Here is a 55234-nt window from a genome sequence, read left to right on the forward strand (position 1 = left end):
TTCTGCCGCATCTACAAATGTTGCCGGTCCAACGGCAAAGGAAATGCCGGTTGCGAAGTGTAACAATGCCCGCCAGTCAGAATAAATGCAACGCATTATCATTAACATCTTTTGGCAGGGGCAAGGGCATCATGAACAGGAGAAGAGGGCGGGCGCTGCAATCTCTCTGCGCCAGTGGCACGTTGGCATTGTCAGTCGGTGTGGCAGCACAGGAGCAGTCGACGACCGCTGTGGATCTGGGCACAGAAAGGGTTGTCGGGGTCCGGCTCTATGACATGCTGCCCAGTGAGGTGACCGGTGGCTATTCAGTTGATGCGGCTACAGTGGGAACCAAGGTCCCGGCAGCCCTGCGTGATATTCCGCAATCGGTCAGTGTGGTGACCCGTGAGGCCATTGATGACCAGAACTTCACCACTCTGGACCAGTTGGCTCAGCACACGCCGGGTGTGCGTGTGCTGAGCAACGACAGTGGGCGCTCCTCTATCTTTGCACGTGGCTACGAATACGATGCCTACAGCATTGATGGCTTGCCGGCACCAATGGCCAGTATCAATGGTTCACTGCCTTCGTTGGCCGCCTTCGATCGAGTCGAGATCATGCGGGGTCCCTCGGGCCTTTTCAACAGCACCAGCGAGATGGGCGGTATCGTCAACCTGGTACGCAAACGCCCTGCACACCACTTCCAGGGTGAGCTCACCGGCAGTGTCGGCACTGAGCATGATTATCGTGCTGGGGTTGATGTCTCTGGTCCGCTGGACAGCCAGGGGCGTGTGCGTGGTCGGCTGGTGGCGGAGCAGACTCAGCAGCCTGAGTGGGTTGATGACAATGAGAATCAACAGTCGGACCTCTACGCTGCGCTGGATATCGATCTATCGGAGACTACGGAGTTGTCGCTGGGCTATATCTATAACTCGCGTGACATTGTCGTCAACAATGGCCAGCCCACGGCTGCCGACGGTAGTCTGTTGTACGGCCATCGCTCGGATTTTTATGGCGCCGACTGGAATGATTTCGACAGTGAATCCCATGATGTTATCGCCGAGTTGACCCAGCGCTTTGTCAATGGCGGCTATGGCCGCCTGGCGGCACGTTACAGTGATCGCAATGCTGATATGAACTATGCCTTCGGTGGCAGTGCTGTGGATGATGAGGGCAGGTTGAGTGCGGCGGGCTACGGCAGCGCCGTCGATGAGCAAGCATTGGCGCTGGATGCCAGCTATACCCAGACTTTCGATGCCTTTGGCAACGCCAATGAGTTCGTAGTGGGAGTCGATTACAAGGACTATGATACCGCTATCCAGCAGGGGCGTGCGCGAAGTCTAACGGCTTCCAGCATCAGTCGTGATGAGCTCAATGACCTCAGCTATGTGGATATTCTCGGCCGTGCCGAGATGGGGCTTCCGGGGTACAGTTACAGCGATTACCGTACCCAACTCGAGGAAACTGGCGCTTACGGCAAGGTGACTCTGCGTCCTGTCGAGCGCCTGGCATTGATCGGCGGTACGAGAATCAGTCATTTCGATGTCCGCTACAACGATCGGGCAGTGGGTGCGGTGACATCTGGTAGCGATACCGCTGTGACACCCTATGCGGGGGTTGTCTATGACCTGGATTGGGATCACTCGCTGTATGCCAGCTACTCGAAGGTATTCAAGCCTCAAACCAGTGCCGATGCTAATGGTGACCTGATCGATCCGCGTGAAGGTGACCAGTATGAGGTGGGTATCAAGGGGCGCTATATGGATGGTGACCTCAATACACGGATCAGCGCCTTCCAGCTGACCGATAGCCATCGTGCGGTTGCCTCCTCCGATCCCGGAGCCTCCTACTTCGTTGACAGTGGCGAGGTTAAGATCACCGGTGCTGAGCTGGAGGTTGTCGGTAGCATCGCACCGCAGTGGGATCTGATCTTCGGTTACACCTACCTGGATACCGAGATCAAGCATGCCTCCGGGCGCAGTGATGGGATCTTCCTGCTGATGCCGGAAAATATGGTCAACCTGTGGAGCAAGTATTCCTTTGAAGGCGGGGCACTGGATGGTCTGCACATCGGCGGAGGTATGACCGCGGTCAGTGACTTCAGTTCGACGGGTGATGACATCAGGGCGCCGGGCTATGCCGTCTTCGATGCCATGCTGGGCTATGACTTCACCCAGCAGCTGAGCGGACAGCTCAATCTGTACAACATCTTCGACCGCGACTACTACATGCGCGTCGGCGGGGCCGGCTCCTTCAACTTCCCGGGACAGCCAGTCAGCGCCATGGCGACAGTGCGTTATGCCTTCTGATCGACAACGCGTACTGGCGCTGGCAACAGGGATGTTATTGATGGCAATGATGCCTGTGAGCGGTCAGGTGATAGCTTCGCCTGACCGCGAAGTCGAGAGTACTCCAGTGCAACTGCCCCGTAGTGAGGCTTTTGCTGTTCCCGGCGAGCGGATGGGGGAGGATTACTGGATCGAGGTGGCGCAGCCGGCTCAGCCGGCGCCCGAGCAGGGCTACCGGGTGGTGTATGTGCTGGATGGCAATGCCCGCATGCCATTGCTGCGTGAGGCGCGTGAGACTCTGACGCGTCAGGGGCCTGAGGGGGGAGGCAGCCCGTTGTTGATCGTGGGAATCGGCTACCCGGGTGTCGAGCGCTTTGATATCAAGCGCCGTGCCGAAGATTTCCTTCCCGCTCATGGCTCAGTTGACCGTGATGCTTCGGCCGAGGGAGGGGCAGCTGGATTTCTCGCTTTTATCGAACGGCGTCTCAAGCCGCTGATTGCTGGACGCTATCCTGTTGATGCTTCCCGTCAGGCGCTGTTCGGGCATTCCTTTGGCGGTCTGTTCACGCTGTATGTCATGCGTCAGTGCCCGCAGTGCTTTCGCGACTATATCGCCATCAGTCCATCACTATGGTGGCAGGATGGCGAACTGATGACACAACTACGCGATGGTGCGGCAGACTCCCGTTGGTGCAGTGACTTGTCGGAACGTCGTCTACTATTGGGTGTTGGGGGAGAGGAGCAGTCGCCAGGACCTGCAGACCGTGAGCCGGAGCGAGATATCTTGCGTCAACGACGAGCGATGGTCGATAACACCATCGACCTCGGGCATCTGTTGCAGTCCGGTTGCCGGTCGCTGGACACGACGTTGGAAGTTTATCCAGGTGAGGACCATGGCAGTGTGCTGTGGCCGGCCTCAAGAAGTGCCATCGAACGCCTGTCGGTGCTTGAGTGACAGTGATGTGGGCGAGCCCGTGGCAGTCTCTCGATTGACTACAACTAAAGTATAGATGTGGTGTGTTAGCACCCTAAGTAGATTGCCGGTACATTGCCGGCCGGGTCACTCGTGACTCGGGGTGTTTTCGCGGGGCGCTGGTGCAGCGCTCGGGCTCTTCCACAGGTGTCCTGAATGATTACGTTCATTGGTTCGATCCTGCTGCTGATAGCGGGTTACTTCACGTACGGAAGGTTCGTCGAAAGAGTCTTTGTCACCGATCGCAAGCGTCGTACACCGGCGTTCAGCATGCGTGATGATATCGATTATCTGCCGATGAATACTACGCGAAACTCTCTGATCCAGCTGCTCAACATCGCTGGTGTCGGCCCCATTTTCGGCCCCATTCTTGGTGCGCTTTATGGTCCTGTCGCCTTTATCTGGATTGTGTTGGGCTGTATTTTTGCCGGCGCCGTGCACGACTATCTGACGGGGATGATCTCCATTCGCAACCATGGCGCCCACTTACCGCAGCTGGCCGGAAAATTCCTCGGCAAGGTCATGAAGCATGTGGTCAACGGCTTCGCCATACTGCTGTTGCTGCTGGTAGGGACGGTGTTTGTCACTTCGCCAGCGACGTTGCTGGCGAACATGACTTCGCTGAACCTTGCGTTGATCATTGGTTTGATCTTCGCCTATTACCTGGTGGCGACATTATTGCCGATCGACAAGATCATCGGCCGTATCTATCCGTACTTCGGTGCATTGCTGCTGTTCAGTGCAGCCGGTATCGGCATTGGTCTGGTGGTAACCGGCGCGCCGATCCCCGAGCTGACTCTCGAGAACCTGCATCCCGAAGGTGCGCCGATCTTCCCGCTGTTGTTCCTGACTATTTCCTGTGGCGCTCTGTCTGGCTTCCATGCCACTCAGACACCGATCATCTCGCGTACCACCGAGAACGAATCCAACGGTCGCAAGATATTCTACGGCATGATGATTACCGAGGGCGTGATCGCCATGATCTGGGCGGCAGCGGCAATGAGCCTGTTTCATGGTGAGCAGAGTCTGGCGACGGTGCTCGCAGCGGGTGGCCCCGCGGCGGTGGTCAGCGAGGTTTCCGTGACCATGTTGGGGGCCGTTGGCGGCACTTTGGCGGTGCTGGGGGTTATCGTGTTGCCGATCACCTCCGGTGATACCGCCTTCCGCAGCGCACGTATGATCATCGCCGACTACCTGAAGGTCGATCAGCGGCCGTTGGTCAGGCGTCTGCTGATTGCCGCGCCACTGTTCGTGGTCTCGGCAGCACTAACCCAGATCGACTTCACGCTGCTGTGGCGTTACTTTTCCTGGGCCAACCAGACTACCGCGGTGATTGCCCTGTGGGTGGCGACGATGTATCTGGTTCTGTCGCGCAAGCCACATCTGATTACCTCGCTGCCGGCGACCTTCATGACCATGGCGACCTTCACCTATATCATCTGGGAGCCGAATATGGGGCTTGGTCAGCCGATGTCGGTGAGCTTGGTCGTAGCCGCTCTCGGTACCTCGTTGTGCATTGCGCTGTTCATGAAGAGAGTGCGCCGCTTGAGTGGTGGCATCTTCGCTGTCGATGAGCCGGCTGATCCGCTTGAACTGGCATCGTCGGGAGAGCTTTCCACTGCCAGGTAGAGTACCCGCCGGGCGGTGTTCCAACGGGCTTCCGCTTGCGTGGAGGCCCGTTTTGGTTGCTGTGCTGTGAGGCCAGTGCAGGGCGGAGTAAACCATTGCTGGATGATGCTCAAAGCGGTCGCATCCCGCATTCAGGCGCTTGGCTAGTGGCTTCATGAATATTGGAAAGGCATTCGCGATAGCATCATGGACAACATTAAAATGCCTCATGAATTTCCGGCGTCTGGTGACTTTCGATAGACTATGCGCTTTTCCCGCATTGGGGCATAAGTCATGACCATTGGTGAGCTGATACGCCTGCTCAGTGACGGCGAGTTTCATTCCGGCCAGCAACTGGGCGAGAAGTTGGGTGTATCGCGCGCAGCAGTATGGAAGCAGCTGCGCAAACTCGAGGACCTCGGCATTGCCATGGAGGCCGTCAAGGGGCAGGGCTACCGACTGTCACAACCGTTGGAGCTGCTTGATGGTCCGAGTATCGTATCGGCTCTCGGTCCAGGAGCGCGCCATCTTCTGGCGCGCTTGTTCGTCGAGGATACCTTGCCCTCAAGTAATGAGTTCCTGCGTGAGCGGTTTCGTCAGGGCGCCGGGCATGGTGAGGTTTGTCTGGTCGAGCAGCAGAGTGCTGGACGTGGGCGGCGTGGACGCGTGTGGACCACTCCCTGGGGCCGTACATTGATGTGCTCAATCGGCTGGCGCTTCGAAGCCGGCGTAGCGGCACTCGAGGGCCTGAGCCTGGCGATAGGCGTTGTATTGGCGCAGATACTGGAGGGCCATGGCTTGCACCCGGCTCTGAAATGGCCCAATGATGTGCTGTTGCACAATGACAGCGCCGCTGATGACAAGCCCGCAAGATATGGCAAGCTGGCTGGAATCCTGGTCGAGATCAGTGGTGATGCCGCCGGGCCCTGCGAGGTGGTGCTGGGCATGGGGATCAACGTGGATCTACCGGATGACTTCCGGGCCTCTATCGACCAGCCAGTGGCTTGTGTACATGATCAGGCAAAGGGGTTGTCGCGCAATCGTCTGGCAGCCGAGCTGCTGGACGGCCTGTTGGCCATGCTGGCAGGTTTTGAGGAACAGCGTTTTGCAGCCTGGCAGCAAGCATGGAATCAGTTGCATGCCTTCGCCGGGTGTGAAGTGGAAGTGATTCGCGGTACACGTCGCGACATCATGATAGCAGGAGACGTTGATGACAGCGGTAACCTTTGGGTGCGTGGTGAAGGTGGTGATGAGTGCCTCGTGGGGGGTGAGATCAGTGTACGTGGTCGCCCATGATTCTCGATCTTGATATTGGCAATACGCTGTCGAAATGGCGACTGAAGGATTCGGCCAGTAGCGAGATACGTTCTCGAGGTGCCGTCTGGACCCGGGAGGAGTGGCGGCCTGGCGCCGATATTCCCGACCTTGATATCGTCGACACCGTGCGCATATCGAGTGTCGCTCGACGCTCGGTGCTGGCTCAGACTGAGCAGTTGCTCAAGGACCGGGTGCGTGCTGTTCATGTGGCGCGCTCCAGTCGCGAAGCGCTGGGCGTGACCAATGGTTACGTCGAGCCGGAGCGGCTGGGAGTTGACCGTTGGATGGGAGCCCTGGCGGGTTATCAACTGGCAGGTGGGTCCTGTACCGTCGATTGCGGCAGCGCGATAACTATAGACTTCGTACTTCCCGGAGGGCGTCATCTGGGGGGATATATCCTGCCAGGCTTGAGGCTAATGAAGGAAAGCCTCAAGTTGGGTACGCGAAATGTGGCGATAGATCCCGACAGTGAGGCCGATGAGTTGTTGGCGCCGGGGCGGCGGACCGTCGAGGCTGTCAACCATGGCATTTACATGGCAGCGGTAAGTGCAGTCAATCGCATCTACAGCGAAGTCTGTGACCGGGAGGGGGTCGCCTTGCCGATGTTGGTGACCGGTGGTGATGCCCGTGTGGTTTCCAGGGGGATTCGCGTGCCGCATGCAATATGGCCAGATATGGTCTATGCCGGGCTGGAAGCATGCTTCCCGCTGACGGCTGCGGAGCGTGCGGGACGCATGGCTGGGGCTCCAGTGCCTCCAAAACCGGTGGCATTGGAAAAAATCCGCGCAGGTCTTGCGTTCTCCATGTTGCTTTGACACAATACGCCGCGTTCCGAAGCAGGCCGATTGCGGAAAGTGGCCGGTTTTGTAAGGAATGTCTGTGATTGATCCGATGTCTTTTGAAGACAGTTTTTTTGGAAAACAATCACTTGACTTTGCGAGGCAGGAAGTTAAAATGCTTCGCCAGTTGGTGGGGTTCCCGAGTGGCCAAAGGGAGCAGACTGTAAATCTGCCGCGAAAGCTTCGAAGGTTCGAATCCTTCCCCCACCACCAGATTTCAGGCCAGATGCTGTAATGCAGCTTTTGGTTGGCAAGCGGGCATGCGGGCCTGGTGAGTTTTACGGGCCGTGTCCTTAGCGGGCATAGTTCAATGGTAGAACCTCAGCCTTCCAAGCTGATGATGCGGGTTCGATCCCCGCTGCCCGCTCCAGTATATGATGTCAGTGCGTGATGGTTGCTGGCGTCAGGAAGTGCGCTCATGTAGCTCAGGGGTAGAGCACACCCTTGGTAAGGGTGAGGTCGACGGTTCAAATCCGTCCATGAGCTCCATATCGAGAAAGCGAGCCTTGGCTCGCTTTTTCTTTCTCCGTCAATGCTTGTTTGGCGGATGAGTGTCGGGCGGGGGTTGCCATTCGAGATTGGCTTCGCTATCATTGCGCCCGCTGTTGCAGGGCTGCTCGCAAAGGGTAGTCAGCATCGAGTACAGGCCAGTAGCTCAATTGGCAGAGCAGCGGTCTCCAAAACCGCAGGTTGGGGGTTCGATTCCCTCCTGGCCTGCCAGTCTTCCCCAGGCTGGCAGTTTTTTATATACTTTCTTGTTTCGATTGCCGCGCCTTGAGGAGTCACGTTTTCATGAAGCATAACGCCGAGGTGCAGGAGTCGCGCCACGACGGGCTCAAGTGGGCGGTTGTCGTCATTTTGCTGGTGCTGGCCGTTGTCGGTAACACCTACTTTGCCGATCAGCCGCTTCTGTATCGTGTGCTGGGTGTTGTTGCCCTGGCTGTTGCGGCTGCGGCTGTCGCCCTGGTAACGACCAAGGGGCGTGAGTTGGTGGAGTTGGCGCGTAGCGCCAGGAAGGAAATTCAGCGTGTCGTATGGCCGACTCGCCCCGAGACCATTCAGACCACTGCGATTGTGCTGGCTGCGGTGCTGGTGGTGGGGCTGCTGTTGTGGTTGATCGACACGTTGCTCAGCTGGGCGATGTCCGGCGTCATCGGTTAGGAGTTTCCATGTCCAAGCGTTGGTATGTCGTTCACGCCTACTCCGGCTTCGAGAAGCATGTCATGCGCTCTCTGACCGAGCGGGTGAAGATGCACGGCATGGAAGATCTCTTTGGTGAGATTCTGGTGCCGGTGGAAGAAGTCGTCGAAATGCGTGACGGCAAGCGTCGCAAGAGCGAGCGCAAGTTCTATCCCGGCTATGTGCTGGTCGAGATGGAGATGGAAGACGCGACATGGCACCTCGTCAACGAGACGCCGCGTGTCATGGGCTTTATCGGTGGTACCAAGGAGAAGCCCGCGCCGATTACTCAGCGTGAAGCGGATGCCATCCTCAGTCGCGTGCGTGATGGATCCGAGAAGCCCCGGCCCAAAACCATGTTTGAGCCTGGTCAGTCGGTGCGTGTTGTTGATGGTCCCTTTGCCGACTTCAATGGAGTGGTCGAAGAGGTCAATTACGATAAGAGCCGTCTGCAGGTCAGTGTGCTGATCTTTGGGCGTGCGACTCCGGTCGAGCTGGAGTTCTCCCAGGTGGAAAAAGAGTAGTAGCGAAAATGCTGGGAGCAGAAAGAGCTCGCGGAGTTCGGGGCTTGTGGCCGGTTGCCGCAAGCCCGTTGTGGTTAATGGTTTCTGCTGTTGAAACGTTGTTGGTGACTGCCTGTAGGCAGTCGTTCAGTCCGGGGAGCCGTCAAGGCGTTTGTACCCAAATGGAGTCCTGTCATGGCCAAGAAAGTCCAGGCTTACATCAAGCTGCAGGTTGCAGCTGGTAAGGCTAACCCGAGTCCCCCCGTGGGCCCCGCTTTGGGTCAGCACGGTGTTAACATCATGGAGTTCTGCAAGGCGTTCAACGCTGAGACTCAGAACATCGAGCCGGGTCTCCCGACTCCCGTGGTTATCACCGTCTATTCCGACCGTAGCTTCACCTTCATCACCAAGACTCCGCCTGCTGCGGTGCTGTTGAAGAAGGCTGTTGGCATCAAGTCCGGCTCTGGCGAGCCGAACAAGAAGAAGGTCGGTACCGTGACCCGTGAGCAGCTGGAAGAGATCGCCAAGACCAAGGAGCCGGATCTGACGGCTGCTGATCTCGATGCCGCTGTGCGTACCATTGCTGGTAGTGCCCGTAGCATGGGCCTCAACGTGGAGGGTCTCTGATCATGGCCAAGCTTACCAAGCGTGCCAAGTTGATCCGCGAGAAAGTGGATTCCACCAAGGCGTACTCCATTGATGAAGCTGTGGCTCTGCTCGCTGAGCTATCCACTGTCAAGTTCACTGAGTCGCTGGACGTTGCCATCAATCTCGGCGTTGATCCGCGCAAATCCGACCAGGTGGTGCGCGGCGCTACTGTCATGCCCAACGGTACTGGCAAGGACGTCCGCGTTGCTGTCTTTACCCAGGGTGCCAATGCCGACGCCGCTAAAGAAGCCGGTGCCGACATCGTTGGCATGGATGATCTCGCAGAGCAGGTCAAGAAAGGCCAGCTCGACTTCGACGTCGTCATCGCTTCTCCGGATGCCATGCGTGTTGTCGGTCAGCTGGGCCAGATCCTCGGTCCGCGTGGACTGATGCCGAACCCCAAGGTTGGCACTGTGACACCTGATGTTGCGGGCGCGGTCAAGAATGCCAAGGCGGGTCAGGTGCGTTTCCGTACCGACAAGAACGGCATTATCCACACGACTCTGGGCAAGGCTGACTTCGACGCGGCTGCCATCAAGGGCAACCTGGAAGCGTTGGTCGCCGACCTGAAGAAGCTCAAGCCGAGCACTTCCAAGGGCGTGTACTTCAAGAAGATGACCCTGTCCACCACCATGGGCCCGGGTCTGACTGTCGATCACTCCGCGCTGGTGTGATTGATGCGCTGGTCCGGCTTGCCGGGCCAGTGGCAAGGTTTGGAAGGCAAGAGTTTGAAAGAGGAGCGTTGTTGCCATGTCTCATGCGAGCTGGATGCAATGTTCCGATACTTTGCGGTACCCGTGCCGGGCACCGTCAAAGACCGCAGGTGCCGCCGGCTTGTTGCCGGTAGCTTAATCGTCCTCAGGACACCTGCGCAGATGGTGTTGCCGCCAGTCTTCTGGTGAGCACCATCATAAAAGCCCCCCTTGTTGCTGGCGAAAGGTCGCTTGCGGGAAGGGGAGATGGTAACCACCGGAACCTCCGGGTTCCGGCACGAAGGAGTGATCACAATGGCACTAGCACTCGAAGGCAAGAAGGCAATTGTTGCCGAGGTCAGTGAAGTCGCCAAGGATGCACTCTCCGTCGTAGTTGCCGACTCTCGTGGTGTTACGGTCGAGAAGATGACCGGTCTGCGCAAGCAGGCACGCGAGAATGGCGTCCAGCTGCGTGTTGTTCGCAACACCCTGGCTCGCCGCGCCCTGACAGGTACTCCCTGGGAGTGCCTGAATGAGACTTTCGTTGGTCCGTCTCTGTTGGCGTTCTCCCTCGAGCATCCGGGCGCTGCTGCCCGTTTGTTCAAGGATTTCGCCAAGGATGAGAAGAGCTTCGAAGTCAAGGCGCTGGCCTATGAAGGTGAGCTGATCCCGGCCGAAGATCTCGACCGTCTGGCAACGCTGCCGACTTACGACGAGGCGATCGCCAAGCTGATGTCCGTCATGAAGGAAGCTTCTGCCGGCAAGCTGGTTCGTACCCTCGCTGCACTGCGCGACCAGAAGGAAGAGGCTGCCGCTTAAGGCGCTCTACCGGTTCGCTCGGATTGCATGATCAACCCCGCGTACTCGCCTGGCGAGACGCCCGCAAAGTTAGGAATCTGAAAAATGGCACTGACCAAAGACGATATCATCAACGCCGTCTCCGACATGTCCGTGATGGAAGTTGTTGAGCTGATCGAAGCAATGGAAGAGAAGTTCGGTGTTTCTGCCGCTGCCGCTGTGATGGCTGGCCCGGCTGGCGACGCTGGCGCAGCTGTTGAAGAACAGACTGAATTTGACCTGGTTCTGACCGCCGCTGGCGACAAGAAAGTCAACGTCATCAAAGCCGTCCGCGAAATCACTGGTCTTGGCCTGAAAGAAGCCAAAGGCGCTGTCGACGGTGCTCCGGCTACCATCAAGGAAGCCATGAGCAAGGACGACGCCGAAGAGGCCAAGAAGAAGTTGGAAGAAGCTGGCGCTTCTGTGGAGCTCAAGTAATCCTTGTGCCTACGGCTTCACGCGCTGCGTAAGCTTCCACGGCTGGTGGCGGGACGCCCGCTACCGGCCTTTTTCTGTTGTCACTAGTTGCTTGATCATAAACGATTTTGCAACTTGCAGAATTCCGACGGCGAGCCCCCTCAAGGGGCTTGCCGTCAGCGCCTGACGGAGCCTGATCCGTCGGGTGGCGCCGACACGCATCGGTCACCCATGGTGAACAAGCTGGGGAATACAGATGGCTTACTCATACACTGAGAAAAAACGCATCCGCAAGGATTTCGGCAAACTGCCCCAAGTGATGGATGTGCCTTACCTGCTGGCCATCCAGCTTGATTCCTACTACGACTTCCTCCAGCAGGATCGTTCGCCCGAGGAGCGCATGGAGGTTGGCCTGCATGCCGCCTTCCGGTCTGTGTTCCCTATCGAGAGCTTCTCTGGTAACGCTGCACTCGAGTATGTCAGCTACCGTTTCGGTACTCCGGCCTTTGATGTCAAGGAGTGCCAGCTGCGTGGCGTCACCTATTCTGCTCCTCTGCGTGTCAAGGTTCGCCTGATCATCTATGACAGGGATTCATCGAACAAGGCCATCAAGGACATCAAGGAGCAGGAAGTCTACATGGGGGAAATCCCCCTGATGACCGAGAACGGTACCTTCGTCGTCAACGGTACCGAGCGCGTCATTGTTTCCCAGCTCCACCGTAGTCCGGGTGTGTTCTTCGACCACGACAAGGGCAAGAGCCACTCTTCCGGTAAGCTGTTGTACTCCGCGCGAGTGATTCCTTACCGTGGCTCATGGCTCGACTTCGAGTTCGACCCCAAGGACAACGTCTTCGTACGTATCGACCGTCGCCGCAAACTGCCGGCTAGTGTGTTGCTGCGTGCCCTCGGGATGAGCGCCGAAGAGATTCTCGACGAGTTCTTCGATACCAGTGTGTTCCACATGGAGAAGTCCGGCTTCTCTGTGGAGCTGGTTCCGTCGCGTCTGCGTGGCGAGACTGCGACCTTCGATATCAAGGATGCCGACGGCAACCTGATTGTCGAAGAAGGTCGTCGTATCACTCAGAAGCATATCCGTCAGTTGGAGAAGGCGGGTCTCGAGCGCCTCGAAGTGCCGATGGACTACCTGTTCGGCAAGACCCTGGCCAAGGACCAGATCAGCACCGCTACTGGCGAGCTGATCTGCCCCTGCAATACCGAGATTACACCGGAGTTGCTGGAGACGCTGGGCCAGGCGGGCATCACAACTCTCGAGACGCTGTACACCAACGACCTCGATTGTGGCTCGTTCGTTTCCGACACCCTCAGGTTGGATGCCACCGGTTCACAGCTCGAAGCGCTGGTCGAGATCTACCGCATGATGCGTCCTGGCGAGCCGCCGACCAAGGAAGCTGCCGAGACGCTGTTCAACAACCTGTTCTTCAGTGAGGACCGCTACGATCTGTCCGGCGTCGGTCGCATGAAGTTCAACCGTCGCCTGCGTCGTGATTCCGACACTGGCTCCGGTGTGTTGGACAAGGCCGACATCCTCGACGTGCTACGCGAGCTGATCAACATCCGTAACGGCTTCGGTGACGTTGACGATATCGATCACCTCGGTAACCGTCGTATCCGCTGTGTCGGTGAGATGGCCGAGAACCAGTTCCGTGTTGGCCTGGTACGCGTCGAGCGTGCGGTCAAGGAACGTCTGTCCATGGCAGAAAGCGAAGGCTTGATGCCGCAGGACCTGATCAACGCCAAGCCGGTGGCTGCTGCGGTCAAGGAGTTCTTTGGCTCGTCCCAGCTGTCGCAGTTCATGGACCAGAACAACCCGCTGTCCGAGGTCACCCACAAGCGTCGTGTCTCGGCACTTGGTCCGGGTGGTCTGACCCGTGAGCGTGCTGGCTTTGAGGTGCGTGACGTTCACGCCACTCACTACGGTCGTCTGTGTCCGATCGAAACGCCGGAAGGCCCGAACATCGGTCTGATCAACTCGCTGGCGACCTATAGCCACACCAACAGTTATGGCTTCCTTGAAACGCCATACCGCAAGGTGGTGGACAGCCAGGTCACCGACGAGGTTGTGCACCTGTCGGCGATCGAAGAGGGTGATTTCGTCATCGCCCAGGCGTCTGCAACGGTCAATGAGCAGAAGCAACTGATCGACGATCTGGTTCAGGTACGCCACAAGGGTGAGACCACCTTCATGCGTCCTGAGCAGGTCACGCTGATGGATGTATCGCCACGTCAGGTGGTCTCCGTGGCTGCGGCGCTGATTCCGTTCCTCGAGCACGATGATGCCAACCGCGCCCTGATGGGGGCCAACATGCAGCGTCAGGCTGTGCCGACTCTGCGTGCTGACAAGCCGCTGGTGGGTACTGGTATGGAACGCTTCGTGGCGCGTGACTCCGGCGTCTGTGCCGTGGCACGTCGTGGCGGTGTGATCGACTCGGTCGATGCTCGGCGCATCGTGGTACGTGTCAAGGAGGATGAGATCATCGGCGGTGAAGCCGGCGTTGATATCTACAACCTGACCAAGTACCTGCGCTCGAACCAGAACACCTGTCAGAACCAGCGTCCGATCGTCCGTCCGGGCGATAGCGTTGCGCGTGGCGATATCCTCGCCGACGGCCCGTCCGTCGACATGGGTGATCTGGCCCTGGGTCAGAACATGCGTATCGCCTTCATGCCGTGGAACGGCTACAACTTCGAGGACTCCATCCTGCTCTCCGAGCGGGTGGTCCAGGAAGATCGTTTCACCACCATCCACATCCAGGAACTGACCTGTGTGTCCCGTGACACCAAGTTGGGGCCGGAAGAGATCACTTCCGATATTCCCAACGTCGGTGAATCGGCGCTGGGCAAGCTGGATGAAGCTGGTGTGGTCTACATCGGCGCCGAAGTCGGTCCAGGCGACATTCTGGTCGGTAAGGTCACGCCCAAGGGTGAGACCCAGCTGACGCCGGAAGAGAAGCTGCTGCGCGCGATCTTTGGTGAGAAGGCGTCCGACGTCAAGGACACCTCTCTGCGTGCTCCGACCGGCATGAAAGGTACCGTTATCGACGTCCAGGTCTTTACCCGTGACGGCGTCGAGAAGGACTCTCGTGCTCTGTCCATCGAGCAGATGCAGCTCGACGAGGTGCGTAAGGACCTGCAGGAAACATACCGCATCGCCGAAGATGCTACTTTCGAGCGTCTTCAGCGGACTCTGTCCAGCCAACCGGTCAACGGTGGGCCGGCGCTGAAGAAGGGCGACCTGCTGTCCGACGGCTACCTCGAGGAGCTGCCGCGTCAGCAGTGGTTCAAGCTGCGCATGCAGGACGAGGCACTCAACGAGCTACTCGCCCAGGCGGATGAGCAGTTGGAGAATCGTCGCAAGGAGATGGACGAGCGGTTCGAGGACAAGAAGCGCAAGCTGACCCAGGGCGATGATCTCGCGCCGGGTGTCCTCAAGATCGTCAAGGTCTACCTCGCCATCAAGCGTCGCCTGCAGCCGGGTGACAAGATGGCCGGCCGCCACGGTAACAAGGGTGTCATCTCGGCGATTATGCCCATCGAGGATATGCCGTTCGACGATCAGGGTGAGTCGATCGACGTGGTGCTCAACCCGCTGGGTGTGCCATCGCGGATGAACGTTGGTCAGATTCTCGAGACCCACCTCGGCATGGCTGCACGTGGTCTCGGTGTCAAGATCGAACACATGCTGCGTGATGCCCGTGAACAGCAGATTGCCGAGATTCGTGAGTTCCTGGGGCAGGTCTATAATTCGACCCAGGGCACTCGTATCGAGGAGCTTGAGGCGTTGAGTGATGACGAGGTCATTGCGCTGGCGAAGAACCTCAAGAAGGGCGTGCCGATGGCGACGCCAGTGTTTGATGGTGCTCGTGAGCACGAGATCAAGCACCTGCTGAAGCTGGCCGACCTGCCGGATTCCGGTCAGATGGCGCTGTACGACGGCCGTACTGGTGAGGCCTTCGATCGTCCGGTGACTGTGGGCTACATGTATATGCTCAAGCTCAACCACCTGGTCGATGACAAGATGCACGCGCGTTCCACCGGTTCCTACTCGCTGGTCACTCAGCAGCCGCTGGGTGGTAAGGCGCAGTTCGGTGGTCAGCGCTTTGGTGAGATGGAGGTCTGGGCCCTGGAGGCCTATGGCGCCGCTTACACTCTGCAGGAAATGCTCACCGTCAAGTCCGACGACGTGGAAGGTCGTACCAAGATGTACAAGAGCATCGTGGATGGCGATCACACCATGCAGGCGGGCATGCCGGAATCCTTCAACGTATTGGTGAAGGAAATCCGCTCGCTGGGCATTGATATCGAACTGGAGAGCTGAGGCGGCCAGTCAAGGCGCTTCAAAGAATGACGGTCCGCGGGGGCTTAGGCCCCCGCCCATGACAACTCCGCAGCGGAGCCGACCCAATGAAAGATTTGGTGAAAGTCCTCAAATCGCAGTCGCAGTCTGACGAGTTCGATGCGATCAAGATCACGCTCGCCTCGCCCGACATGATCCGTTCCTGGTCTTTCGGTGAGGTCAAGAAGCCGGAAACCATCAATTATCGTACCTTCAAGCCGGAGCGCGATGGCCTGTTCTGCGCCAAGATCTTCGGCCCGGTGAAGGATTACGAGTGCTTGTGCGGCAAGTACAAGCGCATGAAGCATCGTGGCATCATCTGTGAAAAGTGTGGCGTTGAAGTCACCAAGGCCGCTGTGCGCCGTGAGCGCATGGGCCACATCGAACTGGCCAGCCCGGTTGCCCACATCTGGTTCCTGAAGTCGCTGCCGTCCCGTATCGGCATGCTGATGGACATGACTCTGCGCGACATCGAGCGTGTGCTTTACTTCGAGAGCTTCATGGTCGTCGATCCGGGCATGACCACCCTCGAGCGTGGCCAGCTGCTCAATGATGAGCAGTATTTCGAGGCTCTCGAGGAGTTCGGTGACGACTTCGACGCCCGCATGGGCGCCGAGGCCGTTCAGGCGATGCTCAAGGATATTGATCTCGAGGAGGATATCGAGCGTCTGCGTGAGGAAATTCCGCAGACCAACTCCGAGACCAAGATCAAGAAACTGTCCAAGCGCCTCAAGTTGCTCGAAGCCTTCCAGGGCTCCGGCAATGACCCGGCGTGGATGGTCATGGAAGTGCTGCCTGTGTTGCCGCCGGACCTGCGTCCGCTGGTACCGCTGGACGGCGGCCGCTTTGCGACCTCGGATCTCAACGATCTGTACCGTCGTGTGATCAACCGCAACAATCGCCTCAAGCGTCTGCTTGACCTCAATGCGCCAGACATCATCGTGCGCAACGAGAAGCGTATGTTGCAGGAGTCGGTTGATGCGCTGCTCGACAACGGTCGTCGCGGTCGTGCCATCACCGGTTCCAACAAGCGCCCGCTCAAGTCGCTGGCCGACATGATCAAGGGTAAGCAGGGGCGTTTCCGTCAGAACCTGCTGGGTAAGCGTGTCGACTATTCCGGTCGTTCGGTTATCACCGTAGGTCCGACCTTGCGTCTACACCAGTGTGGTCTGCCCAAGAAGATGGCGCTTGAGCTGTTCAAGCCGTTTATCTATTCCAAGCTGCAGGGCAGCGGCCAGGCGTCCACCATCAAGGCCGCCAAGAAGATGGTCGAGCGTGAGCTGCCTGAAGTGTGGGACATCCTTGCCGATGTTATCCGCGAGCACCCGGTACTGCTCAACCGCGCACCGACGCTGCACCGTCTGGGTATCCAGGCGTTCGAGCCGCTGCTGATCGAGGGTAAAGCCATCCAGCTGCACCCGCTGGTCTGTGCCGCCTATAACGCCGACTTTGACGGTGACCAGATGGCGGTACACGTACCGCTGACTCTGGAAGCCCAGCTCGAAGCCCGTGCACTGATGATGGCCACCAACAACGTGCTGTCACCGGCCAACGGTGAGCCGATCATCGTGCCGTCTCAGGACGTTGTTCTGGGTCTGTATTACATGACCCGTGAGCGTATCAACGCCAAGGGTGAGGGCATGGTGTTCTCCGGCCTCAACGAGGTCGAGCGTGCCTTCGGTACCCAGCATGTCTCATTGCATGCCCGCGTCAAGGTGCGTCTCGACGAGGTCGATGTCGACGAGGAAACCGGTGAGCGCTCCAACCATCGTCGTCTGCGTGAGACTACGGTCGGTCGTGCACTGCTGTTCCGCATCCTGCCGGAAGGGGTGCCCTTCGATCTCGTCGATCAGGCGATGAAGAAGAAGGCGATCTCGAAGCTGATCAACGAGGTCTATCGTCGTGCGGGCCTGAAGTCTGCGGTCATCTTCGCTGACCAATTGATGTACACCGGCTTCCGTCTGGCCACATGGTCCGGCGCGTCCATCGGTGTCAACGACTTCGTTATCCCGGACGCCAAGGCAGAGATCGTTGATGCGGCGGAAGAAGAGGTCAAGGAAATCGAGGACCAGTTCTCCTCCGGTCTGGTGACCGCGGGTGAGAAGTACAACAAGGTCATCGATATCTGGGCGCGCGCCAATGACCAGGTCGCCAAGGCGATGATGGCCGGCATCTCCAAGGAGAGCGTGATCGATCGTGATGGTAACGAGGTTGAGCAGGATTCATTCAACAGCGTTTTCATCATGGCCGACTCCGGTGCTCGTGGTAGTGCCGCTCAGATCCGTCAGCTGGCTGGTATGCGTGGCTTGATGGCCAAGCCGGATGGCTCGATCATCGAAACGCCGATCGTTGCCAACTTCCGTGAAGGTCTGAACGTACTCCAGTACTTCATCTCGACCCACGGTGCTCGTAAGGGTCTGGCAGATACCGCTCTGAAGACCGCGAACTCCGGTTACCTGACGCGTCGTCTGGTTGATGTTGCTCAGGACATGGTCATCACTGGGATTGACTGTGGCACCGAGAACGGTATGACGCTGCACCCGGTCATCGAGGGTGGCGATATCATCGTCTCGCTGGCTCAGCGCGTGCTGGGTCGTGTGGTCGCTCAGGATGTCATCGATCCGTCTACCGATGACGTGCTGATCCCGCGCGGCACCTTGCTCGACGAAGCCTGGTGTGCCCAGCTCGAGACCATGGGTGTTGACGAGATTGTGGTGCGTAGCACCATTACCTGTGAAGCCAGTCATGGTGTGTGTGCGTCCTGCTATGGTCGTGACCTGGCTCGTGGCCATCAGGTCAATATCGGTGAGGCTGTCGGTGTTATCGCCGCCCAGTCGATCGGTGAGCCTGGTACCCAGCTGACCATGCGTACCTTCCACATCGGGGGTGCGGCATCGCGGTCGTCAGCGGTCGATAGCGTTCAGGTCAAGCACGGCGGTAGGGTGCGCCTGCACAACATCAAGTTCGTGGAGCGCAATGACGGCAAGCTGGTGGTGGTCTCCCGTTCCAGCGCCCTGGCCGTTGCTGATGAACATGGTCGTGAGCGCGAGTACTACAAGCTGCCCTATGGTGCCGAGCTGTCGGTCCGCGATGGTGACGAGGTTGATCCCGGTCAGTCTGTGGCCAAGTGGGATCCCCACACTCACCCGATCGTGGCCGAGGCCGAGGGGCAGGTGCACTACGCCGATATGGACGAAGGCCTGACCATGCACCGTAGCGTCGATGAGATGACCGGTCTGTCATCCATCGAGATCATCGAGTCTGCGGCGCGCCCGATGGCGGGGCGTGACAAGCGTCCGATGATCATGCTCAATGATGCGGCCGGCAAGCCAGTGACCGTGTCCGGTTCCGATACGCCGGTGCAGTACCCGCTGCCCGGCAAGGCGATCGTTACTGTCGACAACGGTTCGCACATTGGTGTCGGTGAAATTGTCGCGCGTATCCCGGTTGAGGCGTCTGGTAACAAGGACATCACCGGTGGTCTGCCGCGTGTAGCCGACCTGTTCGAGGCGCGTAAGCCGAAAGAGCCGGCCATCCTCGCCGAGATCAGCGGTGTGATCAGCTTCGGCAAGGAGACCAAGGGTAAGCGTCGTCTGACCATTACCCCGAGTGAGGGTGATGCGTTCGAGATGCTGATTCCCAAGTGGCGTCAGATTGCGGTCTTCGAAGGTGAGTCGGTTGAGAAGGGCGAGGTGATCTCGGACGGCCCGAGTAATCCGCACGATATCCTGCGTCTGCTGGGTATTGCCGAGCTGGCCAAGTACATCGTCGCCGAGGTTCAGGACGTATACCGTCTCCAGGGCGTGGGCATCAACGACAAGCACATCGAAGTCATCGTGCGTCAGATGCTGCGCAAGGTCGAGATCAGCGATGCCGGTGATTCAGACTTCATCCCCGGCGATCAGGTCGAGCTGGTGCGTGTGCTCGAGCAGAATTCTGCGCTGCAGGCTACCGAAAAGTTCGGTGCCAAGTATCAGCGCCTTCTGCTGGGGATCACCAAGGCCAGCCTGGCGACCGAGTCATTCATCTCCGCCGCCTCCTTCCAGGAGACGACGCGTGTGTTGACCGAGGCGGCTGTCACCGGCAAGCGCGACTATCTACGCGGCCTGAAGGAAAACGTGGTGGTGGGGCGCTTGATTCCGGCCGGTACCGGCCTGACTCACCACGAAGAGCGTCGTCGCAAGCGTGACGATACCGATCGTCTGCTTCAGCCGTCGGCCCACGATGTCGAGCAGGAGTTGGGTGCTCAGCTGACGGCGCTCGACTCGGACGACGAAGAAATCTGACCACAAGGGCTGATCCAGGACCGTCAAGCTCGGGACGCATTGCGCTCCGGGCTTGACGGCACCTTGTGTAAGCCAGTAGAATGCGCAGCCTTTAACAGTGGGGCGGGTGCGCCCGCGACACTGTGAAGGTGGCGTAAGTATCGAGAGAGAGTGTTGGAACGCCCTTTCTCGGGAGACTCAGAGCCCTGTACCTCGTTGTACTTGTGGGTCTGGGTCTTTTCGGAAGCACCGGTTGTGCTTCCTTAAAGGCAACCCATTGGAGTCATCATGGCAACAATCAACCAGCTCGTGCGCAAGCCGCGCAAGCGTCAGGCCGCCAAGACCGACGTGCCTGCGCTTCAGGCTTGCCCGCAAAGACGCGGCGTTTGTACTCGCGTTTACACTACTACACCGAAGAAGCCGAACTCCGCTCTGCGGAAGGTCTGTCGTGTACGACTGACCAACGGCTATGAAGTGTCTTCCTACATCGGTGGTGAAGGTCACAACCTGCAGGAGCACTCTGTGGTCCTGATTCGTGGCGGCCGTGTAAAAGACCTTCCGGGTGTGCGTTATCACACCGTCCGCGGCGCTCTCGACACCTCCGGTGTCCAGAACCGTAAGCAGGGTCGTTCCAAGTATGGTACCAAGCGCCCGAAGTCCTGATCTTCGCTGTCGCTTTCATAACCAGTTTGTTTCGGTCTGATAAGAGTAAGGTCGAGCTGCCCAGCGCAAGTCTCGGGTTTACCTGAAGGACCCTTCAATTGAGGGCTTATCATGCCTAGAAGAAGAGTTGCCGCCAAGCGCGAGATACTGCCGGATCCCAAGTTCGGAAGTGAGCGCCTGGCCAAGTTCATGAACCACCTGATGATCAGCGGCAAGAAGTCCGTTGCTGAGCGTATCGTTTACGGTGCGCTGGACCGGGTTGCCGAGCGTTCCAATGAAGAGCCGCTGGAGATCTTCGACAAGGCGCTGGAAACTATCCAGCCGATGGTCGAGGTCAAGTCCCGCCGTGTTGGTGGCGCGACTTATCAGGTGCCGGTTGAAGTCCGTCCGTCTCGCCGTCAAGCGCTTGCCATGCGTTGGTTGGTAGACGCCGCGCGTCGCCGTGGTGAGAAGACCATGGAACAGCGTCTGGCTGGCGAAATGCTTGATGCTGCTGAAGGCAAGGGTTCGGCTGTCAAGAAGCGTGAAGACGTGCACCGCATGGCAGAAGCCAACAAGGCCTTCTCTCACTACCGCTTCTAATTCGCATCGCCAACCAACGGGAGTTACATCGTGGCTCGCAAGACTCCGCTTAATCGCTACCGCAATATCGGTATCGTTGCCCACGTCGACGCCGGTAAGACGACTACTACCGAGCGTGTCCTGTTCTATACCGGCCTGTCTCACAAGGTCGGTGAGGTCCATGAGGGCGCTGCCACCATGGACTGGATGGAGCAGGAGCAGGAGCGTGGCATCACGATCACTTCTGCGGCGACTACCTGCTTCTGGCAGGGCATGAACAAGCAGTTCGATGAGCATCGCATCAACATCATCGATACGCCTGGGCACGTTGACTTCACTATCGAAGTCGAGCGTTCCCTGCGTGTACTCGATGGCGCTGTCGTCGTACTGTGCGGCTCCTCCGGTGTGCAGCCGCAGACCGAGACTGTCTGGCGTCAGGCCAACAAGTACGAAGTTCCGCGTATGGTGTTCGTCAACAAGATGGACCGTACCGGCGCTGACTTCTTCATGGTTCTGGAGCAGCTCAAGGATCGTCTGGGCGCCAATGCAGTGCCGATCCAGATCAACTGGGGTGCTGAAGACGAGTTCAAGGGTGTTATCGATCTCATCCAGATGAAGGCCATCCTGTGGGATGAAGACAACTTCGGGATGAACTACGATCTGGTTGATATTCCTGCTGAACTCCAGGAAACCGCCGAGAAGTATCGTGAAGAGATGGTCGAAGCTGCGGCCGAAGCCTCTGAAGAATTGATGGACAAGTATCTCGAAGGCGGAGAGCTGTCCAACGAGGAAATCAAGGCTGGGTTGCGTCGCCGTACGCTTGCCAACGAGATTGTGTTGGTCACCTGTGGTTCTGCGTTCAAGAACAAGGGTGTCCAGGCGGTGCTGGACGGTGTCATCGAGTACATGCCATCCCCGACCGAGGTCAAGGCCATCGAGGGTGAGCTGGATGACAAGGACGGCACTATTGCGACTCGTGAAGCCGACGACAAGGCTCCCTTTGCCGCTCTCGCGTTCAAGATCGCTACCGACCCCTTCGTTGGAACGCTGACCTTCATTCGCGTCTACTCAGGCGTGTTGAACTCTGGTGACAGTATCTATAATTCTGTCAAGCAGAAGAAGGAGCGTGTTGGTCGTATCGTACAGATGCATGCCAATTCTCGCGAAGAGATCAAGGAAGTTCTGGCTGGCGATATCGCCGCCTGTATCGGCCTGAAGGATGTCACCACCGGTGATACTCTGTGCGACCTGAACGACAAGATCGTTCTCGAGCGTATGGAATTCCCGGATCCGGTTATTTCCGTCGCCGTGGAGCCCAAGTCCAAGGCAGACCAGGAAAAGATGGGTATCGCACTGGGCAAGCTCGCTCAGGAAGATCCGTCATTCCGCGTCAAGACCGACGAGGAAACCGGCCAGACCATTATCTCTGGTATGGGTGAGCTGCACCTGGACATCATCGTTGACCGTATGCGTCGCGAGTTCAAGGTGGAAGCCAACATCGGTAAGCCTCAGGTCGCCTACCGCGAAACCATTCGCGGCAGCGTCGAGCAGGAAGGCAAGTTCGTTCGTCAGTCTGGTGGTCGTGGTCAGTTCGGTCACGTCTGGCTGCGCATCGAGCCGCTCACCGAGGCGGACAAGGGCGAAGACGAAGAAATGCACTTCAAGTTCGCTTCTGAAATCGTCGGCGGTGCGGTTCCCAAGGAATACGTACCGGCTGTCGAAAAGGGCGCGTACGAGCAGCTCCAGAATGGTGTCATCGCGGGCTATCCGATGATCGACGTCAAGGTTACTCTGTACGATGGTTCCTATCACGACGTGGACTCCAATGAGACTGCGTTCAAGGTGGCCTCTTCGATGGCCATCAAGGAAGGCGCCAGGAAGGCCAAGGCTGTCCTGCTGGAGCCGATGATGCAGGTCGAGGTCGTGACCCCTGAAGATTTCATGGGTGACGTCATGGGCGACCTGAACCGTCGTCGCGGTCTGGTGCAGGGTATGGATGACTCCTCTTCAGGCAAGGTCATTCGCGCAGTGGTGCCGCTGGGTGAGATGTTCGGTTATGCAACCGATCTGCGCTCACAGACCCAGGGCCGTGCGAGCTACTCCATGGAGTTCGCGAAGTACGACGAGGCTCCCTCAAGCGTCGTTGAAGCCGTCATCAATCAGAACGGTTAACCGTTAGCTAACGTAAAGAGGTCATAGCAGTGGCTAAGGAAAAATTCGAACGTTCCAAACCGCACGTCAACGTCGGCACCATCGGTCACGTTGACCACGGCAAGACTACTCTGACTGCGGCCCTGACCCGCGTGTCTGCTGAAGTCTTCGGTGGCGACTGGCGTGAATTTGACACTATCGACAATGCTCCGGAAGAGCGTGAGCGTGGTATCACCATCGCTACCTCTCACGTCGAGTATCAGTCCGAGATCCGTCACTACGCGCACGTTGACTGCCCGGGACACGCTGACTACGTCAAGAACATGATCACCGGTGCTGCCCAGATGGACGGCGCTATCCTGGTCTGTTCCGCAGCTGACGGCCCCATGCCGCAGACTCGCGAGCACATCCTGCTGTCTCGTCAGGTTGGCGTTCCGTTCATCGTCGTGTTCCTGAACAAGGCCGACATGGTCGACGACGAAGAGCTGCTCGAGCTGGTCGAAATGGAAGTGCGTGAGCTCCTCAGCGAGTACGACTTCCCGGGTGACGACACTCCGATCATCACTGGTTCTGCCCTGATGGCTCTGGAAGGCAAGGACGACAACGGCATGGGTACTACTGCTGTTGCCAACCTGATCAAGGCTCTGGATGCTTACATTCCTGAGCCGGAGCGTGCCATCGATCAGCCGTTCCTGATGCCGATCGAGGACGTGTTCTCTATCTCCGGTCGCGGTACCGTTGTTACCGGTCGTATCGAGCGCGGTATCGTCAAGCCGGGCGAAGAGATCGAGATCGTGGGTATCCGCGACACCACCAAGACTACCGTTACCGGTGTCGAAATGTTCCGCAAGCTGCTCGACGAAGGTCGTGCTGGCGAGAACGTTGGTGCGCTGCTGCGTGGTACCAAGCGTGATGACGTCGAGCGTGGTCAGGTTCTGGCCAAGCCGGGCACCATCACTCCGCACACTCAGTTCGAGGCGGAAGTGTACGTGCTGTCCAAGGACGAAGGTGGTCGTCACACTCCGTTCTTCAAGGGCTACCGTCCGCAGTTCTACTTCCGTACCACTGACATCACTGGTACCTGTGAGCTGCCGGAAGGCGTCGAGATGGTCATGCCGGGTGATAACGTCCAGATGGTCGTTACCCTGATCAACCCGATCGCCATGGACGATGGTCTGCGCTTCGCTATCCGTGAAGGCGGTCGTACCGTCGGCGCTGGTGTCGTGGCCAAGATCATCAAGTAAGCGGTCTGCTTGCTATCGAAGGGGGTTCCGAAAGGGACCCCCTTTTCTGCGCATCGATATTGAGGGTTTGACTCTCTATGTCGGTGCGCATATAATGCGCATCCTTTGAATGCGTGGGTTGACGGCTCGCGCCGTCAAGATCCATTGGAGTTAGGGCAAATGCAGAACCAGAAGATTCGCATTCGGTTGAAGGCTTTCGACCATCGCCTGATCGATCAGTCCGCCGCGGAAATCGTTGAAACCGCCAAGCGTACTGGCGCCCAGGTTCGTGGTCCGATCCCTCTGCCTACCAATCGCGAGCGCTACACCGTGCTGATCTCTCCGCACGTGAACAAGGACGCCCGTGATCAGTACGAGATTCGTACCCACAAGCGTGTGCTCGACATTGTTGAGCCGACCGAAAAGACCGTTGATGCGCTGATGAAGCTCGATCTCGCCGCTGGCGTTGACGTGCAAATCAAGCTCGACTGATACCACACTAGACACTTGCGGCCCAGCGTTCCCCGCCGCGCAGTAACAGGGGTTCAGCAGCCGCCGCGCCGGGATGGCGCCATACAATGTGCTAGTGGAATGCTCTGGAAAGGGCAGCCATAGCGGGTGATAGCCCCGTACACTATAGGAGATAGATAATGACTATCGGTTTGGTCGGTAGGAAGGCGGGTATGACCCGTGTCTTCACCGAAGATGGCGCATCCGTGCCCGTGACCGTTATTGAGGTTGAGCCTAACCGTGTAACTTGCGTCAAGTCTGTCGAGACTGACGGTTACGCTGCGGTTCAGGTTACAACTGGCTCCCGCAAGGCCAAGCATCTGTCGAAGGCCCAGGCTGGGCAGTTCGCCAAGGCAGGTGTCGAGGCTGGTCGTTCGCTGATGGAGTTTCGCCTGACTGAAGGTGATGAGGCTCCGGCAGTGGGTGGCGAACTCACCGTATCCCTCTTCGAAGCTGGTCAAAGTGTTGACGTGACCGGCACCTCCAAGGGTAAGGGCTTCCAGGGCGCTATCAAGCGTTGGAACTTCCGTACCCAGGACAACAGCCACGGTAACTCCCTTTCTCACCGTGCTCCGGGTTCCATTGGCATGTGCCAGACTCCGGGCCGCGTATTCAAGGGCAAGAAGATGGCCGGCCAGATGGGCAACGTTCGTTGCACCGTTCAGAGCCTGGAAATCGTCCGTGTCGATGCCGAACGCAATCTTCTGCTGATCAAGGGTGCCGTTCCTGGCGCCACTGGCAGCGATGTCATTGTGCGCAGCGCCGTCAAAGCTGGCTGAAGGGGAAATTTCCGATGAATCTGAATCTTGCAGGTGCAAGCGCCGGGACTGTTGAACTGTCCGACGCTACCTTTGGCAAAGAATTCAACGAGGCGCTGGTTCACCAGGTTGTCACTGCCTATCTGGCAGGTGGCCGTCAGGGTACCCGTGCTCAGAAGACTCGTTCCGACGTCCGTGGTGGTGGCAAGAAGCCGTGGCGCCAGAAAGGCACTGGCCGTGCTCGCGCCGGTACCATCCGTTCGCCGATCTGGCGTAGCGGTGGTGTGACCTTCGCTGCTCGTCCTCAGGACCACTCCCAGAAAGTCAACCGCAAGATGTACCGTGCGGCCATGCGCTCGATTCTTTCCGAGCTGGTCCGTCAGGAACGTCTGGTTGCGGTTGAGGACTTCGCCGTCGAGTCGCCGAAAACCAAGCAGCTGGTCGCCAAGCTCAAGGAACTCAACCTTGAGAAGGTTCTGATCGTGACTGAAGAAGTCGACGAGAACCTGTATCTGGCCGCCCGCAACATCCCCAATGTGGATGTGGTGGACGTTGCCGCCGCCGACCCGGTCAGCCTGGTCGCCTTTGACAAGGTCCTGGCTACCGTCTCCGCACTGCGCAAATTCGAGGAGAAGCTGGCATGAACCAGGAGCGTGTATTCAAGGTTCTGCTTGGTCCGCACGTGACCGAGAAGGCTGCCATGGCTGCCGAGCGTAACCAGTACGTGTTCAAGGTGGCAGGCGACGCAACCAAGCCCGAGATCAAGGCCGCTGTCCAGCAGCTGTTCGGAAAGAAGGTCGATCGCGTTCAGGTTCTGAACGTCAAGGGCAAGACCAAGCGCACTGCGCATGGTACTGGTCAGCGCAAGGGTTATCGCAAGGCGTACGTTACATTGGCCGCCGGCGAGACGCTTGAAGACTTCTCTGGCGCCGAGTAAAGGCAGGAGTACGGATCATGGCAATCGTCAAGACTAAACCCACATCTGCCGGTCGTCGCCACGTCGTCAAGATTGTTGGTGAAAATCTGCACAAGGGCCGCGCTTACGCGCCGTTGCTCGAAAAGCAGTCAAAGTCCGGTGGTCGTAACAACTACGGTCGTATCACTACCCGCCACGTGGGCGGTGGTCATCGTCACCACTATCGGATCGTGGACTTCCGCCGCAACAAGGATGGCGTTCCGGCCATCGTTGAGCGTCTGGAACACGACCCGAACCGTAGCGCACATATCGCGCTGCTGAAGTATCTCGACGGCGAGCGTCGCTACATCATCGCGCCCAAGGGCGTGAGTGCTGGTGATCGCCTCGAGTCCGGCGTCAATGCGCCGATCAAGAAGGGCAACGCTCTGCCGCTGCGCAACATCCCGTTGGGTTCCACAGTTCATTGCATCGAACTGAAGCCCGGCAAGGGTGCTCAGCTGGCCCGCAGCGCCGGTACCAGCGCTCAGCTGGTGGCCCGTGAAGGCAACTACGCCACCCTGCGTCTGCGCTCCGGCGAGATGCGTAAGGTGTTGGCCGAGTGCCGTGCCACTCTGGGTGAAGTGAGCAATTCCGAGCACAGCCTGCGTCAACTTGGCAAGGCCGGTGCAAAGCGCTGGAGAGGTGTGCGTCCGACTGTTCGCGGTGTTGCGATGAACCCGGTGGATCACCCGCACGGTGGTGGTGAAGGCCGCACCAGTGGTGGTCGTCATCCGGTGTCCCCGTGGGGTATGCCCACCAAGGGTCACAAGACTCGCAAGAACAAGCGCACCGATAAGCTGATCGTCCGCCGCCGCAAGGCTCGCGGTTAAGATCCCACGCCAAGATATCAAGAGGTAACGGCTGTGCCACGTTCACTGAAGAAAGGTCCTTTCATTGACCTTCATCTGCTGAAAAAGGTTGAGACTGCAGCGGAGAAGAACGATCGCAAACCGATCAAGACCTGGTCGCGTCGTTCTATGATCCTGCCCAACATGGTCGGGCTCACCATTGCAGTCCATAACGGTCGCCAACATGTCCCGGTGCACGTTTCCGAGGAAATGGTTGGCCACAAGCTGGGCGAATTCGCTGCTACCCGCACCTATCGCGGTCATGCGGCGGACAAGAAAGCCAAACGGTAAGCCAAAGAGGATTTAGAGATGGAAGTCACAGCAAAGCTGCGTGGCGCTGCTTTATCCGCACAGAAGGCCCGTTTGGTGGCTGATCAGGTGCGCGGTAAGCCTGTCGCCGAGGCGCTCGACCTGCTGACCTTCTCACCGAAGAAGGCCGCCAAGTTGGTCAAGAAGGTGCTGCAGTCCGCCATCGCGAATGCGGAAGAAAACAACGGCATGGACATTGACGAGCTGCGTGTCTCGACCATCTGTGTCGATGAGGGTATGACGCTCAAGCGCATCCGTCCGCGCGCAAAAGGCCGTGCGGATCGCATTCTGAAGCGCACCTGCCACATCACCGTCAAGGTAGCCGAGAAGTAGGAGTCGACCAGATGGGTCAGAAAGTCAATCCAACAGGCATCCGACTGGGTATCGTCAAAGACCATACCTCAGTCTGGTACGCCGAGCGCGGCGCCTATGCCGACAAGCTGAACAACGACCTCGCGGTGCGTAGCTTTCTGGAGGAGCGTTTGAAGAACGCCTCCGTCAGCAAGATCACCATCGAGCGTCCGGCGAACAACGCCCGCATTACCATTCACACTGCCCGTCCGGGTATCGTGATTGGCAAGAAGGGTGAAGACGTCGATCGCTTGCGTCGCGAAGTCACCGAGATGATGGGCGTGCCTGTTCACGTCAACATCGAGGAAGTTCGCAAGCCCGAGCTGGATGCTCAGCTCGTTGCTCAGAACATTGCCGGTCAGCTCGAGCGCCGCGTAATGTTCCGTCGTGCCATGAAGCGCTCTGTCCAGAACGCCATGCGTCTGGGCGCCGGCGGCATCAAGGTGCAGCTCTCCGGTCGCCTTGGCGGCGCGGAAATTGCCCGCACCGAGTGGTACCGCGAAGGTCGTGTTCCGCTGCACACTCTGCGTGCGGACATCGATTACGCCACCTACGAAGCAAAGACCACCTACGGCATCATCGGTGTCAAGGTCTGGGTCTTCAAAGGTGAAATCCTCGGGGGCATCGAGGAGGTCCGTGCAAAGGCCAAGCAGCCTGCGCCCGCGCCCTCCAAGAAGAAAGGTTCCAGGTAAGGGGAGAGCGAATCGATGTTACAACCCAAGCGTATGAAGTTCCGCAAGATGCAGAAAGGTCGCAACCGTGGCCTGGCGCATCGCGGAAGCAAGGTAAGCTTCGGCGAGTATGGCCTCAAGGCCACTGGTCGTGGCCGTGTCACCGCCCGTCAGATCGAAGCTGGCCGTCGTGCCATCACTCGCCACGTCAAGCGTGGCGGAAAGATCTGGATCCGTGTCTTCCCGGATAAGCCGATTTCCAAGAAGCCTCTGGAAGTCCGGATGGGTAAAGGTAAGGGCTCCGTCGAGTACTGGGTCGCTCAGATCCAGCCGGGACGTGTCCTGTATGAGATTGAAGGCGTTTCCGAGGAGCTGGCTCGCGAAGCATTCGCACTGGCAGCTCAGAAATTCCCGGTCTCCACCACCTTTGTGAAACGGACGGTGATGTGATGAAAGCCCAGGAAATTCGTGAAAAGTCAGTAGAACAGCTCCAGGAGCAGCTTCTCGAACTCCTCCGCGAGCAGTTCAACCTGCGTATGCAGAAGGCCACCGGCCAGTTGAGCCAGACTCATCTGCTCAAGCAGGTTCGTCGGGACATTGCCCGCGTGAAGACTGTGCTCAACGAGAAGGCAGGTGTCTGAGATGGCCGAAGAGAAGAAAGCCCGTAAACTCACCGGTAAGGTGGTGAGTGACAAGATGGACAAGTCCATCATCGTCATGATCGAGCGTCGTGAGCGCCACCCGATCTACGGCAAATACGTGAAGCGCTCCACCAAGCTGCACGCCCACGACGAAACCAATCAGGCGAAAGCCGGCGACACGGTTTCCATTGAGGAATGTCGTCCGCTGTCCAGGAAGAAAGCCTGGACGCTGGTTGAAATCGTCGAACAGGCCAAGGGTTGATTGGCCGCAGGCCATCAACTCCGTGCAGTCAGATTAGGTTTGGAGAAAACCGATGATTCAGACTCAGACTATGCTGGATGTCGCCGACAACAGCGGAGCGCGCCGGGTGCAGTGCATCAAGGTGCTCGGTGGTTCACACCGCCGCTACGCTCGCGTTGGTGACGTCATCAAGGTCACGGTGAAGGAAGCTATTCCGCGCGGCAAGGTCAAGAAAGGCCAGGTGCTGAAAGCGGTAGTTGTCCGCACCCGCAGTGGCGTCCGTCGTGCCGACGGTTCGCTGATCCGCTTTGATGGAAATGCGGCTGTTTTGTTGAATAACACCAACGAACAGCCGATCGGTACCCGTATCTTCGGGCCGGTGACTCGTGAACTTCGTAATGAAAAGTTCATGAAGATCATTTCCTTGGCGCCTGAAGTGCTGTAAGGAGCGAGGCGGATATGCAAAAGATCAAACGTGATGATGAAGTCATCGTCATCGCCGGCAAGGATAAGGGTAAGCGCGGTACCGTGAAACGTGTCCTACAGAACGAGCGTTTCGTGGTATCCGGTGTGAATATGATCAAGCGTCACACCAAACCCAACCCGATGGCTGGTAATCAGGGCGGTATCGTCGAGCGCGAGGCACCGATTCACGCGTCCAACGTGGCGATCTTCAATCAGGAGACCGGCAAAGCGGATCGCGTCGGCTTCCAGATCAAGGAAGACGGTACCAAGGTACGTATCTACAAGTCGACGCAAGCGCAGATCGACGCCTAACGCGAGTCGGATAGCAAAATGGCGAACTTGAAAGAACGTTATCAAAACGAGGTGGTGGCTCAACTCAAAGAGCAGTTCAGCTACGCCAACGTTATGCAGGTACCCCGGATCACCAAGGTGACTCTGAATATGGGTATCGGCGAAGCGACCAGCGACAAGAAGCTGATCGATAATGCCATTGGCGACCTGGAGAAGCTTTCCGGTCAGAAGCCGATGGTGACCAAGGCGCGTAAGTCCATCGCGGGCTTCAAGGTGCGTGAAGGCTGGCCGATCGGGATCAAGGTAACACTGCGCGCTGAGCGTATGTGGGACTTCCTCGATCGCCTGGTGAATATCGCGATCCCCCGTGTTCGTGACTTCCGTGGTCTCAACCCGAAGTCCTTCGACGGTCGTGGCAATTATTCCATGGGGGTGCGTGAGCAGATCATCTTCCCGGAGATCGAGTATGATAAGATCGACCGGATTCGTGGTCTGGATGTCACCATCACCACTACTGCCAACACCGACGATGAAGGTCGTGCGCTGCTGAGCGCGCTGAACTTCCCGTTCAAGAAATAAGGGTGGGATCATGGCAAAGAAGAGCATGATTGAGCGCGAACTGAAGCGCACCAAGCTGGTGGATAAGTACGCTGCCAAGCGCACTGCGCTCAAGGCGGTCATCCAGGACGTGAACTCCTCCGATGAGGAGCGCTTCGACGCGCAGCTCAAGTTGCAGTCGCTACCGCGTGACTCCAGCCCGGTACGTCAGCGTAACCGCTGCCGTATCACTGGCCGTCCGCACGGCTACTACAACAAGTTCGGCCTCGGCCGTAACAAGCTGCGTGAAGCCGCCATGCGTGGCGACGTGCCCGGACTCAAGAAGTCCAGCTGGTAACGCCACGTAGAATCATCAGGAGCGCAACGTAAATGAGCATGCAAGACACTCTGGCGGATATGTGTACTCGTATCCGCAATGCGCAGCAGGCCACTAAGGAGACGGTCACCATGCCGTCTTCCAAGATCAAGGTTGAAGTGGCCCGTGTGCTGAAAGAAGAGGGTTTCATCACTGACTTCGCGGTTAGCGAATCAGCCAAGCCCGAACTGACCGTGAGCCTCAAGTACTTTGAAGGCAAGCCGGTTATCGAGCACCTGCAGCGGGTTTCCAAGCCTTCCCTTCGTCAGTACAAGGGTAAGGATGCGCTGCCGAAGGTCGCCGATGGCCTGGGTATCGCTATCGTCACCACCTCCAGGGGTGTAATGACTGATCGGGCGGCTCGTCAGGCTGGTGTCGGCGGCGAAGTCCTCTGCACCGTATTCTAGGAGTCTGGAATGTCCCGCGTAGCCAAATATCCGGTCAAAGTGCCTGCCGGCGTCGACATTAAACTCGACGGCGAGACACTGACTGTCAAGGGCAGTCAGGGCACCCTTTCCATGTCCGTTCACAAAGATGTTGTGATCGGTCAGGAAGACGGTCAACTGACCTTCACGCCTAGTGAAGCAGCCAAGTCCTGGGCCATGGTCGGCACTACCCGTGCCCTGGTTCAGAACCTGGTCACTGGCGTGTCTGAGGGCTTTACCAAGTCCCTCGAAATCATCGGCGTCGGTTATCGCGCTCAAGCGAAAGGCCAGACGCTCAATCTGTCACTGGGCTTCTCACACCCGGTCGATTACCAGCTGCCTGAAGGTGTCGTGGCGGAAACGCCCAAGAACACCGTTATCGTGCTGAAAAGCGCGGACAAGCAGAAGCTCGGCCAGGTCGCCGCGGAAATCCGCGCATTCCGTCCGCCTGAACCCTATAAGGGTAAGGGTGTTCGCTATGCCGACGAGCAGGTTCGTCGTAAAGAAGCCAAGAAGAAGTAAGGCAGGGTTATGAACGCGAAGAAAGAATCTCGTCTCCGTCGTGCCCGCCGCGCTCGCGCCAAGATCCGCGAGCTGGGCGTGTTTCGCCTGTGCGTCAACCGTACCCCACGCCACATCTATGCGCAGATTATCTCGCCGGATGGTGGCAAGGTCCTGGCCAGCGCTTCCACGCTGGACAAGAGCCTTCGTGAGGGTTCGACCGGCAATTCCGACGCCGCCGCCAAGGTGGGTGCTCTGATTGCTGAACGCGCCAAGGAAGCAGGCATCACCCAGGTGGCCTTCGACCGGGCAGGCTTCAAGTACCACGGTCGTGTGAAGGCCCTGGCCGACGCCGCTCGTGAAGGCGGCCTGGAATTCTAAAGGGTTTTTACGATGGCGAAGAACGAACAGAATAGCGGCGATCTGCAGGAAAAACTCGTGCAGGTCAACCGTGTCGCCAAGGTAGTCAAGGGTGGCCGTATCTTCGGTTTCACCGCTCTGACTGTCGTGGGCGACGGCAATGGTCGCGTCGGTTTTGGCCGTGGCAAGGCACGTGAAGTGCCGGTCGCGATCCAGAAAGCGATGGATCAAGCGCGCCGTAACATGGTCAAGGTCAACCTGGTCAATGGTACTCTGCAGTACCCGGTCAAGGCTCGTCATGGCGCCTCCAAGGTGTACATGCAGCCTGCGTCCGACGGTACCGGTATCATCGCCGGTGGCGCCATGCGCTCCGTGCTTGAGCTGGCTGGCGTCCACAACGTACTGGCCAAGTGCTACGGCTCCACCAATCCGGTGAACGTGGTGCGTGCGACCGTCAAGGGTCTGTCTGCAATGCAGTCGCCGGAAGACGTGGCCGCCAAGCGCGGTCTCTCAGTCGAAGCGATTACGGGGTAAGACACCATGGCAGCTAGCATCAAGGTAACCCAGACGCGCAGCACCATTGGCATTCTTGCCAAGCACAAGGCCACTATGAAAGGTCTTGGTCTGCGTCGCATCGGTCACACCGTCGAGCTGGAAGACACCCCTGCCGTTCGCGGCATGATCCACAAGGTCAACTACCTTGTGCGGGTTGAGGGAGAGTAATCCATGAAACTTAACAGCCTGAGCCCGGCACCGGGCTCCAAGCACGCCGAGAAGCGCGTCGGTCGTGGCATCGGCTCTGGTCTGGGAAAGACCGGTGGCCGTGGTCACAAAGGCCAGAAGTCGCGCAGTGGCGGTAGCGTCAAGCCGGGCTTCGAGGGCGGTCAGATGCCTCTGCAGCGTCGTCTGCCGAAGTTTGGCTTCACGTCTGCGAAGTCTCTGGTGTCCGAGGAAGTGCGTCTTGGCGAACTGGCCAAGGTCGCTGGTGACGAAGTCACCCTCGAGACGCTGAAAGAAGCCAATGTGCTGAAGGACGCCACGCAGTTTGCCAAGGTGATCCTGTCTGGCGATTTGAACAAGGCGGTTACAGTCCGCGGTCTGCGTGTCACCAAAGGTGCACGTGCCGCGATTGAAGCCGCTGGTGGCAAGGTAGAGGACTAAATGGCCAAGTCAGGAAAAATGCCGGCGATGGGCAGCGGTCTGAGTGAACTGTGGGCGCGTCTGCGCTTCGTGCTCCTCGCCATTGTGGTTTACCGAATCGGTGCCCACATCCCCGTTCCCGGTATCAATCCTGACCAGCTTGCTGCCTTGTTCAGGGAGCAGCAGGGTACCATCCTGGGCATGTTCAACATGTTCTCGGGTGGTGCCCTGGAGCGCATGAGTATCCTCGCCCTGGGCATCATGCCCTATATCTCGGCGTCGATCATCATGCAGCTCCTGTCTGCCGTCTCTCCCCAACTGGAACAGTTGAAGAAGGAAGGGGAGAGCGGCCGCCGCAAGATCAATCAGTACACGCGTTATGGGACGGTGATACTGGCTTTTGTTCAGGCCTCCGGTATGTCGGTTGGCCTGGCGAGCCAGGGCATCGCCTATACAGTCGATTTCAGTTTCTATTTCACCGCTATCACCACTTTTGTGTGTGGTGCGGTATTCCTGATGTGGCTGGGTGAGCAGATTACCGAGAAGGGCATCGGCAACGGTATCTCGTTGTTGATCTTCTCAGGTATCGTCGCCGGACTGCCAAGCGCTGTGGCCCAGGCTTTCGAGCTTGCCCGCAACGAAGGCGCGTGGAACGTGTTGCCGCTGTTGGCGCTTTCCCTGCTGGGTATTGCCACCGTGGCGTTTGTCGTGTTCATTGAGCGCGGCCAGCGTAGGATTACGGTGAATTACCCGCGTCGCCAGGTCGGCAACAAGATGTACGCCGGACAGAGCAGCTATCTGCCGCTCAAGGTTAATATGGCAGGGGTTATCCCAGCCATCTTTGCCTCGAGCATCCTGCTGTTCCCCGCCTCCCTCGGTCAGTGGGTTGGTGCGGGTGATGGCATGGAATGGCTGCAGAGAGCATCGCAGGCGTTGGCCCCTGGTCAACCTCTGTATATCTTGCTTTTCTCGGCGGCGGTGGTATTCTTCTGCTTCTTTTACACAGCGCTGGTCTTCAATCCCAAGGATGTTGCCGACAACCTCAAGAAGTCGGGAGCTTTCCTTCCGGGTATTCGTCCCGGTGAGCAGACCGCTCGCTATGTCGACAAGGTCATGACTCGTCTGACCCTGTTTGGCGCCCTCTACATCACTGCGGTTTCCCTGATGCCCCAGTTTCTGATCGTGGCGTGGAACGTGCCGTTCTTTTTCGGCGGTACCTCGCTGCTGATCGTGGTTGTGGTGATCATGGACTTCATGGCCCAGGTGCAGTCGCATCTCATGTCGCACCAGTATGAGTCGGTGATGAAGAAGTCCAACCTGAAAGGCTATGGTAGCGGCGGCATCATGCGCTAATTAGCGCCGCAGCCCATTTGGCGCCGCGAGCCTGTTTTGGAGAAAGAACGATGAAAGTTCGTGCTTCCGTGAAGAAAATGTGCCGCAATTGCAAGATCATTCGTCGCAATGGCGCTGTCCGCGTCATCTGCAGCGAGCCGCGGCACAAGCAGCGCCAGGGCTGACCCTGGTCTGTAATGAACCGGGTGCTGGCATTCCCCCTTGCCCTTTTTGAGGGGAGGGGGTATGCTGTTGCGCCTTTTGTAGTTGATTAACCGAGCAAGCCGCTCAAATTTCGGAGTAAGCTGATGGCCCGTATTGCAGGCGTCAATATCCCGGACAACAAGCATGCGGCGATCTCGCTGACTTACATCTTCGGGATTGGCCGTACTCGCGCACAGGATATCTGTGCCGCGGCCGGTATCGCGCCGACTGCCAAGATTCAGGACCTGTCATCTGAAGAGATTGACACCCTGCGTGGCGAAGTTGGCAAGTACACCGTAGAAGGCGATCTTCGTCGTGATGTTACGCTGAATATCAAGCGTCTCATGGACCTGGGTTGCTATCGTGGTCTGCGTCATCGTCGTGGTCTTCCGCTGCGTGGTCAGCGTACCAAGACCAATGCGCGTACCCGTAAGGGCCCGCGCAAGCCGATCCGCAAATAACACGCACGTTCTGGCGTAAAGACAGGAATAGACATCAACATGGCTAACCCGCGTAGCAACCGTAAAAAGGTTAAAAAGCAGGTAGTGGATGCCGTAGCGCATATCCATGCCTCTTTTAACAACACGATCATTACGATCACAGACCGCCAGGGCAATGCTCTTTCCTGGGCAACTGCCGGTGGTTCGGGTTTTCGTGGTTCTCGCAAGAGCACCCCGTTCGCTGCTCAAGTAGCAAGTGAGCGTGCAGCTACTGCTGCAGCCGAGTATGGTGTGAAAAACGTCGACGTGCTGGTCAAGGGCCCCGGTCCTGGCCGTGAATCCGCCGTGCGCGCTCTGAATGCCGCCGGCTTCCGCGTGCAAAGCATCACCGACGCGACGCCCATTCCCCATAATGGCTGCCGTCCGCCGAAGAAACGCCGCGTTTAAGGAGACAGATTCATGGCTCGTTACATTGGACCGAAGTGCAAACTGTCTCGTCGGGAAGGTACCGATCTCTTCCTCAAGAGCGGTGTCACTCCCTTCGAGAAGAAGTGCAAATCCGAGCAGATCCCGGGTGTGCACGGCCAGCGCCGTCAGCGTCTTTCCGACTACGGCTTGCAGCTTCGCGAGAAGCAGAAAGTACGTCGTATGTATGGCGTACTCGAAAAGCAGTTCCGCAACTACTACAAGGAAGCTGCCCGTCTGAAGGGCGCGACCGGTGAGTTGTTGCTGCAGCTGCTTGAGTCCCGACTGGACAACGTCGTCTACCGCATGGGCTTTGGTTCTACTCGCTCCGAGGCTCGTCAACTGGTAAGCCACAAGGCAATTGTCGTTAACGGCAAGACTGTCAACGTGGCATCCTACCAGGTCAAGCCCGGCGACGTAGTATCCGTCCGTGAAAAGGCCAAAAACCAGGCGCGTATCCAAAGCGCTCTGTCCATCGCTGCCAACCGTGGCGATGTGGCCTGGATCGAGATTGATGCCAAGAAGATGGAAGGCACCTTCAAGGCTCTGCCTGAGCGCGGTGACCTGACTGCCGACATCAACGAACAACTGATCGTCGAGCTGTACTCGAAGTAAGCGGCCAGCCCGCACCGCCTTCCAGAGGGAGGCGGTGATTCACCATCGAGTATCCGTTTGGCAGCCTGAAAGGTGTTCATATGCAGCGTTCAGTGACAGAGTTTCTCCGTCCTCGCGACATCAAGGTCGAAGAGATCAGCGCACACCACGCAAAGATCGTGCTCGAACCGTTCGAGCGTGGCTTCGGCCACACGCTGGGTAATGCTCTGCGTCGTATCCTGCTTTCCTCCATGCCCGGCTGTGCCGTGGTAGAGGCGGAGATTGCAGGCGTTGATCATGAGTACAGCGCGATCGAGGGCGTCCAGGAAGATGTCATCGAAATCCTCCTGAACCTCAAGGACGTGGCGATCAAGATGCACAGCCGCGATGAGGCGGTGCTCTCGCTGAACAAGCAGGGCCCGGCCATCGTCACTGCTAGTGATATCGCCGTTGACCACGATGTTGAGGTCGTCAACCCCGAGCACATCATCGCCCATGTCAATGAGGGTGCAGAGCTGAAGATGCAGCTCAAGGTGGCCCGTGGTCGTGGCTATGAGCCTGCGGACGTCCGCAGCGAAGCCGACGACGAATCTCGTGCCATCGGCCGTCTGCAGCTGGATGCAACCTTCAGCCCAGTGCGTCGTGTTTCCTACTCTGTTGAGGCTGCGCGTGTTGAACAGCGTACTGACCTCGACAAGTTGATCATTGATCTGGAAACCGATGGCACCCTGGATCCGGAAGAGGCGATCCGTCGCAGCGCGACCATCCTGCAGGAGCAGCTGGCAGCGTTCGTCGACCTGGAAGCCGACAAGGAACAGGAAGTGGTAGAGGAAGAGGATCATATCGATCCCATCCTGCTGCGCCCCGTAGACGATCTTGAGTTGACCGTTCGTAGTGCCAACTGCCTCAAGGCCGAGAATATCTACTACATCGGTGATCTGATTCAGCGTACAGAAGTTGAGCTGTTGAAGACCCCGAATCTCGGCAAGAAGTCCTTGAATGAAATCAAGGATGTGTTGGCAGCACGTGGTCTGTCCCTCGGCATGCGGCTGGAAAATTGGCCGCCGGCGAGCCTGAAGGACGACAAGGCCACGGCCTGAGCGTCGGCTCGAGTCCCAGTTTGGTAAGGAATCACAACCATGCGTCATCGTAAGAGTGGTCGTCACCTGAATCGCACGAGCTCGCATCGCCAGGCCATGTTCAAGAACATGAGCGTGTCGCTGATCGAGCACGAAGTGATCAAGACAACCCTGCCCAAGGCCAAGGAGCTGCGTCGTCATATCGAGCCGCTCATCACTCTGGCCAAGCAGGACAGCGTCGCTAACCGTCGTCTGGCCTTCAGCCGTACTCGCTCCAAAGAAGCAGTCGGCAAGCTCTTCAATGAGCTGGGTCCGCGTTACGTCGAGCGTCCGGGCGGTTACGTCCGTATTCTCAAGTGCGGTTTCCGCACCGGCGACAACGCTCCCATGGCTTTCGTCGAATTGGTCGATCGCCCCGTCGTGGAAGAGGCTGCTGGCGAGGAGTAATCCTCACCTGCAACACTTGCCCCGACGTAAAACCGGTCTCCCTCACGGGAGGCCGGTTTTTTTATGCGCGAATGTTTTATGCGCGAACGTTACTGGTAGCTGTGTGCGGTGCGGTTGCTCAGGGCAGCGATTCAACCGACAACAGAAGATCATGTTGGTTTGTCGAGAAAGCCCTGCGCTCTCGGGTCGCTGGCATAGGCGACGTTGAGGCGAATCCATGCACTGTCGGTGTTGTCGGGCATGAAGACCTCGCCGGGGGATAGCCGGACACCGGCCTTGCTGGCATTGGCGACCAATTGGCGCGAGGAAGCCAGCGATGGGTGACGGGCCCAGATGAACATGCCTCCTGCCGGTTCGGCGAAGACTTGCCAACCGGCATTGTGCAGCGTGGCGAGCGTGGTGGACATCTGCCCGGCGAGACGTGTCCTCAGACGCTCGATCAGCCTGCGGTAGCTGCCGTTCTGCAGCATGGTGGCCAGTACCTGCTCGGCGAAATGCGGTGCGGAGATGCTGGTCAGCATCTTGATATCGACCAGTGACCTCAACAGTTGCGGGCGCGCGGCGATAAAGCCGACCCGCAGCGAGCAGGACAGGCTCTTGGAAAAGCTGCCAATGTAGATGACGCGCTCAAGACCATCGAGGGCGGCCAGGCGCACCGTGGGGCTGTGCTGGAAGTCGGCGTAGATGTCATCCTCGACGATCTGCACGCCATAACGCTCGGCGAGCTGCAGCACCCGGTGAGCAACCGGAGCGCTCAGAGTGGTGCCAGTGGGGTTCTGAAACACGCTATTGATGAACATCAGCCGCGGACGGTGTTGCTTGAGCAGCACGGCCAGCTGTTCGACATCGGGGCCGTCCGCCAGGCGGGGCACGCCGACGATATTGGCGCGTTGCAGGCGCAGCAGCCCGATCAGGTTGTAATAGCCCGGCGATTCAACAAACACGCTGTCGCCGGGTTTTACCAACAGCCTGACCAGCAGATCCAGCGCATGGCTACCGCCACCGGTCAGCAGGATTTGGTTGGCATCGGCCTCGACGCCGAGCAGGCGGATGCGCTCCTGCATAAGCGTCCTGAGCGCCGGGGTGCCCATCGGCGAACTGTAATCGAAGATACCGGCACGGCTGCGGCGAGTCACCGAGCGAATGGCGTAGGCCAGATCATCGCTTTCTCGCCAGCTATCGGGTAGCCAGCCACAGCCGAGTTTCAGCCCCTGATCGTCCTGGTCGAATAGGCTCCAGCTGTCACTGGTGACATCCGCGAGGCTGATCGGCGTTTCTGCTGGCAGCGGACTGGAGTCGGCTACGAAGAAGCCTGCCCCCGGCCGCGAGCGCACCAGTCCCTCGGCAACCAGATGCTCGTAGGCCTCGATGACCGCATTGCGTCCCACTTCGAGCTGCCGCGACAGTTGGCGTATCGAGGGTAGGCGACTGCCACTGCCGGCACTGTTGTCGACGATCCATTCACGCAGATGTTCGGCCACCTGGCCGGCCTGCGGTCTGGTGGACAGGGCATCGAGTTCAATGGGCATGGCGCAGCAGTCTCCAGCTCGGTGCGGGTCGGCGCTCTCGAGAGGAGGGCCATTATCGGCTCATTGTGCCGGGGCTGGGTAAAGCAGGCAATTCATGCGCGTTGATGTTTGGGGGCTGACGGATGGGGGGCGAAGACTCGCAACTGTTCAGCAATATTGCCGAACAGTGTCGGGAGATTGCCGCCGACTGTGTCTTACCCCGGTCGACGCAAGGCGAGATGCTGAGGCCGATATTCCCCTGATACTGCAAGGTCCATCATGAATCGTACTGCTGCTGTTCGGCTCGCCTTTGCGCTGTGCATGATAACCACCGCCGTCAATCTCCAGGCCCCGTTGTATGACGCCTTGGCCGCCAGAGACGGCATGGGGGCGGGGGCGGCCAGTGTCGCCTTTGCATGCTATGTGTTGGGCGTGTTTCCCGTGTTGCTGGTCTTGAATGGGCTGGCGGATCGCATCGGGCGCAAACGGATGATCATCGCCGCCCTCTGTCTGGCGCTGACGGCAACGGTGCTGACCATAGTCGCTCCGGGGCTGGTGAGCCTGGCGATTGCCCGTCTGCTGATGGGCGTGGGCACGGCGATGACTTCTGCGGTGGCGCCTGGCTGGATGATCGAGCTGTTCGCTGGCGAGGACAAGCGTCGTGCCGCCAACTGGGTGACGGCGGCGACATCGCTGGGCTTCGGTCTTGGCGCTGCCGTGACCAGCGTGTTTGTGATGCAGGGCGCCGGCGTTGTGCTGGTACCGGCGAGCCTGTGGTTGTACCTCGGGGCGGGTGGGTTGGCATTGTTGTTGGTGGTGGTGAGCCTGGCGGATCATATGCCACGCCAGCCGCAACGCAGTATGCTGCGGTTGCCCGCCTGGCCTGCGGGTGCCTTGCCTTTTGGTCTGGCGATTCTGCTGGCGTGGGCGACCGTCGGTCTGGTGATCACCCTGCTGCCGTCGATCCTCGCCGAGCATGGGCTGTCTGGCTGGTCGGGGTTTGCCGTGTTCGGCATCTGTAGCTGTGGGGTGCTGTTCCAGCCCTGGGCACGCCAGTTGTCGCCGCGAGTCTCGACGCGGCTGGGGTTGGTGATTCTGCCGCTGGCCTATGCATTGATTGCCTGGGGAGCACTGCAAGGCGTGTTGAGTGCGATACTGATCGGTACCATCGCCGCCAGCAGTGCCTGCTATGGGTTCATCTATCTGGGCGGGATGAGCGGTGTACTGGAGGCCGCAGGAGACCAGGCGTCGGAAGCCAGTGCCGGATTCTTCCTGATGGCCTATATCGGCTTCAGTCTGCCGGTGGTGTTCACCGGAATATTGATGGATTGGCTGGGGCATGTGGCAGCATTGGTGATCTTCGGTAGTGTTCTATTGATTGGTGGCGTGCTGGTACTTGCCAGCTTGAACCCGCCGGACGCGGCCGGTGGCGAGGAAGCACAGATGGAGAAGTCGAGATGACAGCCAGGTTGCAGGACAAGGTGGCAATCATTACCGGAGCGGGACAGGGCATTGGTGAGGCCATCGCCGAAGCCTTCGTCGGCCAGGGCGCGGATGTGGTTATTGCCGACCGCAATGAAGCCAACGGCAGTCGCGTTGCGGCAAGGCTGGATGCGACCTTCATCAGAACCGATGTCACGTGCCAGGCCGATATCGAGCAACTGGTTGCGGCAACCATCGAGCGCTTCGGGCGCGTGGATGTGCTGATCAACAACGCCGGGGCCAATGTCTTCCATGTGCCGCATGAGATGCCGCGCAGCGAGTGGGCGCACTGCATGGCGCTGGATCTGGAAGCCTGCTGGGCGATGATCGAAGCGGTGTTGCCGAATATGCGTTGCCGTGGTGCGGGGAGCGTCATCAACATTGCCAGTACCCATGGCTTTCAGATCATCCCGCACACCTTTCCATACCCGGTGGCCAAGCATGGCCTGATCGGCATGACCCGAGCTCTGGGCGTGGAATACGCCGCCGAAGGCATCCGGGTCAATGCCATCTCGCCGGGGTATATCGATACCCAGATTGCGCGTGATTACTGGGCCGGTTTCGATGATCCGGCCGCCGAGCGTTCCAAGGCAGAAAAGCTGCATCCGCCACAGAGGGTAGGGAGGCCAGAGGAAGTGGCGATGACGGCGGTATTCCTCGCCTCGGATGAAGCCCCGTTCATCAATGCCGAGAATATCGTCATCGATGGAGGCCGCTCCTGCCTCTACCACGAGTGAGCCGGTCCCGCCCTCTACCGACTTGTTGAAGGACAGTAAAGGGCAGCGACGCTATCCAGATCCAGATCCAGATCCAGATCCAGATCCAGATCCAGATCCAGATCCAGACTCAGGCGCTGGCCTTCTCCTTGCCACCTTGCTTGCTGTTGCTGCTCTTCCTGGTTGGTGTTGGGTTCGCCTGGCGTTCGAGCAATGGCTTCAGGAAGCGTCCTGTGTGTGACACTTCCATTTTGGACACCTTCTCAGGGGTGCCCTCGGCAATGATCTGGCCACCGCCGGAGCCACCTTCGGGGCCAAGGTCGATGATCCAATCGGCAGTCTTGATCACGTCGAGGTTATGCTCGATGACCACGATGGTATTGCCGTGATCACGCAGGCGATGAAGCACGGTCAGCAGCTGGCGAATATCCTCGAAGTGCAGGCCGGTGGTCGGCTCATCGAGGATATACAGGGTCTTGCCGGTATCGCGTTTGGCCAGCTCCCTCGCTAGCTTGACGCGCTGCGCCTCGCCGCCTGAGAGCGTGGTGGCGCTCTGTCCAAGGCGGATATAGGTCAGGCCAACATCGACCAGTGTCTGCAGGCGTCGAGCAATGGCCGGCACCGGGCTGAAGAACTCCAGCGCTTCCTCGACCGTCATCCCGAGGACTTCGTCGATGGTCTTGCCCTTGTACTGGATATCCAGCGTCTCGCGGTTGTAGCGCTTGCCCTTGCACACGTCACAAGGCACGTAGATGTCCGGCAGGAAGTGCATCTCGACCTTGATCATGCCTTCGCCCTGACAGGCCTCGCAGCGGCCACCCTTGACGTTGAAGGAGAAGCGGCCTGGCTTGTAGCCCCGTGAACGAGCTTCCTGAGTCCCGGCAAACAGTTCCCGAATCGGGGTGAAGATGCCGGTGTAGGTCGCCGGGTTGGAGCGCGGCGTTCGACCGATCGGGCTCTGGTCGATATCGATGACCTTGTCGAGCTGATCCAGCCCTTCGATGCCGGTATAGGGCGAGGGGGTCAAGGTTGTGGCGCGGTTGAGTTCGCGAGCGGCAATTGGCATCAGGGTGCTGTTGATCAGTGTTGACTTGCCTGAACCGGAAACACCGGTCACACATACCAGCAGTCCCAGCGGTAGTTCGAGCGTCACGTCCTGCAGGTTATTGCCGGTGGCGCCGGTCAGTTTGAGCATCTTCTCCGGGTTGCCGGGTATCCGCCACGGTGGTACGGCGATCTCGCGAGAGCCGCACAGATACTGGCCGGTGAGCGAGTGCTCATTGTCCATGATCTGTTGTGGTGTGCCCTGGGCGACGATCTGTCCGCCATGCACGCCCGCACCGGGTCCGATATCCAATACGTGGTCGGCGGCGCGAATGGCGTCCTCATCGTGCTCCACGACGATCACGGTATTACCGAGATCGCGTAGGCGCACCAGTGTCTGCAGCAGACGGTCATTGTCGCGCTGGTGAAGGCCGATGGACGGCTCATCGAGGATATACATGACACCGACCAACCCGGCACCAATCTGACTGGCGAGACGAATACGTTGGGCTTCGCCACCGGAGAGCGTCTCGGCACTGCGCTCAAGGTTGAGGTAGTCGAGGCCGACGTTGACGAGAAATTCGAGGCGAGCGGAAATCTCGTTGATGATCTTCAACGCGATCTCACCCTTGCGGCCCGGCAGACTCAGCTCGGAAAAGTACTGCTGTGCCTCACCGATCGGCAGGCGTACCACGTCGGGCAGGGTGGTGCCGTCGACGAACACATGGCGAGCCTCCTTGCGCAGACGTGCCCCTTCGCAGGTCTGACATGGCTGTACCGCGATGTAGCGCGATAGCTCTTCACGCACCATGCTCGATTCGGTTTCACGGTAGCGTCGCTGCATATTGGGCAGCACGCCTTCGAAGGTATGCTCACGAGTGACCTTCTTGCCCCGATCATTGACGTAGATGAAGGCGATTTCATCCGTGCCGCTGCCGTGGAGGATGACGTCGCGCTCGTGGCGGGCGAGGTCCTGCCAGGAGGTTTCCAGAGTAAAACGGTAGTGCTCGGCCACCGACTTGAGCTGGTTGAAGTAGTAGACACTGCGCCGGTCCCAACCCTTGATGACGCCTTCGGCCAGCGACAACTCCGGATGGCTGATCAACTTGTCGGGATCGAAGAACTGTTCCACTCCCAGGCCGTCGCAGGTTGGACAGGCGCCCGCCGGGTTGTTGAACGAGAACATGCGCGGTTCAAGTTCGGGGATCGAATAGCCGCACACCGGGCAGGCGAAGCGTGCTGAGAAGGTGATATCCGGCTGCTCACCGTCCATGAAGTGCACCATGGCAGTACCATCGGCCAGGCCCAGTGCAGTCTCGAAGGACTCGGCAAGGCGCTGCTCCAGCCCTTCACGGACCTTGATGCGGTCGACGACCACGCTGATGTCATGCTTGCGGTTCTTGTCCAGCGGCTTGATGTCATCCAACTCAAGCACCTGGCCATCGATCATCGCGCGCACGAAGCCCTGAGCGCGTAGTTCGGCCAGCAACTGTAGGTGCTCACCCTTGCGTCCGCTGACCACTGGCGCCATCAACATCAGCTTGCTGCCTTCCGGCAGTGTCAGTACCTGGTCGACCATCTGCGAGATGGTCTGCGCCTCGAGGTCCTCTCCGTGCTCCGGGCAACGTGGGGTGCCGGCGCGGGCGAACAGCAGGCGCAAGTAGTCGTAGATCTCGGTGATGGTGCCGACTGTGGAGCGTGGGTTGTGGGAAGTGGATTTCTGCTCGATGGAAATCGCTGGAGACAGCCCCTCGATATGATCAACATCGGGCTTTTCCATCATCGACAGGAACTGACGCGCATAGGTCGATAGTGACTCTACATAACGCCTCTGCCCCTCGGCATACAGAGTATCGAAGGCCAGGGAGGACTTGCCGGAGCCGGATAGGCCCGTCACCACGATCAGCTTGTCACGGGGCAGCTCGACATCGATATGCTTGAGGTTGTGGGTGCGCGCACCCCTGACCAGTATCTTGTCCATTCCCACCTCGCGGACCGGGCAAAAGGTCAATTATACGGGGCGGTAGGCGGTGGCGGCAAAGTGAAGCAGGTTTTGGCGTTTGCGGCGAGAGAGTCTGGCGCTAGAATATGCGATCGAACTTCAGTGTGGTGTCTCGCAGATTCACCGTGCTTCCACGCCATCAGGCGTCATTGAAGCCCTTCACCAGACACTTCATCCATCTCCAGGTTGCCGGAAGTTATATGTCCAAAGGCACAATGTTGTTGGCCTCCGAGCGGCGATCCATCGTCGGTCTTGCCGGGCTTTATGCCACGCGCATGCTCGGATTGTTCATGGTACTACCCGTGTTGGCGCTCAATGCTGATCATCTGGCGGGTGCTACGCCATTGCTGGTAGGACTGGCGCTGGGTGTGTACGGCCTGACCCAGGCCTTGCTGCAGATTCCTTTTGGAGTGCTCTCGGATCGGATCGGGCGCAAGCCGGTCATTGCTGGTGGCTTGCTCCTGTTCATGATCGGTAGTGTTGTGGCTGCTCAAGCGGACTCCATCGAGATGATGATTCTTGGGCGAAGTCTTCAAGGCAGCGGTGCGGTGGCTGCGGCGATCATGGCTCTGCTGGCGGATCAGACTCGTGAGCAGGTACGTACCGCCGCCATGGCCACCATCGGCTTGTCGATTGGAGTAGCCTTCGGCGTGGCCATGGTGCTTGGGCCGTTGGTTACCACTCACTTTGGCCTGTCGGGTGTGTTCTGGCTGACCGCGTTGCTCGCGTTGCTGGGCATGCTGGTACTGTGGAAGCTGGTACCCCCGGCGCCACGGCGGCGCGGGCACCGAGACGTTGGCATGAACCGTGGTCAACTCGCCAGTATCATCGGCCGTGCCGACCTATGGCGAATGGATGCCTCGATCTTCAGCCTGCATCTGATTCTGATGGCGATCTTTACCGCAGTTCCTTTTCGTCTGGTTGACGCAGGAATCGTGGAAGCGCGCCATGGACTGGTGTATCTCGGCGTCATGGGCTTGTCATTTGTGGCCATGGTGCCGTTGGTCATCATTGCCGAGAAGCGTCGCAAGATGAAACTGATGTGCCTGGGCGCCATCAGCACCATCGTCCTCAGTCTGTTGGGGCTGGGGCTAGCGAGTACTCACCTTGTCGTGTTGCTGGCGTGGTTGTTTGCCTTCTTTACCGCTTTCAACCTGCTTGAAGCGACACTGCCATCGATGATCAGTAAGCTGGCGCCTGCCGGAGCCAAGGGCACGGCGATGGGAATCTACTCCACCAGCCAGTTTCTTGGCGCTTTTCTCGGCGGGGTAATGGGGGGCTTTCTGTCGGATCGTTCTGGTCTGTCAGCGGTGTTCCTCGGCGCTGCGATCGTCGGCCTGGCCTGGTGGTTGGTGATGCTGGGTATGCGGGCACCGCGACATCTTTCCAGTGAGGTTGTAGTGTTGTCTGATGAGCAGCAGGACACGCCTCTGGATACCTTGATGGAGCGTTTCGCTGCCGTAACCGGCGTCGAGGATGTGATGGTGGTGCCGGAGGAACGGCTAGCCTACCTCAAGGTTGATCGGGCACAACTCGACAAAGAGGCGCTGGCGCGCCTGACGGGTTCAAACTGATAGACTGCTGCCCGATCGTTTTTTGACGGTTCTGCGCTCTGAAGATTCATGCGCAGACGCGTAGATGGGCAGCGAGCTGACAGCTTCTCGCGTATAGTAGCGGGAATGGTTTTTGATCAGCAGTGGGTGAGATACCTCTGCCTGATTCTGATTCATATTGAGGCTTGCGCCAGACACGGTAAGCAAGAGGTGTTAACAGCCCTCGCAAGTCCACTACCACGATCAAGGAGTCAAACATGGCCCGTGGCGTCAACAAGGTCATCCTCATCGGTAACCTGGGACAGGATCCTGAGGTGCGTTTCACCCCTTCCGGAACGGCCGTGGCCAACCTCAACCTGGCGACCACCGACACCTGGATGGATCGTCAGAGTGGCCAGCGTCAGGAGCGTACGGAATGGCATCGTATCGTGCTGTTCAACAAGCTGGCGGAGATTGCCCAGCAGTACGTGAAGAAGGGCTCGAAGCTGTACATCGAAGGCCGCCTGCAGACGCGTAAGTGGCAGGATCAGAATGGCCAGGACCGTTATTCCACGGAGATCGTCGCCAACGACATGCAGATGCTCGACGGACGCGGTGATGGTGGTCAGGGCGGCAACTATGGCGGTGCACCTCAGGGTGGCCAGCAGAACTATGGTGGATCACCTCAGCAGGGTGGAGCACCTCAACAGGGCGGTGCCCCACAGCAGGGTGGCGGCAACTATGGTGGTGCTCCTCAAGGCGGTGGCCAGCAGTATGGCGGTGCTCCGCAACAGGGCGGCTATGGTGGTGCTCCACAGCAGCCGGCTGGTGGTCAGCCGCAGAATCGCCCCGCGCCGAACCAGGGCGGAGGCCAGAAGGGCAACTTCGGCGCACCGGACCCGGGTAGCTTCGACGACTTCGATGACGAGATCCCGTTCTAGAGTTGTCCCTGGACGCCAGGCGACACTGAACGCGATCAGCAAGGAGGCGGCCATTTGGCCGCCTCCTTACGTTGCTGGCTGCATTCAGATCCGTTGTTGTGAGTGAACTCGTGAACAATGAGACGCACGTGGTGTGCTTGGCAGCTCAGGGCCAATGGGGTATCGAATGTCACACCTCGCGCGGCCTGAGGTGGCAATACCGCAACGCGCGTACGGAGGTTATGGTACGCGGCGGTGTTGGGAGGACTGCTGGTGCTGGATTTGCGTACGTAGAGCCTGACAGAAGTGTTGCCAGGCACTGGCCATGTTGTCGAGGCTCATGTAGGCCTGCAGGGCGCTATGTACCATGCCATGCGCCATGTGCTCTCCGACTACGGCGCCCTGGTGGCGCCAGCGAGCTGCGGCCTGGGCAATCATCGGCGACAGGGGGTCATGTTCGACACTGAGTATCTCGATACCGGGTGCAGGAGGTTGCTGGTCGCACCATCGTGGAGCCTCGTCGGCAATGAGCTGCCAGGCCGAGAGCACATCGGCACGCGAGAATAGTGGCGCATCCGGGCCCAGCAACTCAAGGCGAGGAGTATCCACCACGGGGTAGATCAGGCCGAGCACGACATTGGCACCGCCCCGGCGGTACTGGTGAACGGCATCGATGGCCAGTCGTCCGCCGGCACTATCCCCGGCGATCACCGCTGGCGAGACATGACGAATGACTGCGAGGCAATCCTCCAGCGCGGTCAGATAGTTGGCTTCCGGCAATAGACGGTAATTCACGCTGATCACTTCCCGCTCCAGTCCCAACGCCAACCCTTGTGCGGCGGCTCTGTGACTGTCCGATGAACCGTATGTCCAGCCTCCGCCGTGTATATAGACAATGGGCGCCTGAGGTGGCTGTATCGGAGATTCACGTGGTGGTTGCCACTGGCACTTGAAGCGCTTTATGCCAACGCCTGCCAGGCGATCATCGATCTGCTGGATGCGTTCATCGTGGTGGTAGAAGGTCGCCGCCAGTCGCTCGTAGGCACTGAGTGCCTGTGATCGTGGTAACCGAACGAGCGCTTGCATGCCGGCCTCGTAGCGGCTGATGAAGTCGTCGATAGTCATCTATCGGTTCCTGCTACCCATGATCTACAGCGGATTCGAATACCCACCATAACGAATACGCGTAGTTATCACGTTGATTTATCGTTCTTCAGACATAGACTTGAGGCGGATGCAGGGCTTCCGCCTCTGTAGCAGATGACAGTACAACCATCGCTGGTAAAGACAACATCTCACGACATCTCAGTCGATAAAAGCTCGGTCCAGGCAAGGTCGATCTGCAACATCTGAGTCCACGAAAACAAATATCTACGACAGAGAACATATTCCATGAGACACCCTATTCTTCTCGCCATGTTGGCATCGCTGGGTATTGTTGCTACTGCGGCCCAGGCAAATGAACTGGTCGTCGGTGGCAAGAATTTCACCGAGCAGCAATTGATATCCAGCATCACCACCCAGTATCTGGATGACCTCGGCTACGATGTCGAGAATCGTGCGGGTATGGGATCGTCGGTTCTTCGTCAGGCCCAGGAAAATGGTCAGGTCGATCTGTACTGGGAGTACACGGGCACTTCATTGATCGTCTATAACGAGGTCGAGGAAAAGCTCGGTCCGGATGCTGCCTATGAGCGCGTCAAGGAACTGGATGCCGAGAAGGGCCTGGTGTGGCTGGAGCCTTCGGGCGTCAACAATACCTATGCGCTGGCGATGCGAGCCGATGACGCCGAGGAGCGCGGTATTGCGAGCATTTCCGACCTCGCTGAGGAGGTCAATGATGGTGCAGAACTGGTGTTTGCCTCGAACGCGGAGTTCTACGCACGTGATGACGGCCTGCGTCCGATGCAGCAGACCTATGACTTCCGTTTTGAGCGTTCCAACATCAAACGGATGGATACCGGGCTGACCTATTCGGCGTTGCGTGATGAGCAGGTCGATGTCGCTATTGCCACCACCACCGATGGACGCCTTTCCGCCTTCAGCCTGACCGTGCTCGAGGATGACAAGGGTTTCTTCCCACCTTACGCCATGACTCCGGTGGTCAGGCAGGAGGCGCTCGACAACAACCCAGAGCTTGAAGCGCAGCTGAATGCACTGTCATCACGCCTGAATGATGACAGCATGCGGCAGCTCAATGAACGTGTGGATGTAGAGCGCGAGACGGTTGAAGATGTGGCGGCAGACTTCCTGAAAACCGAAGGGCTGATTGGCGGCTGATAGCTCCTTTCATCAGGGTGACTTCTGCAGTGAAGGGGAGCTGGTTTTACCGTCGGGCCCCTTCACTGTGGATCGAACATTCGTGGTCCGGGTCCATCCTCGGAGGCAATATCATCGGGGTTGCGCAACGGACAAGAGCTGAGTGACAGGCAGCCACAACCGATACAGCCATCGAGCTGATCGCGTAGTTTGGTCAGCTTGTCGATGCGCTCATTCAAGTCATCTTTCCAGCGGTCTGATATTTGATGCCATTCCCCCGCGGAAGGGGCTCGCTTTTCCGGTAGTACTGCCAGAGCATCGTGGATCTCGGCAAGTGGGATTCCCAGCCGCTGCGCAATCTTGATCACCGCCACTCGACGCAATACATCTCGCGAGTAACGCCTTTGGTTGCCGGCGTTTCGCCAGCTGTGGATCAACCCCCTGGTTTCGTAGAAGCGTAAAGCGGAGACGGCCACTCCACTGCGCTGTGCGACTTCTCCGACCGATAGTTGTTTGTGGATCTCATGTTTGCTGCGCTTTTCCATGTTCCAACCTCGAATTTCTGATGAGGGAACGGCCTGGTGAAAAAGATCTTCTGCCAAGTCTTGACCTAAACCAAGGTTTAGGTATCAAGCTGGCGCTGTCAACTATTGGATCAACCGGAGGCGACATGCAAACCCCCACCAATCTCTGCCTTGTATTTGGTAGTGCCCGCACCCTTTGCCTTGTCTATGGTAGTGCTCGAGACGCTCGTCTCTGCGATGCGGTAGCCGACTGGATCCATAAACAGCTCGCCGGATACGCACACCTGCAGGTCAGCGTGGTCGACCCTCTTGATGGCCGGAGCAGCCATGAGCGCAATGCGACGCTGGCCGAGGCCGACGCCTTTCTGGTCATCACTCCGGAGTACAATCATTCCTTCCCGGCACCGCTGAAGGCGATCATCGACGGCGCCAAACAGGAGTGGGAGGCGAAGCCGGTAGCATTCTTCTCCTACGGCGGTATTTCTGGTGGACTGCGTGCGGTCGAGCAACTGCGGTCGGTATTCACAGAGCTGCATGCTGTCAGTGTGCGAGATCAGGTGAGCATTGCCTTTGTCCATGGCGCGTTCGATCAGTCTGGTGAGCTCAAGGACGAAGCAAGGGTGCGCCGGTCATTCGATGTCATGTTGGCCAGGCTTGGCTGGTGGGCCGATGCCCTGGCGCAGGCCCGAGCCAGACATCCTTATCGGGAGGTCAACTGATGACACATACGGAAACGTTGGCAGGTGGCATCGGCTCCAGGAATACCGATGCCATTGATCTACAGGCCTGGTTGGAGCGCATTCACTACCGTGGTTCGCTCGAGCCGAGTTCCGAGTCGCTGGCGGCGCTGGTGGATCGACACATGGCCGCGATCCCCTTCGAGGCCATCGATGTCATGCTCGACCGCGGAGTCAATCTGGCGCCCGAAGCCATCGATCGCAAGATGTTGCAGGGGCAGCGGGGTGGCTACTGTTTCGAACACGCCAGCCTGATGCGACGTGCCTTGCGCGCGCTGGGTTATACCGTGGAGCAACAACTCGGTCGCGTCTGGGTGAGCCATGATCTGACTGGCCCGGCGCCATCTGCCAGCCACGCCATGCTCAAGGTCTTGGCCAACGAGCAGTGGTGGCTGGTTGATGTTGGTTTTGGCAGTTTCCTGTCCAATGAACCGTTGGCCTGGCGGCTGGATGAGCCACAAGCGACAGCGTATGGTGCCTTCCGCCTGGTCCGAACCCTCAATGGCGTGATGCTTGAAACACTGTATCGAGACCAATGGTCGCCGCTCTACGAGATACTCGACTTTGCCTGGCAGGCAGTGGATTTCGAAGTTGCCAATCACTATGTCGCCTGGCATACGGAATCACATTTCAGGCACGAGCTGATGGTGGCACGCACCGAGGGCGACGTCCGCCGTACACTTGCCGGCAATCGTTTCAAGTTGGCTCAACCTGGAGGCGGCTCCCAGGAACAGTGGTTGGATGTCGAAGGTATGACTGCTGTGCTGAGAGATGAGTTCGGATTACCGGTCGCTGCCGAGTGGTTGCCATTGCTCGAGCGCATTGTTGCTGATTCCCGGGAGGGATGAGTGGCGTGCGGCCCTGGTATCGGGACTGCACTATCCCGAGACGAACCGTTGCTGATGACGGAAAAAATGCGAAAGGGCTTCTGACTGGTAGTCGACGATGGGTGTGCTTTTCGTGCATGATTTCAAGGCTAACAGTCAGCACTGACTGATCACCGGTCAGGACTCTCTTTCCATGCAACGCGCTGCGCCATGTTTCTGTCATGGTGCCATGCGGCCCGTTGCAATCTCACCCATTGCCAACGGAGAGGCTCGATGGCAGATCTGCTGTGGTACCAGTACGTCCTGATCGGATTGATCTTCTGCTGGAGTGGGTTTGTGCGTTCGAGCCTCGGCTTTGGCGGAGCGGTGCTGGCGCTGCCTTTCCTGCTGCTGGTCCACAACGAGCCATTGGTGTTTTTGCCGTTGGTCGCCGTGCACCTGATGATCTTCTCCAGTTGGATCGCCTGGCAAGGGAATCGGCAGTTGAAGCTGGCGGGAGCCACGGGAGGAATGGGTACCGAAGAGTTACCGGTCAGCAATATCGATTGGCGTTATCTGCGCAAGGCGCTGTCGATCATGATTGTACCCAAGCTGATCGGTGTCGTCGGATTGTTGACTTTGCCGGCACAGCTGATGACGTCGGTGATCTTCACCATCGTGATCATCTATGGCGCCAGCTATGCCCTCAACCGTCCCTTTCAGAGCCGCAGCCGGGTGGTCGATGTGGTGCTGCTGGCGTTGGGCGGTTATGTCAGTGGTACATCGCTGATTGGCGCACCACTGATCGTCGCGGTCTTTGCCTCGCATGTGGCTCGCCACCAGTTGCGCGACACGCTATTCGTGCTGTGGTTTATCCTGGTGGTGATCAAGATGGTGTCGTTCATCATTGCCGGAGTCGACCTGCAACTGATTCACCATCTGTGGCTGCTCCCTTGTGCTCTGGTTGGCCACCTGCTGGGTGAGCGCGTTCACCAGTATCTGGTGGACGGTCGCTCGGAAATATTCTTCCGCGTGCTCGGCGTGGTGTTGGTACTGGTCAGCGTGGTAGGGCTGGCCACGGCCTCTTTATTGCCGCACTGATTTTGTAGAACCGACTTTTGCTACGCATGATTTTTACCACGTATGGCCGGCTATCTGTGTGCCAGCCCACGAGCAATGGCGAGGAAGTTCTTGAGCGCGGGGTTGGTGGTGCTGGGTAACCATACCAGCATCAACTCGGCGTGAGGTGCATCCTGGTCGGCCAATGGTCGGTAGATCACTCCTTCTATGTGCAAGGCGGTGGCAGAGCTCGGAAGTAGTGTGTAGCCAAGGCCACTGGCCACCAGACCAATAATGGCATGAAGTTGATTGACCTCCTGGGCGATGGTCAATTCGACGTTGTGGCGCTCACAAAGTGGCTGAAATACTGAGCGGATGTAGCGCGCCTTGCTGCCGGAAGCAATGATCATCTGTTCACTGACGATGTCGCGAAAATGGATGGCCTCACGGTCAGCCAAGGGGTGGTCGCTATTCAAGGCGACATGGTAGGGCTCGCGCAGCAGCGTCAGGTGACGCAGGGTGTCATCAACCCCCAGCGGCCGCATCAATGCGGCATCGAGCATGCCTTCACGGACGGCCTCGCCAAGCTCGCTGGAGATCATCTCGGTCAGTTCCAATTGCACCAATGGATGCTGTTTGCGAAAGCGAGAGACCGAGCGTGGCAGCACGTGCAGGGCCGCGTTTTCGACAAACCCCAGCCGCAGCCGCCCGATGGCCCCCTTGGCTGCACTACTTGCGGTGGCAATAGCCATCTCATACTGGCGCAACACTCTGACTGCTTCTTCGACAAAGATGCGTCCCGCTTCGGTCGGCAACACCTGGCGCTGAGTCCGAGTGAACAGCGCAAACCCCAACTCACGCTCGATCTTCTGAACTTGCTGGCTGAGTGCTGATTGGCTGATCCCCAAATGCTCTGCTGCCCGCACAAAGTGCCGCTCTTCGCCAAGCATTATCAATGACTGCAAATGGTTGAGGTTCATGGCTTAGACTTAGGTTTTAAATAAGAAAAACTTATTCGATTATCGATATCTAGCTCTTATTGTGGATACAGAAGCAGCTATCCGCAAACTTGCTGCTTCCTCGTTGACCCGCTGCATGGCAGGGGCATCACAATAAAAGTCACCTCAATGACAGGTAACCAAGCCATGAAGAATGCGATGAGCACGTCTCTGTTGGTCGGACTGCTGGCGTCACTGGTATCGATTTCCAGTTTTGCAGAATCGAATTGGCCCCAGAAGCCCATTCACCTTATGGTCCCCTATCCTCCGGGCGGCAACGTTGATTTGATCGGACGCACCTTGAGCGAGCCGCTGAGTCGTGCGCTAGGGCAGCCGGTGGTGGTGGAGAATCGCGCCGGAGCCGGTGGCACCATTGCCAGTAGCGAAGTCGCCCGTGCCGACGCCGACGGTTACACCTTGTTGATCGGTGATATCGCGACCCACGGCATCAATCCACATGTCTACGGCAACCTGGCCTATGATCCTGTCGAAGATTTCGCGCCCATTCTACAGATCACTTCGGTGCCACTGGTGATGGGGATTGGCCCGAAGCTGGGTGTGACGACGTTCGAGGAATTCATGGCGCTGGCGAAGTCCTCTCCAGAGAGCATCGATTACGCTTCGGCTGGCAATGGCACGCCTCAACAACTGGCATTTGAATACCTCAAGGCCAAGACCGGTATCGAAGGGCTACACATTCCTTACAAGGGATCGGCTCCCGCACGCACGGCTCTGATTGCTGGTGAGATTGGCGTATTTATTGACGGCACCCTCGTGCCAAGCGTCAAGGAAGGCAGTGTCACCGCACTAGCCGTCACCGGGCAGGAGCGTTCTGCAGCGTTGCCCGATGTTCCCACTCTGATGGAACTGGGGGTGGATGATTACAGCTTTGCCTCCTGGCATGGGCTGTTCGCTCCGGCAGGTACGCCTGCTGATGTTGTCGAGACCCTCAATGCCGCCGTCAACGAGGTGCTGGCGGATCCTGAAATCCAGCAGCGTTTTGCGGCGGTCAATATTGGCCTGGTGGGGGGAACTCCCGAGGCGTTTGCCGAGTACGTTGAACAGCAATCGCAGCAACTGGGTGAGTTGGTAGAGCTGGCCGGTGCCACGAATCACTGAGCGGCAACAGGTACTGCGCTGTATCCCCCTTTGTTTTCTGCTGGAGTCTGCTGAATGTCTTTCAACAAGCCCAATGTACTTTTCATCTCTG

At 58.4% G+C, this 55234-nt stretch carries 60 protein-coding genes and 4 tRNA genes (1 of these 64 running past the window's edge); 59 read left to right on the forward strand and 5 right to left on the reverse strand.

Annotated elements, in window-relative coordinates:
* The first annotated feature begins 131 nt into the window (after positions 1 to 131).
* The 49 genes from AR456_RS01585 (at position 132) to rplQ (ending at position 38437) form a co-directional block, all read left to right on the forward strand.
* Positions 132 to 2288 (forward strand): TonB-dependent siderophore receptor, encoded by a 2157-nt coding sequence (locus tag AR456_RS01585; protein WP_035588736.1) that lies wholly within the window; start codon positions 132 to 134, stop codon positions 2286 to 2288.
* A gap of 40 nt (positions 2289 to 2328) precedes the next feature.
* Complete coding sequence (locus tag AR456_RS01590) at positions 2329 to 3222, forward strand: alpha/beta hydrolase (protein WP_021819586.1); 894 nt, start codon at positions 2329 to 2331, stop codon at positions 3220 to 3222.
* Between the two features lie 174 nt (positions 3223 to 3396).
* Positions 3397 to 4869, forward strand: coding sequence for a carbon starvation CstA family protein (locus AR456_RS01595; RefSeq protein WP_021819587.1), 1473 nt, complete (start codon positions 3397 to 3399; stop codon positions 4867 to 4869).
* Positions 4870 to 5142: 273 nt separating this feature from the next.
* Positions 5143 to 6144 carry a biotin--[acetyl-CoA-carboxylase] ligase gene (locus tag AR456_RS01600; RefSeq protein ID WP_021819588.1) on the forward strand — a complete coding sequence of 334 codons (1002 nt, stop codon included), beginning with the start codon at positions 5143 to 5145 and terminating at the stop codon, positions 6142 to 6144.
* Positions 6141 to 6980 carry a type III pantothenate kinase gene (locus tag AR456_RS01605; RefSeq protein WP_021819589.1) on the forward strand — a complete coding sequence of 280 codons (840 nt, stop codon included), beginning with the start codon at positions 6141 to 6143 and terminating at the stop codon, positions 6978 to 6980. Before AR456_RS01600 ends, AR456_RS01605 begins: the two co-directional genes overlap by 4 nt.
* A gap of 153 nt (positions 6981 to 7133) precedes the next feature.
* Positions 7134 to 7217: transfer RNA gene (locus AR456_RS01610), tRNA-Tyr, on the forward strand.
* Positions 7218 to 7300: 83 nt separating this feature from the next.
* A tRNA-Gly gene (locus AR456_RS01615) sits at positions 7301 to 7374 on the forward strand.
* 44 nt (positions 7375 to 7418) lie between these two features.
* A tRNA-Thr gene (locus tag AR456_RS01620) sits at positions 7419 to 7493 on the forward strand.
* 155 nt (positions 7494 to 7648) lie between these two features.
* Positions 7649 to 7724 (forward strand) — tRNA-Trp (locus tag AR456_RS01625).
* A gap of 72 nt (positions 7725 to 7796) precedes the next feature.
* Complete coding sequence (secE, locus tag AR456_RS01630; protein WP_021819590.1) at positions 7797 to 8165, forward strand: preprotein translocase subunit SecE; 369 nt, start codon at positions 7797 to 7799, stop codon at positions 8163 to 8165.
* Positions 8166 to 8173: 8 nt separating this feature from the next.
* The gene (gene nusG, locus AR456_RS01635) at positions 8174 to 8707 is read left to right on the forward strand and encodes a transcription termination/antitermination protein NusG (RefSeq protein WP_021819591.1); all 534 of its coding nucleotides are present in this window, start codon (positions 8174 to 8176) and stop codon (positions 8705 to 8707) included.
* Between the two features lie 174 nt (positions 8708 to 8881).
* Positions 8882 to 9313, forward strand: coding sequence for a 50S ribosomal protein L11 (rplK, locus tag AR456_RS01640; protein ID WP_021819592.1), 432 nt, complete (start codon positions 8882 to 8884; stop codon positions 9311 to 9313).
* 2 nt (positions 9314 to 9315) lie between these two features.
* Complete coding sequence (rplA, locus tag AR456_RS01645) at positions 9316 to 10008, forward strand: 50S ribosomal protein L1 (RefSeq protein ID WP_021819593.1); 693 nt, start codon at positions 9316 to 9318, stop codon at positions 10006 to 10008.
* 333 nt (positions 10009 to 10341) lie between these two features.
* Positions 10342 to 10845 carry a 50S ribosomal protein L10 gene (rplJ, locus tag AR456_RS01650; protein WP_021819594.1) on the forward strand — a complete coding sequence of 168 codons (504 nt, stop codon included), beginning with the start codon at positions 10342 to 10344 and terminating at the stop codon, positions 10843 to 10845.
* 84 nt (positions 10846 to 10929) lie between these two features.
* The gene (gene rplL, locus AR456_RS01655) at positions 10930 to 11301 is read left to right on the forward strand and encodes a 50S ribosomal protein L7/L12 (protein ID WP_021819595.1); all 372 of its coding nucleotides are present in this window, start codon (positions 10930 to 10932) and stop codon (positions 11299 to 11301) included.
* A gap of 235 nt (positions 11302 to 11536) precedes the next feature.
* Complete coding sequence (gene rpoB / locus AR456_RS01660; protein ID WP_031208237.1) at positions 11537 to 15616, forward strand: DNA-directed RNA polymerase subunit beta; 4080 nt, start codon at positions 11537 to 11539, stop codon at positions 15614 to 15616.
* An 86-nt stretch (positions 15617 to 15702) separates the two neighbouring features.
* Positions 15703 to 19920, forward strand: coding sequence for a DNA-directed RNA polymerase subunit beta' (gene rpoC, locus AR456_RS01665; RefSeq protein ID WP_021819597.1), 4218 nt, complete (start codon positions 15703 to 15705; stop codon positions 19918 to 19920).
* 267 nt (positions 19921 to 20187) lie between these two features.
* The gene (gene rpsL / locus AR456_RS01670; RefSeq protein ID WP_021819598.1) at positions 20188 to 20562 is read left to right on the forward strand and encodes a 30S ribosomal protein S12; all 375 of its coding nucleotides are present in this window, start codon (positions 20188 to 20190) and stop codon (positions 20560 to 20562) included.
* 111 nt (positions 20563 to 20673) lie between these two features.
* Positions 20674 to 21144 carry a 30S ribosomal protein S7 gene (gene rpsG / locus AR456_RS01675; RefSeq protein WP_021819599.1) on the forward strand — a complete coding sequence of 157 codons (471 nt, stop codon included), beginning with the start codon at positions 20674 to 20676 and terminating at the stop codon, positions 21142 to 21144.
* 30 nt (positions 21145 to 21174) lie between these two features.
* The gene (fusA, locus tag AR456_RS01680) at positions 21175 to 23295 is read left to right on the forward strand and encodes an elongation factor G (RefSeq protein WP_021819600.1); all 2121 of its coding nucleotides are present in this window, start codon (positions 21175 to 21177) and stop codon (positions 23293 to 23295) included.
* A gap of 29 nt (positions 23296 to 23324) precedes the next feature.
* Positions 23325 to 24518, forward strand: coding sequence for an elongation factor Tu (gene tuf, locus AR456_RS01685; protein ID WP_021819601.1), 1194 nt, complete (start codon positions 23325 to 23327; stop codon positions 24516 to 24518).
* Between the two features lie 159 nt (positions 24519 to 24677).
* Positions 24678 to 24989 carry a 30S ribosomal protein S10 gene (gene rpsJ / locus AR456_RS01690; RefSeq protein WP_021819602.1) on the forward strand — a complete coding sequence of 104 codons (312 nt, stop codon included), beginning with the start codon at positions 24678 to 24680 and terminating at the stop codon, positions 24987 to 24989.
* Between the two features lie 158 nt (positions 24990 to 25147).
* Entirely contained in the window at positions 25148 to 25786 is a 639-nt protein-coding gene (gene rplC, locus AR456_RS01695; protein WP_021819603.1) for a 50S ribosomal protein L3, read from the forward strand.
* Positions 25787 to 25800: 14 nt separating this feature from the next.
* Complete coding sequence (gene rplD, locus AR456_RS01700) at positions 25801 to 26409, forward strand: 50S ribosomal protein L4 (protein ID WP_021819604.1); 609 nt, start codon at positions 25801 to 25803, stop codon at positions 26407 to 26409.
* Positions 26406 to 26702, forward strand: coding sequence for a 50S ribosomal protein L23 (gene rplW / locus AR456_RS01705; protein ID WP_021819605.1), 297 nt, complete (start codon positions 26406 to 26408; stop codon positions 26700 to 26702). Before rplD ends, rplW begins: the two co-directional genes overlap by 4 nt.
* A gap of 17 nt (positions 26703 to 26719) precedes the next feature.
* On the forward strand, positions 26720 to 27550 hold the full coding sequence (gene rplB / locus AR456_RS01710; protein ID WP_021819606.1) for a 50S ribosomal protein L2: 831 nt from the start codon (positions 26720 to 26722) through the stop codon (positions 27548 to 27550).
* Positions 27551 to 27583: 33 nt separating this feature from the next.
* Entirely contained in the window at positions 27584 to 27859 is a 276-nt protein-coding gene (rpsS, locus tag AR456_RS01715; RefSeq protein ID WP_021819607.1) for a 30S ribosomal protein S19, read from the forward strand.
* 18 nt (positions 27860 to 27877) lie between these two features.
* Entirely contained in the window at positions 27878 to 28210 is a 333-nt protein-coding gene (gene rplV, locus AR456_RS01720; protein WP_021819608.1) for a 50S ribosomal protein L22, read from the forward strand.
* Positions 28211 to 28221: 11 nt separating this feature from the next.
* Positions 28222 to 28920 (forward strand): 30S ribosomal protein S3, encoded by a 699-nt coding sequence (gene rpsC, locus AR456_RS01725; protein WP_021819609.1) that lies wholly within the window; start codon positions 28222 to 28224, stop codon positions 28918 to 28920.
* 15 nt (positions 28921 to 28935) lie between these two features.
* Entirely contained in the window at positions 28936 to 29349 is a 414-nt protein-coding gene (gene rplP, locus AR456_RS01730) for a 50S ribosomal protein L16 (protein ID WP_021819610.1), read from the forward strand.
* Entirely contained in the window at positions 29349 to 29540 is a 192-nt protein-coding gene (gene rpmC, locus AR456_RS01735; protein ID WP_021819611.1) for a 50S ribosomal protein L29, read from the forward strand. Before rplP ends, rpmC begins: the two co-directional genes overlap by 1 nt.
* Before the next feature lies 1 nt (position 29541).
* A complete protein-coding gene (gene rpsQ, locus AR456_RS01740) occupies positions 29542 to 29802 on the forward strand; it encodes a 30S ribosomal protein S17 (protein WP_021819612.1) in 261 nt (86 codons plus the stop codon).
* A 52-nt stretch (positions 29803 to 29854) separates the two neighbouring features.
* Entirely contained in the window at positions 29855 to 30226 is a 372-nt protein-coding gene (rplN, locus tag AR456_RS01745; RefSeq protein WP_021819613.1) for a 50S ribosomal protein L14, read from the forward strand.
* A gap of 14 nt (positions 30227 to 30240) precedes the next feature.
* Positions 30241 to 30558 carry a 50S ribosomal protein L24 gene (gene rplX, locus AR456_RS01750; RefSeq protein ID WP_021819614.1) on the forward strand — a complete coding sequence of 106 codons (318 nt, stop codon included), beginning with the start codon at positions 30241 to 30243 and terminating at the stop codon, positions 30556 to 30558.
* A gap of 18 nt (positions 30559 to 30576) precedes the next feature.
* Complete coding sequence (gene rplE / locus AR456_RS01755) at positions 30577 to 31116, forward strand: 50S ribosomal protein L5 (RefSeq protein ID WP_021819615.1); 540 nt, start codon at positions 30577 to 30579, stop codon at positions 31114 to 31116.
* A gap of 10 nt (positions 31117 to 31126) precedes the next feature.
* A complete protein-coding gene (rpsN, locus tag AR456_RS01760) occupies positions 31127 to 31432 on the forward strand; it encodes a 30S ribosomal protein S14 (RefSeq protein WP_021819616.1) in 306 nt (101 codons plus the stop codon).
* Positions 31433 to 31464: 32 nt separating this feature from the next.
* Entirely contained in the window at positions 31465 to 31857 is a 393-nt protein-coding gene (gene rpsH / locus AR456_RS01765) for a 30S ribosomal protein S8 (RefSeq protein ID WP_021819617.1), read from the forward strand.
* Between the two features lie 9 nt (positions 31858 to 31866).
* Entirely contained in the window at positions 31867 to 32397 is a 531-nt protein-coding gene (rplF, locus tag AR456_RS01770; protein WP_021819618.1) for a 50S ribosomal protein L6, read from the forward strand.
* Between the two features lie 9 nt (positions 32398 to 32406).
* Entirely contained in the window at positions 32407 to 32757 is a 351-nt protein-coding gene (gene rplR / locus AR456_RS01775; protein WP_021819619.1) for a 50S ribosomal protein L18, read from the forward strand.
* Between the two features lie 12 nt (positions 32758 to 32769).
* The gene (rpsE, locus tag AR456_RS01780) at positions 32770 to 33270 is read left to right on the forward strand and encodes a 30S ribosomal protein S5 (protein ID WP_021819620.1); all 501 of its coding nucleotides are present in this window, start codon (positions 32770 to 32772) and stop codon (positions 33268 to 33270) included.
* A gap of 6 nt (positions 33271 to 33276) precedes the next feature.
* Positions 33277 to 33459, forward strand: a complete 183-nt coding sequence (gene rpmD / locus AR456_RS01785) for a 50S ribosomal protein L30 (protein ID WP_021819621.1) — start codon at positions 33277 to 33279, stop codon at positions 33457 to 33459.
* Positions 33460 to 33462: 3 nt separating this feature from the next.
* Positions 33463 to 33897: a 50S ribosomal protein L15 gene (rplO, locus tag AR456_RS01790; RefSeq protein WP_021819622.1), complete on the forward strand. Its 435-nt coding sequence runs from the start codon at positions 33463 to 33465 to the stop codon at positions 33895 to 33897.
* Positions 33898 to 35229 (forward strand): preprotein translocase subunit SecY, encoded by a 1332-nt coding sequence (secY, locus tag AR456_RS01795; protein ID WP_031208239.1) that lies wholly within the window; start codon positions 33898 to 33900, stop codon positions 35227 to 35229.
* 50 nt (positions 35230 to 35279) lie between these two features.
* Positions 35280 to 35393, forward strand: a complete 114-nt coding sequence (gene rpmJ, locus AR456_RS20780) for a 50S ribosomal protein L36 (RefSeq protein ID WP_008959154.1) — start codon at positions 35280 to 35282, stop codon at positions 35391 to 35393.
* A gap of 123 nt (positions 35394 to 35516) precedes the next feature.
* Entirely contained in the window at positions 35517 to 35873 is a 357-nt protein-coding gene (rpsM, locus tag AR456_RS01800; RefSeq protein ID WP_021819624.1) for a 30S ribosomal protein S13, read from the forward strand.
* Between the two features lie 39 nt (positions 35874 to 35912).
* Positions 35913 to 36299 (forward strand): 30S ribosomal protein S11, encoded by a 387-nt coding sequence (gene rpsK / locus AR456_RS01805; protein ID WP_013331014.1) that lies wholly within the window; start codon positions 35913 to 35915, stop codon positions 36297 to 36299.
* 12 nt (positions 36300 to 36311) lie between these two features.
* A complete protein-coding gene (gene rpsD / locus AR456_RS01810; protein WP_021819625.1) occupies positions 36312 to 36932 on the forward strand; it encodes a 30S ribosomal protein S4 in 621 nt (206 codons plus the stop codon).
* Between the two features lie 80 nt (positions 36933 to 37012).
* Positions 37013 to 38011 carry a DNA-directed RNA polymerase subunit alpha gene (locus tag AR456_RS01815; protein WP_021819626.1) on the forward strand — a complete coding sequence of 333 codons (999 nt, stop codon included), beginning with the start codon at positions 37013 to 37015 and terminating at the stop codon, positions 38009 to 38011.
* A gap of 39 nt (positions 38012 to 38050) precedes the next feature.
* Positions 38051 to 38437 (forward strand): 50S ribosomal protein L17, encoded by a 387-nt coding sequence (gene rplQ / locus AR456_RS01820; protein WP_021819627.1) that lies wholly within the window; start codon positions 38051 to 38053, stop codon positions 38435 to 38437.
* A gap of 149 nt (positions 38438 to 38586) precedes the next feature.
* Here rplQ and AR456_RS01825 read toward each other — a convergent pair whose 3' ends face one another.
* Positions 38587 to 39966 carry an aminotransferase-like domain-containing protein gene (locus AR456_RS01825; RefSeq protein WP_021819628.1) on the reverse strand — a complete coding sequence of 460 codons (1380 nt, stop codon included), beginning with the start codon at positions 39964 to 39966 and terminating at the stop codon, positions 38587 to 38589.
* A 258-nt stretch (positions 39967 to 40224) separates the two neighbouring features.
* On the opposite strand from AR456_RS01825, the gene AR456_RS01830 reads away from it, so the two are divergent.
* A complete protein-coding gene (locus AR456_RS01830) occupies positions 40225 to 41406 on the forward strand; it encodes an MFS transporter (protein WP_021819629.1) in 1182 nt (393 codons plus the stop codon).
* Positions 41403 to 42164, forward strand: coding sequence for an SDR family oxidoreductase (locus AR456_RS01835; protein ID WP_021819630.1), 762 nt, complete (start codon positions 41403 to 41405; stop codon positions 42162 to 42164). The genes AR456_RS01830 and AR456_RS01835 overlap by 4 nt, the downstream gene beginning before the upstream one ends.
* A gap of 109 nt (positions 42165 to 42273) precedes the next feature.
* Here the strand turns inward: AR456_RS01835 and uvrA are convergent, their stop codons facing one another.
* Positions 42274 to 45168, reverse strand: coding sequence for an excinuclease ABC subunit UvrA (gene uvrA / locus AR456_RS01840; RefSeq protein ID WP_021819631.1), 2895 nt, complete (start codon positions 45166 to 45168; stop codon positions 42274 to 42276).
* 221 nt (positions 45169 to 45389) lie between these two features.
* Here uvrA and AR456_RS01845 point away from each other — a divergent pair, with 221 nt between their 5' ends.
* Positions 45390 to 46763: an MFS transporter gene (locus tag AR456_RS01845; protein ID WP_021819632.1), complete on the forward strand. Its 1374-nt coding sequence runs from the start codon at positions 45390 to 45392 to the stop codon at positions 46761 to 46763.
* A 236-nt stretch (positions 46764 to 46999) separates the two neighbouring features.
* The gene (gene ssb / locus AR456_RS01850) at positions 47000 to 47662 is read left to right on the forward strand and encodes a single-stranded DNA-binding protein (protein ID WP_021819633.1); all 663 of its coding nucleotides are present in this window, start codon (positions 47000 to 47002) and stop codon (positions 47660 to 47662) included.
* 219 nt (positions 47663 to 47881) lie between these two features.
* On the opposite strand, the gene AR456_RS01855 is transcribed toward ssb, so the two are convergent.
* The gene (locus AR456_RS01855; RefSeq protein ID WP_021819634.1) at positions 47882 to 48766 is read right to left on the reverse strand and encodes an alpha/beta hydrolase fold domain-containing protein; all 885 of its coding nucleotides are present in this window, start codon (positions 48764 to 48766) and stop codon (positions 47882 to 47884) included.
* A 267-nt stretch (positions 48767 to 49033) separates the two neighbouring features.
* Between AR456_RS01855 and AR456_RS01860 the strand changes: the two genes are divergently transcribed.
* On the forward strand, positions 49034 to 49921 hold the full coding sequence (locus AR456_RS01860; protein WP_031208241.1) for a glycine betaine ABC transporter substrate-binding protein: 888 nt from the start codon (positions 49034 to 49036) through the stop codon (positions 49919 to 49921).
* Positions 49922 to 49983: 62 nt separating this feature from the next.
* Here the strand turns inward: AR456_RS01860 and soxR are convergent, their stop codons facing one another.
* Entirely contained in the window at positions 49984 to 50445 is a 462-nt protein-coding gene (gene soxR / locus AR456_RS01865; RefSeq protein WP_021819636.1) for a redox-sensitive transcriptional activator SoxR, read from the reverse strand.
* A gap of 125 nt (positions 50446 to 50570) precedes the next feature.
* On the opposite strand from soxR, the gene AR456_RS01870 reads away from it, so the two are divergent.
* The 3 genes from AR456_RS01870 to AR456_RS01880 all read left to right on the forward strand — a co-directional run bounded on the left by AR456_RS01870 (position 50571) and on the right by AR456_RS01880 (position 53068).
* Positions 50571 to 51143 carry an NADPH-dependent FMN reductase gene (locus AR456_RS01870; RefSeq protein WP_021819637.1) on the forward strand — a complete coding sequence of 191 codons (573 nt, stop codon included), beginning with the start codon at positions 50571 to 50573 and terminating at the stop codon, positions 51141 to 51143.
* The gene (locus AR456_RS01875; RefSeq protein WP_021819638.1) at positions 51143 to 52009 is read left to right on the forward strand and encodes an arylamine N-acetyltransferase family protein; all 867 of its coding nucleotides are present in this window, start codon (positions 51143 to 51145) and stop codon (positions 52007 to 52009) included. The genes AR456_RS01870 and AR456_RS01875 overlap by 1 nt, the downstream gene beginning before the upstream one ends.
* Positions 52010 to 52261: 252 nt before the next feature.
* Positions 52262 to 53068 (forward strand): sulfite exporter TauE/SafE family protein, encoded by an 807-nt coding sequence (locus AR456_RS01880; protein ID WP_021819639.1) that lies wholly within the window; start codon positions 52262 to 52264, stop codon positions 53066 to 53068.
* Positions 53069 to 53118: 50 nt separating this feature from the next.
* Here AR456_RS01880 and AR456_RS01885 read toward each other — a convergent pair whose 3' ends face one another.
* On the reverse strand, positions 53119 to 54006 hold the full coding sequence (locus AR456_RS01885) for a LysR family transcriptional regulator (RefSeq protein ID WP_081694684.1): 888 nt from the start codon (positions 54004 to 54006) through the stop codon (positions 53119 to 53121).
* 177 nt (positions 54007 to 54183) lie between these two features.
* Between AR456_RS01885 and AR456_RS01890 the strand changes: the two genes are divergently transcribed.
* Positions 54184 to 55143: a Bug family tripartite tricarboxylate transporter substrate binding protein gene (locus AR456_RS01890; RefSeq protein ID WP_162148483.1), complete on the forward strand. Its 960-nt coding sequence runs from the start codon at positions 54184 to 54186 to the stop codon at positions 55141 to 55143.
* A gap of 54 nt (positions 55144 to 55197) precedes the next feature.
* Positions 55198 to 55234, forward strand: the start of a protein-coding gene (locus AR456_RS01895) for a sulfatase-like hydrolase/transferase (protein WP_021819642.1). It continues 1448 nt past the right edge of the window; 37 of the gene's 1485 nt are visible here — the first part of the coding sequence; the start codon lies at positions 55198 to 55200; the stop codon falls past the right edge of the window.

It is taken from the genome of Halomonas huangheensis, assembly GCF_001431725.1.
Taxonomy (GTDB): Bacteria; Pseudomonadota; Gammaproteobacteria; order Pseudomonadales; family Halomonadaceae; genus Halomonas; species Halomonas huangheensis.

Coding starts and splice junctions, on each gene's coding strand:
- rplX (WP_021819614.1), top strand. CDS start 30,241: ATGCAAAAGATCAAACGTGATGATGAAGTCATCGTCATCGCCGGCAAG.
- rplP (WP_021819610.1), top strand. CDS start 28,936: ATGTTACAACCCAAGCGTATGAAGTTCCGCAAGATGCAGAAAGGTCGC.
- secE (WP_021819590.1), top strand. CDS start 7,797: ATGAAGCATAACGCCGAGGTGCAGGAGTCGCGCCACGACGGGCTCAAG.
- rpsD (WP_021819625.1), top strand. CDS start 36,312: ATGGCTCGTTACATTGGACCGAAGTGCAAACTGTCTCGTCGGGAAGGT.
- rpsG (WP_021819599.1), top strand. CDS start 20,674: ATGCCTAGAAGAAGAGTTGCCGCCAAGCGCGAGATACTGCCGGATCCC.
- AR456_RS01830 (WP_021819629.1), top strand. CDS start 40,225: ATGAATCGTACTGCTGCTGTTCGGCTCGCCTTTGCGCTGTGCATGATA.
- AR456_RS01585 (WP_035588736.1), top strand. CDS start 132: ATGAACAGGAGAAGAGGGCGGGCGCTGCAATCTCTCTGCGCCAGTGGC.
- nusG (WP_021819591.1), top strand. CDS start 8,174: ATGTCCAAGCGTTGGTATGTCGTTCACGCCTACTCCGGCTTCGAGAAG.
- rplN (WP_021819613.1), top strand. CDS start 29,855: ATGATTCAGACTCAGACTATGCTGGATGTCGCCGACAACAGCGGAGCG.
- rplJ (WP_021819594.1), top strand. CDS start 10,342: ATGGCACTAGCACTCGAAGGCAAGAAGGCAATTGTTGCCGAGGTCAGT.
- rplC (WP_021819603.1), top strand. CDS start 25,148: ATGACTATCGGTTTGGTCGGTAGGAAGGCGGGTATGACCCGTGTCTTC.
- AR456_RS01815 (WP_021819626.1), top strand. CDS start 37,013: ATGCAGCGTTCAGTGACAGAGTTTCTCCGTCCTCGCGACATCAAGGTC.
- rplB (WP_021819606.1), top strand. CDS start 26,720: ATGGCAATCGTCAAGACTAAACCCACATCTGCCGGTCGTCGCCACGTC.
- rpsH (WP_021819617.1), top strand. CDS start 31,465: ATGAGCATGCAAGACACTCTGGCGGATATGTGTACTCGTATCCGCAAT.
- rpoC (WP_021819597.1), top strand. CDS start 15,703: ATGAAAGATTTGGTGAAAGTCCTCAAATCGCAGTCGCAGTCTGACGAG.
- rpsJ (WP_021819602.1), top strand. CDS start 24,678: ATGCAGAACCAGAAGATTCGCATTCGGTTGAAGGCTTTCGACCATCGC.
- rplE (WP_021819615.1), top strand. CDS start 30,577: ATGGCGAACTTGAAAGAACGTTATCAAAACGAGGTGGTGGCTCAACTC.
- AR456_RS01875 (WP_021819638.1), top strand. CDS start 51,143: ATGACACATACGGAAACGTTGGCAGGTGGCATCGGCTCCAGGAATACC.
- uvrA (WP_021819631.1), bottom strand. CDS start 45,168: ATGGACAAGATACTGGTCAGGGGTGCGCGCACCCACAACCTCAAGCAT.
- AR456_RS01590 (WP_021819586.1), top strand. CDS start 2,329: ATGGCAATGATGCCTGTGAGCGGTCAGGTGATAGCTTCGCCTGACCGC.
- rplK (WP_021819592.1), top strand. CDS start 8,882: ATGGCCAAGAAAGTCCAGGCTTACATCAAGCTGCAGGTTGCAGCTGGT.
- rpsN (WP_021819616.1), top strand. CDS start 31,127: ATGGCAAAGAAGAGCATGATTGAGCGCGAACTGAAGCGCACCAAGCTG.
- rplW (WP_021819605.1), top strand. CDS start 26,406: ATGAACCAGGAGCGTGTATTCAAGGTTCTGCTTGGTCCGCACGTGACC.
- rpsE (WP_021819620.1), top strand. CDS start 32,770: ATGGCGAAGAACGAACAGAATAGCGGCGATCTGCAGGAAAAACTCGTG.
- rpsC (WP_021819609.1), top strand. CDS start 28,222: ATGGGTCAGAAAGTCAATCCAACAGGCATCCGACTGGGTATCGTCAAA.
- AR456_RS01595 (WP_021819587.1), top strand. CDS start 3,397: ATGATTACGTTCATTGGTTCGATCCTGCTGCTGATAGCGGGTTACTTC.
- secY (WP_031208239.1), top strand. CDS start 33,898: ATGGCCAAGTCAGGAAAAATGCCGGCGATGGGCAGCGGTCTGAGTGAA.
- AR456_RS01600 (WP_021819588.1), top strand. CDS start 5,143: ATGACCATTGGTGAGCTGATACGCCTGCTCAGTGACGGCGAGTTTCAT.
- rpsM (WP_021819624.1), top strand. CDS start 35,517: ATGGCCCGTATTGCAGGCGTCAATATCCCGGACAACAAGCATGCGGCG.
- rplV (WP_021819608.1), top strand. CDS start 27,878: ATGGAAGTCACAGCAAAGCTGCGTGGCGCTGCTTTATCCGCACAGAAG.
- rpsL (WP_021819598.1), top strand. CDS start 20,188: ATGGCAACAATCAACCAGCTCGTGCGCAAGCCGCGCAAGCGTCAGGCC.
- soxR (WP_021819636.1), bottom strand. CDS start 50,445: ATGGAAAAGCGCAGCAAACATGAGATCCACAAACAACTATCGGTCGGA.
- AR456_RS01860 (WP_031208241.1), top strand. CDS start 49,034: ATGAGACACCCTATTCTTCTCGCCATGTTGGCATCGCTGGGTATTGTT.
- AR456_RS01605 (WP_021819589.1), top strand. CDS start 6,141: ATGATTCTCGATCTTGATATTGGCAATACGCTGTCGAAATGGCGACTG.
- ssb (WP_021819633.1), top strand. CDS start 47,000: ATGGCCCGTGGCGTCAACAAGGTCATCCTCATCGGTAACCTGGGACAG.
- AR456_RS01890 (WP_162148483.1), top strand. CDS start 54,184: ATGAGCACGTCTCTGTTGGTCGGACTGCTGGCGTCACTGGTATCGATT.
- rpmD (WP_021819621.1), top strand. CDS start 33,277: ATGGCAGCTAGCATCAAGGTAACCCAGACGCGCAGCACCATTGGCATT.
- rpoB (WP_031208237.1), top strand. CDS start 11,537: ATGGCTTACTCATACACTGAGAAAAAACGCATCCGCAAGGATTTCGGC.
- rplL (WP_021819595.1), top strand. CDS start 10,930: ATGGCACTGACCAAAGACGATATCATCAACGCCGTCTCCGACATGTCC.
- rplD (WP_021819604.1), top strand. CDS start 25,801: ATGAATCTGAATCTTGCAGGTGCAAGCGCCGGGACTGTTGAACTGTCC.
- AR456_RS01855 (WP_021819634.1), bottom strand. CDS start 48,766: ATGACTATCGACGACTTCATCAGCCGCTACGAGGCCGGCATGCAAGCG.
- rpmC (WP_021819611.1), top strand. CDS start 29,349: ATGAAAGCCCAGGAAATTCGTGAAAAGTCAGTAGAACAGCTCCAGGAG.
- rpsQ (WP_021819612.1), top strand. CDS start 29,542: ATGGCCGAAGAGAAGAAAGCCCGTAAACTCACCGGTAAGGTGGTGAGT.
- rplA (WP_021819593.1), top strand. CDS start 9,316: ATGGCCAAGCTTACCAAGCGTGCCAAGTTGATCCGCGAGAAAGTGGAT.
- AR456_RS01835 (WP_021819630.1), top strand. CDS start 41,403: ATGACAGCCAGGTTGCAGGACAAGGTGGCAATCATTACCGGAGCGGGA.
- rpsK (WP_013331014.1), top strand. CDS start 35,913: ATGGCTAACCCGCGTAGCAACCGTAAAAAGGTTAAAAAGCAGGTAGTG.
- AR456_RS01870 (WP_021819637.1), top strand. CDS start 50,571: ATGCAAACCCCCACCAATCTCTGCCTTGTATTTGGTAGTGCCCGCACC.
- AR456_RS01845 (WP_021819632.1), top strand. CDS start 45,390: ATGTCCAAAGGCACAATGTTGTTGGCCTCCGAGCGGCGATCCATCGTC.
- rpmJ (WP_008959154.1), top strand. CDS start 35,280: ATGAAAGTTCGTGCTTCCGTGAAGAAAATGTGCCGCAATTGCAAGATC.
- AR456_RS01885 (WP_081694684.1), bottom strand. CDS start 54,006: ATGAACCTCAACCATTTGCAGTCATTGATAATGCTTGGCGAAGAGCGG.
- AR456_RS01880 (WP_021819639.1), top strand. CDS start 52,262: ATGGCAGATCTGCTGTGGTACCAGTACGTCCTGATCGGATTGATCTTC.
- AR456_RS01825 (WP_021819628.1), bottom strand. CDS start 39,966: ATGCCCATTGAACTCGATGCCCTGTCCACCAGACCGCAGGCCGGCCAG.
- rplO (WP_021819622.1), top strand. CDS start 33,463: ATGAAACTTAACAGCCTGAGCCCGGCACCGGGCTCCAAGCACGCCGAG.
- rplQ (WP_021819627.1), top strand. CDS start 38,051: ATGCGTCATCGTAAGAGTGGTCGTCACCTGAATCGCACGAGCTCGCAT.
- rplR (WP_021819619.1), top strand. CDS start 32,407: ATGAACGCGAAGAAAGAATCTCGTCTCCGTCGTGCCCGCCGCGCTCGC.
- rplF (WP_021819618.1), top strand. CDS start 31,867: ATGTCCCGCGTAGCCAAATATCCGGTCAAAGTGCCTGCCGGCGTCGAC.